The sequence below is a fragment of the Streptomyces luteolifulvus genome (assembly GCF_008806595.1).
Taxonomy (GTDB): Bacteria; Actinomycetota; Actinomycetes; order Streptomycetales; family Streptomycetaceae; genus Streptomyces; species Streptomyces luteolifulvus.
Genome location: NZ_VZRB01000001.1, coordinates 170,473 through 227,713, shown reverse-complemented (window position 1 = coordinate 227,713; position 57,241 = coordinate 170,473). Strand labels below are relative to the sequence as shown.

Below are 57,241 nucleotides of genomic sequence, written 5' to 3'. Positions count from 1 at the left end.
GTGATGTCGGCATGCTGCTCGCCGTTCCACTTGACGAGCTTCTCCAACACCACCGAGCGCGCGGGCATGTTGATGCCGAGTGCAAGGGTCTCGGTCGCGAACACGGCCTTGACCAGTCCGCGGACGAACAGTTCCTCGACGACTTCCTTGAACGTGGGCAGCATGCCCGCGTGGTGGGCCGCGATGCCGCGCTCCAGGCCCTCCAGCCATTCGTAGTAGCCGAGGACATGGAGGTCCTCGGTGGGGATGGAGGCGGTGCGCTCCTCGACCAGGTCACGCACCTTGCCGCGCGCCTCCTCGTCGTTGAGCCTGAGTCCCGCGTACAGACACTGCTGTACGGCGGCCTCGCAGGCGGCGCGGCTGAAGATGAACGTGATGGCGGGCAGCAGGCCCTCGGCGTCGAGCCGTTCGATGACCTCGGGCCGGCTCGGCGTCCAGATGCGCGAGCGCTGTCTGCGTTCGCGTTCGCGGTCGGCCTCCCGCATGGCACGGCCGCGTCTGCGGTCCTGGTAGGAGGGGCGGCTCGCCTCCATCCGGGCCATGCGGGTGAGGTCCGGGTTGACAGCCTTCCTCTGGCCCTCGCCCTCCTCGAACAGGTCGTACATCCGCCGCCCGGCCAGTACGTGCTGGAACAGTGGCACAGGCCGGTGCTCGGAGACGATCACCTCGGTGTCGCCGCGGACGGTGTCGAGCCAGTCGCCGAACTCCTCGGCGTTCGACACGGTCGCCGAGAGGGACACCAGCGTGACCGACTCGGGCAGGTGGATGATCACTTCCTCCCATACGGCTCCGCGGAAGCGGTCGGAGAGGTAGTGCACCTCGTCCATGACCACGTGGCCGAGGCCGAGGAGGGTCCGCGAGCCGGCGTAGAGCATGTTCCGCAGCACCTCGGTGGTCATCACGACCACCGGGGCCTCGGAGTTGACGCTGTTGTCGCCGGTGAGCAGGCCGACCTTGCCGGTTCCGTAACGGCGGCACAGGTCGGCGTACTTCTGGTTCGACAGCGCCTTGATGGGTGTCGTGTAGAAGCACTTCCTGCCCTGCTGGAGGGCGAGGTGGACGGCGAACTCGCCGACGATCGTCTTGCCCGAGCCGGTGGGCGCGGCGACCAGCACGCCCTTCCCCGCTTCGAGTGCCTGGCAGGCCTCGATCTGGAAGGGGTCGAGGCCGAAGTCGTACATCTCGCGGAAGGAGGCGAGCGCGGTGGCCTGCTCGGCAGCACGCCGCCGTGCTGCCGTGTACCGCTCGGCCGGTGAGAGGTCCTCTGTCATCGTGCTTTCGAGCGTACCGGGCCCCACTGACAACAGGACGATCATTATCCGGATCAGATCCTGCTGAACCCGGGATACACGCAGCTCACAGCGCTACCGCGGCTCAAGTCCCGACGGCCGGGCAGACGCAGAAACCGGCCGCCCGCAGACGCGGAAGCGGCCGGCCGCGCCCCGTGGGCGCCCGCTGACCAGGATCGTCAGGTCACGTCGTCGTATCCGTTGACCCGGTCGGAACTCGCCTGCTCGGGCAGCGCCCGGCCGGCGGAGACGGCCTCGACCTCGCCGATGTCCTCGGGGGTGAGATCCAGGTCGGAGGCCTCGTCGTCGGCGGGGCCCGCGGCCTCCCGGACGCGCCTGCGCCGGTCGTTGAGCAGTGAGAAGGCGACCGCGCCGAAGTAGAGGACCCAGATCGGTCCGGCGAGCGCCAGCATCGTCAGCGGGTCCGTGCTCGGCGTCGCGATCGCCGCGAAGACCGTGATGCCCATGATCATGGCCCGCCACCAGCCGAGCATCCGCCTGCCGGTGATCACTCCGGTCATGTTGAGGAAGATCAGCAGCAGCGGCAGCTCGAAGGAGAGGCCGAACACGATGACCATGCGTGTGACCAGGTCGAGCAGATCGTCCAGGGGCAGCAGGTTGGAGGCGCCGGACGGTGTGAACTCGAGCAGCACCTTCGCCGTGGTGGGCAGCACCCGGTAGGCGAAGTAGGCGCCGCCGAAGAACAGCGGGACGCCCGTGCCGACAAAGGCGTAGGCGTACTTGCGCTCGTGCCGGTGCAGGCCGGGCGCGACAAAGGCCCACAGCTGGTACAGCCACACCGGCGAGGCCAGCACCACGCCGGCCATCAGCGAGACCTTCAGCGCCAGGGTGAAGGGGGTGAGCAGACCGTTGATCGTGATCTGCGCGCAGGGCTTGTCGCCCTTCGCCCTCGCCAGCTGCTCGAAGGTCTGGTCGCAGCCGACCGAGTCGAGGATCGGCCTGGTGAAGAAGTTGATGATGTCGTTGTAGAAGAAGGCGGCGACGACGGTGACGACGACGATGGCCAGCATCGCCTTCGCGAGCCGGTTGCGGAGCTCACGAAGGTGCTCCGCGAGGGGCATCCGCCCCTCGGGATCCTTCTCCTTCTTGCGGGCAGACTTCAGCAACCCACGTTCCCATCTCGTTCAGCGGGCCGGAGGTCACCGGCCCTGCGTCAGCGCTTGGTGGTGTCCGTCGGCTCGGTGACCGGGCGGGAGCTGGTCACGTCACCGGGGGCCGCCTGGATGGTGCGCGGGGCCGGGGGCTGCTGGTCGTCCTGCGGCGGGGCCGCCGGAGCGGACGCGTTGTCCTGACCCTCGGACTTCATCGCCTTCGCCTCGCTCTTGAGGATGCGAGCGGACTTGCCGAGGGAACGCGCCATGTCCGGAAGCTTCTTCGCGCCGAACAGCAGGATGATGACGACGAGGATGAGAATGATCTCGGGGGCGCCGAGCCTTCCGAACATAAGTCTTTACCTTCTCACCGAGGCGGCTGGGATGGGATGCCGTCCGACCGGTCGGACACCTGTCCGATCGATCGTCTTGTCAGCGATCGTAACGCTCAGGGGTAAACGCGTGGCAATCCCCGGGCGTACTCCCGGTCAGCGGTCCGGGCCTCGTTCTCCGGGCCGCGATCAGCAGCGTACCCGTCCGCGCTGCCGGGTTGACAGGTCGAAGTGGCCCAAAACGCACGGGCCGCGGGACTCACGTGCCGTGCACAGCGGCACTCACATCGAGTCTACGGCGCGGGCCGTGCTGACGGCCGCCCGCTCCAGGTCCTCGGCCGCCCTGCTGATGCGGCGCGCGGAGTCGGTGACCTGCCTGCCGAGGCGCTGGGCCTCCAGGAAGACCCGCACGGCGAGCACACCGAGAACGGCGAGACCCACAAAACCCACAGCTACCGCGAACATCGGCCAGAACATGACGCCGAGCCTAGACCGTCCTACAGAGTGGAGTGCAGTCGCAGGGTGCGGACCCCGCCGCCGGTCAGCAGCTCCACGATCCGCTCCCCGGCCGGCTTGCGGACGGCCGCGCCGCAGTCGGGGCAGGTGAACGAGTAGAAGGTGGTGCGGCTGGTGGCGCCGATCGCCAGGCGCAGGGCGCCGGCGGCGAGCTCGACGCTGCCCCGGCAGTCCGGGCAGCCGGCCCGGAACACCACCGGGGACACGCCCTTCATCCCGGCGAACGCGGTCGCGACCGTCATCTCACTCAAAGACCCTGCTCCCCTCGTCGTGGTCGTTCGCCTCCGGGGCGGCCGACGCCCCTCCGGCTCACTCCCGGCTGGTGTACTGCACGTCGCCCGTCGAGGGCGCCGTCGGAGCCTCGTGTGCGCCCTGTGCCTCGACACCGTCGTACGCCGCCAGCGCCATACGGGCCGCCTCGCGGGCACTGTCGGCGAGGTCGCGCGGCGAGACGATCCGGCCGTCGCGCCCGAGCCGCAGCGCCAGCCGCCGCAGCGACGTCGGATCCGGCGTCCGCAGGGAAATACGCAGCCCGCCGTCCGCAAGCTCATCCGCACTGTCGTGCGGGTAGTACTCGGCGACCCAGCGGCCGCCCGGGCCGACCTCGACGACGACCTCGGGGTCCTCGGCCGCGGGCTGCACCAGCGCCTCCGAGAGGTCGCGCAGCTCGATCTCGGGCGGCGCGGACGGCTCGTCGAGGATCCTGATCTCCGCGACCCGGTCGAGCCGGAAGGTGCGGCGCGCCTCGGAGCGCCGGCACCAGGCCTCCACATAGGTGTGGCCGACGCTGACGAGCCGGATCGGGTCGATCTCGCGTTCGGTGACCTCGTCACGGGCGGGCGAGTAGTAGCGGATCCACAGCCGGCGCCGCTCGGAGATGGCCCGGTCGACGTCCGCGAAGACTCCGCCCTCGGACTCGAAGGTCACCGACAGCCGCGAGCTGGCCCCCGCCGCCTCGCCGGCCGCGGCCTCCACCTTGGCGTTGGCGCGCAGCAGTGCCTGCCGGTCGCTCTCGCGCAGGCCGGGCAGGGTGGCCACCGCGCGGGCGGCCACGAGCAGCGCGGTCGCCTCGTCGGCGGCGAGCCGCAGGGGCTCGGCGACGTCATCGGGGTTGTGCCACCAGATGCGCTCGCCGTCGGTGTCGATGTCGAGCAGGTCGCCGCCGCGGAAGCTGGTACCGCACATGGGCAGCACATCGAGGTCGGAGACCAGTTCGTCCTCGGTGATCCCGAAGGCGCGGGCGACGTCCTCGACGCGGGCGCCCGGGCGCTCCCTCAGATACGTCACCAGGGAGAGCATCCTCCGGGTCTGGTCGATGGCGTTCGCCGGTCTGGCCGGTTTGCCCACCATGTTCTGACGTCCCCCTCAGCCCTTGGCCACGGCACGCAGCCGGTCCACCACATCGGCCCGCAGCTCGGCGGGCTCCAGGACCACCACGTCCGGCCCGAACTCCACCAGCCAGGCGTCCAGGCCGTGGCCGTACGGAATCTCCAACTCGTCCCAGCCGTCCCCGAGTTCCCGCACCGAGGTGGCCTTCGCCCGCAGCGGGTAGCCCGCGTCCGAGCGCAGCCGGATCAGCGCGGAGCGGTCGGCGGTCTCCCCCGCCCAGCTCGCGACGGTCTCGCGGACGGTGACCACGTCCGGAACGGGGGCGGTGAACCGCGCGCCGCGCGAGCGCACCTTCCCGGTGATCCGGGACAGCCTGAAGACCCGCTCGGCCCCGCGGTCGCGGTCCCAGCCGGCCAGGTACCAGTGGCCGCGCCAGCACTCCAGCGCCCAGGGCTCCACATGCCGGGGCTCGGGGCGGGCGGCGGTGGCCTTGCGGTAGTCGAAGACGACCGGTCGGCGGTCACGGCAGGCCAGCATCAGCGGCTCGAACGCGGCCTCGTGCACGGGGATGCGCGGCTCCAGGGCGCCATGGGCCTCGTACGGATCGACGTCCTCGGGCAGCCCCGCCGCACGCAGCTTCTGCAGGGCGCCGCTGGCCGCGCCCGCGAGCCGCGCCTGCTGCCACACCTTGGCGGCCAGGCCCAGCGCGGCGGCCTCCTCGGCGTCGAGGGTGATGGGCGGGAGGCGGTTGCTGTCGCGCCGGGCGAGGTAGCCGACCTCGCCGTCGAGGTTCTCGACGGTCTCGATCACCAGTCCGAGCTCGCGCAGGTCGTCCTTGTCGCGCTCGAACATCCGGTTGAAGGAATCGTCGCTGCCCGCCTCGAGGTAGGCCTCGATGGACTCACGCAGCTCGCGCTTGCTGAGCGGCCGCCGCGTCCCGAGCAGACACAGCGCCAGGTTCATCAGCCGCTCGGCCTTGGCAATGGCCATCGACGCCCTTCGCCTCCCTATGGTGCTTACGATCGACGACCGTACCGCTCCGTGGTGGCGCGGCAAAAGCCGAGGGCCCACGCCGGTACAGGCATGGGCCCCAGGTGATCGGATGCGATCGGAAATCAGACGCCGAGAAGGTCGACCACGAAGATCAGGGTCTCGCCGGGCTTGATCGCCGGGGTCGGGCTCTGGTTGCCGTAGGCGAGGTGGGCGGGGATGGTCAGCTGGCGGCGGCCGCCGACCTTCATGCCCTGGACGCCCTGGTCCCAGCCCTTGATGACGCGGCCGGCACCCAGCGGGAAGCGGAACGGCGTGCCCCGGTTCCAGCTGGCGTCGAACTCCTCGCCGGTGCTGAAGGCGACACCCACGTAGTGGACGGTGACGGTCTGGCCCGCGGCCGCCTCGGCGCCCTCACCCTCCCAGATGTCCTTGATCTCGAGGTCCGCCGGGGGCTCGCCGCCCGGGAAGTCGATCTCGGGCTTGTCGATGCTCACGTCTTTGCTCCTGCGTGTGTACGAAAGGCAACACGGACAGTCTTACATCTCCGGCACATCACATGGCGGCCAGGATGTCGACGGAGAACACCAGCGTGGAGTCCTTCGTGATGACACCGCCCGCCGGCGGATTGTCGCCGTACCCCAGCTTCGGGGGCATCACCAGCAGCACCCGGCTGCCCACCTTCTTGCCCGTCAGACCCTGCGCCAGCCCCTTGACGAGCTGCTGCATCTGGGCGAGGGAGAACGAGCTGAGCTGCTTGCGCGTGTACGTCGACTCGAACTCCTTGCCGCTGTCCCACACCAGGCCCTTGAACTGCACCAGAACCGTCTGGTCCGCCTTGACGACGGGACCGTCGCCCTCCAGGACGTACGCCGACACCAGCTTCGTCGGCGCGTCGGCGTCGGGGATGTCGATCGAGGGCGCCTTGCCGTCGGTGTTGGTGCCGACCTTGGGCAGGGCGGCGTCGCTCTGGTCGACGACCTCGCCCTTGGCCGAGCTCTTGGCGTTGAACGTGTCCTGGATGTCGATCACGAAGACGAGCGTGTCGGTGCCCTTGATGCCCGCCTGGGCGTTGCCCTCAGGGCCGTAACCCCAGGTCGGCGGGACCGCCATCACGACACGGCTGCCCACCTTCCTGCCCGCGAGGCCGTAGCGCCAGCCGTCGATGACGCTGCCCTTGGCGAGCTGGATCATCAGCGGGGTCTTGCGGTCGTAGGAGTTGTCGAAGACCTTCGCCGTGTTCCAGATCTGGCCGAGATAGTGGGCCTGCACGAAGTCGTTCTCCGCCAGCGTCTGCCCGTCGCCCGCGATCAGCGTCTTGACCGCCAGATCCTTCGACGGGTCGCCGTCGCCCTTGGCCACCGTCGGCTTCTGGCCGAACTGCGTCCCCGCGGTGACCTTCGGCAGCGGACCGTCGACGATCTTCGGCGGCGGCGGTTCGGACGGCGCGGAGGGCGAGGCACTCTCACTGGCCTTGCTCGAGTCGGACTTGTCGTCGCCGCACCCGGCGAGCGTGACCAGTCCTGCGGGCAGGGCGATGAGCAGTGAGCGTCGGCGCACGATGGAAGCCTCGTATCGGTCGATCTTGATTGATGGCGTGCGCGCAACTCTACGACGCGACGCGGGCGCCGTACGGGAAACGTACGGCGCCCGTGTTGCGTTCCCTCACATTCCGGCGATCAGTTTCTCCACCCGGTCGTCCACCGAACGGAACGGGTCCTTGCACAACACCGTGCGCTGAGCCTGGTCGTTGAGCTTGAGATGGACCCAGTCGACCGTGAAGTCCCGGCGCTGTTCCTGGGCCCGCCGGATGAAGTCGCCGCGCAGCCGGGCCCGAGTGGTCTGCGGTGGAACGGACTTGCCCTCGAAGATCTTCAAATCGTTGCAGATCCGGGTGGCTTGGCCTTTCTTCTCCAGGAGGTAGTACAGGCCACGACGACGGTGAATGTCGTGATAAGCGAGGTCTATCTGAGCGACCCTCGGGTGCGACATGGTCATGTTGTGCTTGGCCCGGTACCGCTCGATGAGCTTGTACTTCATCACCCAGTCGATCTCGGTGCCGATACGGTCGAGATCCTCGGCCTCGATCGCGTCCAGCGTGCGGCCCCACAGCTCCAGGACCTGTTCGACCGTGCCCGTGCGGATGCCCCGGCGCTCACAGAAGTCCACGGCCTTCTCGAAGTACTCGCGCTGCACCTCCAGCGCGGACGCCTCCCGGCCGCTGGCCAGACGCACCTTGCGCCGGCCCGTGATGTCATGGCTGACCTCGCGGATCGCCCGGATCGGGTTCTCCAGGGTGAGGTCCCGCATCACCGTGCCCGCCTCGATCATGCGCAGCACCAGGTCGGTGGCGCCGACCTTGAGCAGCATGGTCGTCTCGGACATGTTCGAGTCGCCCACGATCACATGCAGCCGGCGATAGCGCTCGGCGTCCGCGTGCGGCTCGTCCCGCGTGTTGATGATCGGCCGGGAACGGGTCGTCGCCGAGGAGACGCCCTCCCAGATGTGCTCGGCCCGCTGACTGACGCAGTACACTGCACCGCGCGGCGTCTGCAGCACCTTGCCCGCACCGCACAGCAACTGCCTCGTGACGAGGAACGGAATGAGGATGTCCGCAAGCCGGGAGAACTCGCCGTGCCGGGCCACGAGATAGTTCTCGTGACAGCCGTAGGAGTTTCCCGCCGAGTCGGTGTTGTTCTTGAAGAGGTAGACGTCGCCCGCGATTCCCTCCTCGTGCAGGCGTCGTTCGGCGTCCACCAGGAGTCCTTCCAGAATGCGTTCGCCGGCCTTGTCGTGGGTGACCAGTTCGATCACGTTGTCACATTCCGGTGTCGCGTATTCCGGATGTGAGCCCACGTCGAGATAGAGCCGGGCCCCGTTGCGCAGAAAGACATTGCTGCTGCGGCCCCATGACACGACACGGCGGAAGAGGTACCGCGCCACCTCGTCAGGCGACAGGCGGCGCTGTCCCCTGAACGTGCACGTGACGCCGTACTCGTTCTCCAGCCCGAAAATGCGGCGGTCCATGACTGAACATTACGCCCGATCCCCTGAGCTGAAACGGGGTTCGGCGGCACGGTTTGGATCATTTTCCGATGAAGCCGCAACCACCGCCCGCCCGGCGGGAGCTGCGAGGACCCGTCCCGTGGCCACCAGAACCAGCAGCGACACACCCCCCGCGGCACCCGGCAGGGCGAAGCCCCACAAGGCCCCGCCCGCCTCTACGACCGGCCCCGCCAGGCCCGTTCCCACCGACGCACCCACGGTGAACGTCGTCACAAGCCAGGAGAACGCCTCGGTGACCGTCCCGGTCGGCGCGTACCGGTCGACCAGGACGAAGGCACACGCGATGGCGGGCGCCAGGAACACCCCCGAAAGGACCGACAGCAGCGTCATCGCCACCGCTGACGGCATCAGCATCAGCGGCAGGTAACACACCGCCAGAAGCGCCACCAGGACCCGCAGTCGCCGCGCCGGTTCACCCGACCAGCGCCGCGCCCCATAACACACACCGCCGATGAGCGCACCCAGACCCAGGCCCGCCATCAGCCAGCCGTACACCGCGTCACCGCCGTGGTCGTCCGCGTACGAGACCGAGGCGACCGTGATGGAACCCAGCGCGAGACCCACGAAGAAGAACGCACCCAACAGGGCCACGAGTCCCGTCGAGCGCAACGCACCCAGCCAGTGCGCCTCCCGCGGCGCCGAACGCCACGCGCGCGAAGGCGGCGACACCACCACCGAAAGGGCACCCAGAACCCCGACGACGTTCAGCAAGAGCAGCGCGGCCTGCGCCGACCACAGCGACATGCACAGCGTCACCAGCAACGGCCCGACCGTGAACATGACTTCCTGCGCCACCGCATCCATGGCGTACGCCGTGTGCACCTGGTCCTCCGCACGGAGCACAGCGGGCCACAGCGCACGCAGACCGCCCTCCAGCGGCGGAGTGAACAGCCCGGCGGCCCCCACGGCGGCGTACGCCAGGGGCAGCGGACCGGTGCCGGTGAACGCGAAGGCCGTCATGGCGAGGGCCGACAGAGCCGCGGCGGGCAACTGGACCCGCGGCTGGCCGTGCAGGTCCACCAGTCGTCCCAGCACCGGCTGCCCGACGGCGTTGGCGACCCCGTAGGCCGCCGCCAGAGCGCCGGCCAGGCTGTAGCTGCCGCCCTCGGCACGGACGAACAGCACGATCGCGATCGCGGAAGTGGCGTTCGGCAGCCGGCCCACCAGCGTGCCCACGAGCAGCCGGGAGGCATGCCTCGCCCTGAGGATCTCCAGGTATCCCGTGGCCATCTCCGCCCTTCCGAACCATGACGCCGGCTGCGACGTCTGCAGTGACGCATGTAGTTTTACGTATAACGGCCTCCTCCATACGTACCATGTGCGCTGTTCACCAGTCCAGACGAAAGAGCAGGCCCACGGTGGCACGAGGCAGCACCCGCCCCACGAGCCGCGACGTCGCCGAAGCCGCCGGCGTCTCCCAGGCCGCCGTCTCCCTGGTCCTCGGCGACAAATGGCGCGGACGCGTCTCCCAACCCACCGCCGACCGCGTCCGCGAAGCCGCACGACAACTCGGCTACCGGCCCAACCTCGCCGCCCGCAACCTCCGCCTCGGCCGCACCCGCACCGTCCTCCTCGTCGTCCCCGTACTCACCACCGAATTCTTCGCCGGCGTCTACACCGGCGCCGCCAGAATCGCCGCCGAACACGGCTTCGGAGTCGTCCTCTACCCCTCCCCCGAAGGCATCGGACCGGCCAGAGACCCCTTCGCCTCCGCCCAGGCCGCCCTCGACGGCGTCATCGCCTCCTCCATGGCCGCCGACGCCCTCACCGCCATCCGCGGCGACCAACTCCCCCTCGTCATGCTCGACAGCGACCCCGAAGGCAGCCTCGGCGCCGCCACCGTCAACCTCGACATCACCGACGGCATCCGCCAGGTCACCGAACACCTGCTCGCCCTCGGCCACCGCCACTTCCTCCACCTCGCAGCCGACGTACCCTCCTGGACCTTCGACATCCGCGCCCGCGAACTCGCCACCCGCACCGCCACCGTCCCCGGCACCACCGTCCGCACCGCCCGCGCACCCATCACCATCGAAGACGCCCGCACCGCCACCGAAACCGCCCTCGGCGCACCCGGCCCCCGCCCCACCGCCCTCGTCTGCGACGACGACAAACTCGCAGCCGGCGCCTACAAAGCCATCCGCCGCCTCGGCCTGCGCATCCCCGACGACATCTCCGTCACCGGCCTCGACGACCTCGCCCTCGCCACCGCCATCGACCCCGAACTCACCACCGTCAAACTCGACGCCGAACTCTTCGGCGAACGCGGCATGCAAGCCCTCCTCGCCGTCCTGGACGGCCGAACACCGCAAGAGGGAGACATCCCCGTCCAGCTCGTCGTACGCGGCTCCACAGCCCCGCCCAGCGCCTCCTGAAACGCCCTGCGCCCCGACCGGGAAACCGGCCGGGGCGCACCCAGAGTGAGGGCGGGCTCGTCTACTCCTCCTCGTCGGAGCCCTCGTCGGAGCTCTCCGCCTCCGTGGCCGCCCCATCGCTCTCCAGCAGCCGGGCGAGCTGACGACCGACAATCCGCTTGAACTTGCGCGACTGCGGACGCGTACGGTCCAGGACCGCCACCTCCAGACGCTCCGCCGGGATCTCCCGCTCCGAACCGTTCGTGTCACGCGACAACGCCTGCACAGCCAGCTTCAGCGCCTCGGCCAGACTCATGCCGTCCTGATGCCGCTGATCCAGATAGCTGCTGATCTGCTCCGCATTACCACCCACCGCGACCGAACCGTGCTCGTCCACGATCGACCCGTCATGCGGCAACCGATAGATCTGATCGCCCTCCGGCGTCTCCCCCACCTCCGCCACGACCAGCTCCACCTCGTACGGCTTCTCGGCCGCACTGGAGAAGATCGTGCCCAGCGTCTGGGCATAGACGTTCGCGAGACCGCGGGCCGTCACATCGTCCCGGTCATAGGTGTAACCACGCAGATCGGCATAGCGGACGCCACCGATGCGCAGATTCTCGTACTCGTTGTACTTACCGGCCGCCGCGAAACCGATCCGGTCATAGATCTCACTGAACTTGTGCAGCGCACGGGACGGGTTCTCACCGACGAACACGATGCCGTCGGCATACTGCAGCACAACCAGGCTGCGGCCACGGGCGATGCCCTTACGGGCGTACTCCGCCCGGTCGGCCATCGCCTGCTGGGGGGAGACATAGAACGGCGTCGACACCGGTTATCCGTCCCTTTCTGTCGAAGTCACTGGATCACCCTGAACAACAACCGACCACCGGCTACAGCAGCGCGGCCCGAGGGCCGTCGGGCTGCTCCAGACGCCGCTCCAGAATCGAGCGGGCGATCTCGGAGGACTCGTCGTCGGTCAGCTTGCGGAAACCGTCCTCGGTGATCACGGTGACGATCGGGTAGATCCGGCGGGCGACATCGGGACCACCGGTCGCCGAGTCGTCGTCAGCCGCGTCGTACAGGGCCTGCACCACCAACGTCGTGGCCTGGTCCTCGGTCAGGTCGTTACGGAAAAGCTTCTTCATGGCACCGCGCGCGAACATCGAGCCGGAACCGGTCGCAGCGAAGTTGTGCTCCTCGGAGCGGCCGCCGGTGACGTCGTAGGAGAAGATGCGACCCCTCTCCCGGTCCACGTCATACCCCGCGAACAGCGGGACCACCGCCAGACCCTGCATGGCCATGCCCAGGTTGGAACGGATCATGGTCGACAGACGGTTCGCCTTGCCCTCCAGCGAGAGCTGCGCCCCCTCGACCTTCTCGAAGTGCTCCAGCTCCAACTGGAACAGCTTCACCATCTCGACGGCCAGACCGGCCGTGCCGGCGATACCCACCGCCGAGTACTCGTCCGCCGGGAACACCTTCTCGATGTCCCGCTGCGCGATCACATTGCCCATGGTGGCCCGACGGTCACCGGCCAGCACCACACCGCCCGGGAAGGTGACGGCCACGATCGTGGTGCCGTGCGGCGCCTCGATCACACCCTGGGTGGGCGGCAGCTGCCGGTTGCCGGGCAGCATCTCCGGCTGGTGCTCGGACAAAAAGTCCATGAAGGACGACGACCCAGGCGTCAGGAAGGCAGCTGGTAGACGCCCGGTGCTACGAGTGTTGGCTTCCACGAGGATCCTTCCAAGTAGGCGGCAGCCCGACGAACAGTGTCGGGATCATCTCCCAACTTGCCGATGGCCGAATTGCAGTTGAAGCACAGTACGCCACGGACCCTACCCGTCTCGTGACAGTGATCCACATGTACAGCCGGAGCGTTCAGGCAGATCACACAAAGGCCCACCTGAGAGGCGATCATCTCGTCACGCTCGGCTTCGGTCATGCCGTAGTGGCGCTTCAAGTGGCCCGCACGCCCCTCAATGGCCCGGCACGCCTTGCAACGCGTCGACAGGCCATCAGAGGCTGTTCTGTTGCGGTCCCACTCGGAGTGCGGCTTGATCTTCTCGCATCGCTGGCAATACTTGTGGCCCTCCGGGGCCACCACCCTCGGGCGCGGCTTTCTGCCACGGGCATCCTGACGCTGCCGGTAGTACGCCGCCGAACATTCTCTGCAATACGCCTGCAGCCCATCGCGCATGGCTTTGTTGCTTGCGAAGGCTGCCCGCGGCTTGTCCTGCTTGCACCGCGAGCAGCGTTTCACACTCTCACTGTCGAACAACCCCAACTCCCCCGCCGCCACCTTCGATTCGAAGGAGAAATCACTCTCCACCCTTCTGAACGAAGGAGCGCACGAAGTCCTCGGCGTTTTCTTCGAGCACATCATCGATTTCGTCGAGGACGGAGTCCACGTCGTCGCTCAGCTTCTCCTGGCGTTCCTTGAGGTCTTCCGATACCTGCGCCTCGGGCGCTTCCTCGACCTCCTCCGTGGAGCGCGTCGCCTTCTGCTGGCCGCCGCCGGTGTCCTTGGTCGCCATAACCCTCACCCCGCTCGGTTCGACGTTCTTGATCAGACCCTACAAGCAGGGTCCGACATCGGCCCCGCAGTTCCCTCAACGTCCGGGAACCACCTCGATGATTCCCGGACGGGGACTTTTCCACCCTGTCGGGCGGAGTCGGTGACACATACCCGCTCAGCCGCCCGACAGCACTCTGACCAGGTCTTCCGCGGTGCGGCAGCGGTCCAGGAGTTCCTTGACGTGATTTCGCGTTCCGCGAAGCGGTTCGAGGGTTGGGACGCGCTGGAGCGAGTCCCGGCCCGGGAGGTCGAAGATGACCGAGTCCCAGGAGGCCGCGGCGACGTCGTCGGCGTACTGCTCGAGACAGCGTCCGCGGAAGTAGGCCCGGGTGTCCTCTGGCGGCTTCGTACGGGCCCGCTCGACGTCGTTCTCGTCCAGGAGGCGCTTGATGCGTCCGCGGGCCACCAGGCGGTTGTAGAGGCCTTTCTCGGCGCGTACGTCGGCGTACTGGAGGTCGACGAGGTGGAGTCGGGCGGCGTCCCAGTCGAGGTTGTCGCGGCGCCGGTAGCCCTCCATGAGTTCCCGTTTGGCGACCCAGTCGAGTTCGCCGGCGAGGCTCATGGGGTCGTGTTCGAGGCGGTTGAGGGTGTCTTCCCAGCGGGCGAGGACGTCTTTGGTCTGGTCGTCGGCGTCGGAGCCGAAGCGCTCTTCCACGTATTTGCGCGACAGCTCGTAGTACTCCATCTGGAGCTGGACGGCGGTGAGTGTCCGGCCGCTGCGGAGGGTGACGAGGCGCTTGAGGGTGGGGTCGTGGGAGACCTGGTGGAGGGTGCGGACGGGCTGGTCGACGGCGAGGTCGACGGCGATGAAGCCGTCTTCGATCATGGACAGGACCAGGGCGGTCGTGCCCAGCTTGAGGTAGGTCGAGATCTCCGACAGGTTGGCGTCGCCGATGATCACGTGGAGGCGCCGGTATTTCTCGGCGTCGGCGTGGGGTTCGTCCCGGGTGTTGATGATGGGGCGTTTGAGTGTGGTTTCGAGGCCGACTTCGACTTCGAAGTAGTCGGCGCGCTGGCTGAGCTGGAAGCCGTGTTCGTGGCCGTCCTGGCCGATGCCGACGCGGCCGGCGCCGGTGACGACCTGGCGGGAGACGAAGAAGGGCGTGAGGTGGCGCACGATGTCCGAGAAGGGGGTTTCCCGCTTCATCAGGTAGTTCTCGTGGGTGCCGTAGGAGGCGCCTTTGTTGTCGGTGTTGTTTTTGTAGAGGTGGATGGGCTGGGCGCCGGGGAGCTGGGCGGCGCGTTCGGCGGCTTCGGCCATGATGCGTTCGCCGGCTTTGTCCCAGAGGACGGCGTCGCGGGGGTTGGTGACCTCGGGGGCGCTGTATTCGGGGTGTGCGTGGTCGACGTAGAGGCGTGCGCCGTTGGTGAGGATGACGTTGGCCAGGCCGATGTCCTCGTCGGTGAGCTGGCTGGCGTCGGCGGCTTCGCGGGCGAGGTCGAAGCCTCGCGCGTCGCGCAGCGGGTTCTCCTCCTCGAAGTCCCAGCGGGCCCGGCGGGCCCGGTGCATCGCCGCCGCGTAGGCGTTGACGATCTGGGACGAGGTGAGCATGGCATTGGCGTTGGGGTGACCGGGGACGGAGATCCCGTACTCCGTCTCGATGCCCATTACTCGCCGTACGGTCATGCGGCCCTCCTTGCCCGGCGGTGTCCTCGGTCGGGGACGCCGCTCAAGTACCGCTGGCGCTCCGGTGCGTGTGCGGTGCCCGTCCCCGCACTGCGCGACTCGGCGGTACGGAAGAGCCTAGAACGCCTTTGTGCTGGTGGGGAGATCATTTGCGTCATTGCCTCGCTCGAGCCGTGGCCTGAAAAACAGTCGGCTGCGGGTACCCGGTGGGGGCACCCGCAGCCGCCCTGTCTTTTACAGGTACTGCCCGGTGTTCGCCACCGTGTCGATGGAGCGTCCGGTGTCTGCGCCCTGCTTTCCTGTGATCAGGGTACGGATGTAGACGATCCGTTCGCCCTTCTTTCCGGAGATTCGGGCCCAGTCGTCCGGGTTGGTGGTGTTGGGGAGGTCCTCGTTCTCCTTGAACTCGTCCACGCAGGCTTGGAGGAGGTGGGAGACGCGGAGGCCTTTCTGGTTGTGTTCGAGGAAGTCCTTGATCGCCATTTTTTTGGCGCGTCCGACGATGTTTTCGATCATTGCGCCGGAGTTGAAGTCCTTGAAGTAGAGGACTTCCTTGTCGCCGTTGGCGTAGGTGACTTCCAGGAAGCGGTTTTCCTCGGATTCTGCGTACATGTGTTCTACTGCGGTCTGGATCATGCTCTGGACCGTGGTGGCCTTGCTGCCGCTGTGCTCGCCGAGGTCGTCGGAGTGCAGCGGGAGGCGTTCTGTGAGGTACTTGCCGAAGATGTCCTTGGCGGCTTCGGCGTCGGGACGCTCGATCTTGATCTTCACGTCGAGGCGGCCGGGGCGCAGGATGGCGGGGTCGATCATGTCCTCGCGGTTGGAGGCGCCGATCACGACCACGTTCTGCAGGCCTTCCACGCCGTCGATCTCGGCGAGCAGCTGGGGGACGATGGTGTTCTCCACGTCCGAGCTGACGCCGGAGCCGCGGGTGCGGAAGAGGGATTCCATCTCGTCGAAGAAGACGATGACGGGTGTGCCCTCGCTGGCCTTCTCGCGGGCTCGCTGGAAGACGAGGCGGATCTGTCGTTCGGTCTCGCCGACGTACTTGTTGAGGAGCTCGGGGCCCTTGATGTTGAGGAAGAAGCTCTTGCCGGCGGCCTGGCCGGTGACTTCGGCGACCTTTTTGGCCAGTGAGTTGGCGACGGCCTTGGCGATGAGTGTTTTGCCGCATCCGGGGGGCCCGTACAGCAGGACGCCCTTGGGCGGCCGCAGTTCGTGCTCCTTGAACAGGTCGGGGTAGAGGTAGGGCAGCTCGACCGCGTCGCGGATGGCCTCGATCTGGTTGCCGAGGCCGCCGATCTGGTCGTATCCGATGTCGGGTACTTCTTCGAGGACGAGTTCCTCGACCTCGCTCTTCGGAACGACTTCGTAGACGTAGCCGGAGCGGGGTTCGAGCAGGAGGGCGTCGCCGGGGCGGATGGTGACGTCCAGCAGCGGCTCGGCGAGCCGTACCACCCGTTCCTCGTCGGTGTGCCCGAGCACGAGGGCGCGCTCGCCGTCCTCGAGGATTTCCTTGAGGGTGACGATGTCCCCGACGCGCTCGTACTTCATGGCCTCGACCACGTTGAGCGCTTCGTTGAGCATGACTTCCTGGCCGCGCCGGAGCTCGTCGAGCTCGACGCTGGGGCTCACGTTCACGCGGAGTTTGCGGCCGCCGGTGAAGATGTCGGCGGTGCCGTCTTCGTTGGCCTGCAGGAAGACTCCGAAGCCGGCCGGTGGCTGGGCGAGCCGGTCGACTTCTTCCTTGAGGGCCACGATCTGGTCGCGGGCCTCACGGAGCGTGTTGGCGAGTCGCTCGTTTTGGGCGGACACGCCGGCCAGGTTGGTCTGCAGCTCGACGATCCGCTCCTCGAGAATCCTCGTGTGTCGCGGAGAGTCGGCGAGCTTGCGGCGCAGGACGGCGATCTCCTGCTCAAGGTAGGCAATCTGCCCGGCCGGGTCGTCGGACCCTCGTCCCGGGCGGATGCCGCGGTTCATGTCGTCGTCGTGGGCTGCCACGGTCCTCACCTCCTCCAAGGGGAGCTGGACGTTTCCAGACCCTACCTGGGTGGGTGTCGATTGAAACCCCTAGATCACAAAGACTGTCAAGGTGTGTCGTCGGCCACACCCTGTGCCCTTCCTCACGCCGTGTGGATACCCACTCAACGCGATTCAGAAGCGGGCTGTTCCAGGCCGGAGTGGTCAAACCCCTTCACGACTGGGCGGAGTTGCGGTGGTGAAGGGCCTGACCATCGGGGTGGTGGTGGCTGCGGGCCGTGCGGCTGCGGCGGTGCCGGTGGTGGGTTCGGGGGCCGGCGGGCACTGGGGACGGGGCGGGCCGGGAAGCCCGGATCGGTGACGGACGGTGTCCGGGCGGGCGGGGGGCGTGATCGTTCGCGGCCGGAGGTAGGGTCGAAGTGTTCAACACCCGTCAGGGCAGGGCGGACTTGCGTCCGGGGGCCCGGCGCAGGGAAACGGCAGGAGAGATGAGCGTGCAGCAGGAGGCCGGGGCCGCCGGTGAGGCGTTGGAGGTCTGGATCGATCAGGATCTCTGTACCGGCGACGGCATCTGTGCCCAGTACGCGCCGGAGGTGTTCGAGCTGGACATCGACGGTCTGGCCTATGTGAAGGGCGCGGACGACGTCTTGCTGCAGGACAGGGGTGCGACGGCGCCGGTGCCGCTGCCGCTGGTCATGGAGGTGGCCGACTCCGCGAAGGAGTGTCCGGGCGACTGCATCCATGTCCGCCGGGTCGGGGACAAGGTGGAGATCTACGGACCTGACGCGGAGTGACCGTTCGGGCACACTTCGTTACCGATACTGTCTGATTTTTCATGGCACGTCGCCCGGGTCGGACGGTTCAGGCTTGGCCGGTTCAGACGCTGTGGGCTCCGGCCGGGGTCGAGCGGAGGAACGCGCCGTTCTTCCACTGCCATGTCGCGCGGTCGGTCACGTCGGGGCAGCAACTGGGCACATCGGCCGTCGAGTAGCCGAGCAGGGTGGCGAGAACGGCTCCGTCGCGTACGGCGAACTCGCTGACGGTGAGGCGGTCCTTCGGGTCGACCAGGGTGGCGACCACACGGGGCTCGGCGGAGCCGGCGGCGCGGGTGAGGACGTAGACGCCGTCGGGCGGGGTGCCCATCGGGGCGTCGCAGTGCACCACTACGGCCGTTTCCGGTCTGCCGTCGCCGTCGAGGTCTCCGGTGGCTTTCTTCTGTACGACGGTCTTCACCGGTCCGCAGTCGAGCGGGAAGGCGACGCCCGTGGGGTCGGGCGGTGCGACCGCGGCGGGGCCGGGCTTGGTCTCACTGCCGGTCGCCTGGGCCGCCGTCGCCTGATGGGGCTGCAGGAGCGGGGACAGGGCCACCACGCCGGCGACGGCTGTCGCGGTGGCGACCCAGTGGATGGGGCGGGTCTGTGTGTGTGCCAGTTCCGGGACGGCGGGTTGCTGCACTAGAGCAGTGTCTCCTGTGAGAGCTGTGCCGGTGGGGGTGGCCAGCATGGTGCCACACGTCACAGGACGAGGGAACGGCGGGGGCGCTACTTGTGGTGGGGGCACGGGTCGGTGGTGCCGCGACGGTGGCCGGATCGTGGCGTCGTGTCGCGTCGCGTCATCTCGAGTCGCGTCGCCTCGCGTCGGGAAACCGGATCGTGGCGCCGCGTCAAGAGAAAGACGCTGTGGCCGAGTTCCCCGGCGCGTTGGGGAACTCGGCCACAGCGCCTGTACGTTCACTGCGGGACGGGGCCGTCTCGGCGGCCGGTGCCTCCGTCGGCGTTGGGGCCGGCGTAGTCCTCGCCGTAGGCGCCCTTGGCGGGGCGGCGGCGGCGCATGGGCGGCTCGACCCCGTCGGCGAGGCGGCGGGCGGTGAGCAGGAAGCCGGTGTGGCCGATCATGCGGTGGTCGGGGCGGACGGCCAGGCCCTCGATGTGCCAGTTGCGGATCATCGTCTCCCAGGCGGTCGGCTCGTTGAAGCAGCCGATCTCGCGGATGGACTCCACGGTCCGGGCGAGCTGGGTGGTGGTGGCGACGTAGCAGCAGAGGATGCCGCCGGGGACGAGTGCCTTGGAGACGGCTTCCAGGCATTCCCAGGGGGCGAGCATGTCGAGGATGACGCGGTCGACGTCGGTGTCGGACAGGTTGTCCTGGAGGTCGCCGACGGTGAGCTGCCAGGCGGGGTGGGGGCCGCCGAAGTAGCGCTCCACGTTCTGCTGGGCGATCTCGGCGAAGTCCTCGCGGCGCTCGTAGCTGTGCAGCATGCCCTGGTCGCCGATGGCGCGCAGCAGGAAGCTGCTGAGCGAGCCGGAGCCGACGCCTGCCTCCACGACGCGTGCGCCGGGGAAGATGTCGGCGAAGGCGAGGATCTGCCCCGCGTCCTTCGGGTAGACGACGGCTGCCCCGCGGGGCATGGACAGGACGTAGTCGGGGAGCAGGGGGCGCAGCGCGAGGTAGGCGACGTTTCCGGTGGTGCGGACGACGCTGCCCTCGGGTGCGCCGATCAGCTCGTCGTGGGGGAAGGAACCCTTGTGGGTGTGGAAGTTCTTCCCGGCTTCGAGCGTGAACGTGTAGTGGCGGCCCTTGGGGTCGGTCAGCTGTACCTGGTCCCCGACCTTGAAGGGCCCGCGACGGCGGGCGGCACCGGTCGGTTCGGACATGTGAACAGCCTACCGGTCCCTGCGGGGGGCTCCGACCACTGAAGGGTGCGTTCAGCTGGGCCTTGCCATCGCCTTCACGAAGGCGCGTTCCACGTCGGCCGCGGACAGGACGCCGTAGATCTCGCCGCTCTCCTCGACCACCAGGTACTCGGTGGCGGGGGTGGCGCGCAGGGCGTCCAGGAGGTCCTCGCCGGCGAGTTCCGCCGAGACGCGCATGCCGTCGGTGAGTTCATGGGCGAGGCCGCTGACGGCGACCCAGGGGCGGCGGTGCTCGGGTACGCCGGCGATGGCCGCCTCGCGGACGAGCGAGTGGGGGTGGCCTTCGGCGTCGACGACGACCAGGGCGCGGGCGCCGGCGGCGTTGGCGCGGCGCAGCGCCTCGGAGAGCGGGGTGTCGGTCTCGACCGGGACGGCACGGCGGGTGAGGTTGCGGGCGCGCAGTTCGGGGAGGTGTTCGCGCAGGCGGGCCATGCGCAGGCTGTTGCCGGCGCCGGTCCAGATGATCGCGGCGAGGATCGCGGCCAGCAGGGCGTCCATGACGGTGTCCATGCCGACGTTGTCCACCGCGTCGGAGCCGAGCGCGCCGGACTGGGTGAGCAGCGGCAGGCCGATCAGTACGGCGACGGCGAGGGCGCGGCCGACCCAGGCGGCGGCGATGGTGCCGCTCATCGGCTTGCCGGTGATCTTCCAGACGACCGCGCGGAGCATACGGCCGCCGTCGAGGGGCAGGCCGGGCAGGAGGTTGAACGCGGCGACGATGAGGTTGGAGATCATCAGGCCGGCCAGCAGGACGCCGGGGACGGTGCCGGGCTCCACGCCCTGGACGGCGAGGAAGAACACGGCGGCCAGGATCAGGGAGAGCAGCGGGCCGACGAAGGCGAGCACGAACTCGCGACCGGGTGTCTCGGCCTCCTTCTCGATCTCGGAGACGCCGCCGAAGAACTGGAGCTGGATGCGGCGGACGGGGAGTTTGAACCGGAGGGCGGCGACCGTGTGGGCGAGTTCGTGGACCAGGACGGAGGCGTAGAAGGCGACCGCGAAGAAGAGGGAGACGAGATAGCGGGCTGCGCCGAGTTCGGGCAGCACGCGGTCGAGCTGACCGCCGAACACCCAGGTGATCAGGGCGGCGACGAGGAACCAGCTGGGGGCGACGTACACGGGCACCCCGAACGGGCGGCCCATGAGCAGCCCGCCGCGGGGGTCCTTGGCGGGCCGCGCGGGCGCGGTGCCCTTGGCCGCTCCGGAGTGGGCGAGGGAGCGGTCGGGGGTGTGGTCGGGAGTGTGGGCGTGCGGGGTTCGTCGGGTGTCGGCGGGGCCCGGCTCGGTGGCCCTGTGGTGCCGGGCTCCGTCGTCTGCCGCGGGACCCGGCTCGGTGGCCCCGTGGTTCCCGGCGCCCTCATCTGCCGCGCGGTGCTCCGCGGCTCGGCCGTCCGCAGCCGCGTGGCCCCTCGTGCCGGGCTGCGCGGCTCTGTCTTCCGTTGCCCCGCGGCCCGGGGCACCGTCTTCCGCCGGAAGGCCGGTCGTTCCGGGCTCCGTGGCCCTGCTCCCAGCAACGCCGCGGCTCGTGGCGTCCTGCTCCGGGGCTCTGTCGTCCGCAGACCGGTGCCCCGCTGCGTCATTGTCCGCAGGCCGGTGCCCCGCCGCGTCGTTGTCCGCCGGCGTGCGGCCGTTGCCGTCGTCCGCCGACATGTTGCCGTCGCCCGCCGTGGTGTTGCCGTCGCCCTCGTCCGCCGACGTGCTGCCGTTCCCGTCGTCCGCAGGCCTGCTGCCGTTGCCATTGCCGTTGTCAGCCGTGCCGTTGGCCGCCTCGTTGTTGTCCGCGGCGCTGTCCTCGGGGGCTGCGTCCTCGGGGGCGCCGTCCTCGGGGGCGGCGGCGTGGCGCGCGGTGTCCTCGTGCGGAGTCGGGTCGGGGCGTGTGGGGCCCTGGGCCGGGGTCGCAGACCCTGCGTGGCGCTCGGCCGACTCGTCGGTGCCGGACCGCGGCTGCCCGCTCCCGCCGATCTCGTCCACGGTGTCCCCTCGTTCGAAGCGTCTCCCGCGTCTGCCCGGCGGGAGGGTCTCCGGTCGATGGTATGCGGCCGTCGCCGTGCGTTCCGCCTCGGCACCCCCCGTGTTCGCCCGCTGTCGCACCGGTCTCCCCCGTGACGGGGTCACTGTCAGTGGCGGGCCGTATGGTCTGTGGTCATGGAGATGAGCGCGGAGGGCTTCGCGGAGGCCCACAGCAGCGGTATCACACCGGCGGCGGAGCCGGCACCGGCAGCGGAGGCGGCCGGTGCGGCGACGGCCGCCGAGCCCGTGGCCGTCGTGATACCGCCGGCCTCGCTGTCGCCCTCGCGTGCCAGTGACTTCATGCAGTGTCCGCTGCTGTACCGGTTCCGGGTGATCGACCGGCTGCCGGAGAAGCCGAGCGAGGCGGCGACCCGCGGCACCCTGGTCCATGCGGTTCTGGAGCGTCTTTTCGACGCCCCGGCCGTCGAGCGGACCGCGCCCCGCGCCAAGTCGCTGGTCCCGGGCCAGTGGGACCGGCTGCGGGAGACGCGTCCGGAGGTCGTGGAGCTATTCGCCGACGATCCGGAGGGCGAGCGGCTGGCGCGCTGGCTCAGTGAGGCGGAGCGGCTGGTCGAGCGCTGGTTCGCGCTGGAGGATCCGACCCGGCTGGAGCCCGCGGAGCGGGAGCTGTTCGTGGAGGCCGAGCTGGATTCGGGGCTGCGGCTGCGCGGGATCATCGACCGGGTGGACGTGGCGCCGACGGGTGAGGTGCGGATCGTCGACTACAAGACCGGCAAGGCGCCGCGCCCGGAGTATGCCGAGGGTGCGTTGTTCCAGATGAAGTTCTATGCGCTGGTCGTCTGGCGGCTGAAGAACGTCGTGCCGCGGCGGCTGCAGCTCGTCTATCTCGGCAGCGGTGACGTTCTGACGTACGACCCCGTTCTCGGCGATCTGGAGCGGGTGGAGCGCAAGCTGCTCGCGCTGTGGGAGGCGATCGGGCTGGCGACGCGGACGGGTGACTGGCGGCCCCGGCCCAGCAAGCTGTGCGGCTGGTGCGACCACCAGGCGCACTGCCCGGAGTTCGGCGGCACTCCCCCGCCGTATCCGCTGCCGGTCGGGGCGGCCGAGCCGGGGAGCGCGTGAGCCGCGCCCCGGCGGCGGGCCGATGAACGTGCGCAGGGCAGAATGGGGCCGGACTAGCGAAGGAGACTTACGTGGCCATCCGCGTCCTACTGGTCGACGACCAGCCGCTGCTGCGTACCGGCTTCCGGATGATCCTGGAGGCGGAGCAGGACATCGCGGTCGTGGGCGAGGCCGGAGACGGCCTTCAGGCTCTCGACCAGGTGCGGGCCCTGCAGCCCGACGTGGTTCTGATGGACATCCGTATGCCGCGGATGGACGGTGTGGAGGCGACCCGGCAGATCACCGGTCCCGGGCGGGACGGTCCGGCGAAGGTGCTGGTGCTGACCACGTTCGACCTCGACGAGTACGTGGTGGAGGCGTTGCGGGCGGGCGCGAGCGGGTTCCTGCTGAAGGACGCGCCGGCCAATGAGCTGGTCCAGGCGATCCGGGTGGTGGCGGCGGGCGAGGCCATGCTCGCGCCGAGCATCACGCGCCGGCTGCTGGACAAGTACGCCACACATCTGCCGTCGGGCGACGAGCCGGTGCCGGACACCCTGCACACGCTCACCGAGCGTGAGGTGGAGGTGCTGAAGCTGGTGGCGCGGGGCCTGTCGAACGCGGAGATCGCCGCCGATCTGTTCGTCAGCGAGACCACGGTGAAGACGCATGTGGGTCACGTCCTGACCAAGCTGGGGCTGCGCGACCGGGTGCAGGCCGCGGTGTACGCGTACGAGAGCGGTCTGGTGCGTCCGGGCGCGCAGTAGGACGTGGTACGGCAGTGAGGGCGCCCCTTCGCGGAGAAGGGGCGCCCTCGGCGTTCGTACGGCCGCTGCTCAGTCCTTGCTGAGTTCCCAGAACCGGAAGACGGTCGAGGCGTCGAGGCAGTACTGCAGGCCGTAGACGCCGTCGCGGGCGACGGCGTACTGCTTGGCCTGCCAGACCGGGAGGACGGGGAGTTCGTCGGCGACGACGTCCTGGAGCCGGCCGTAGTCGTCGTCGGTGGCGGAGCGGTCGCTCTGGGCGGCGGTGCGCGGGATGAGCGTGCCGGTGATGGTGTCGTTGGCGTAGTTGTTGCTCAGCACGTTGCCCTTGCCGAAGAAGGGGGCGGTGAAGTTGTCGGCGTCGGGGTAGTCGGGCACCCAGCCCTTGACGTAGACGCCGTACTTGCCGTCCGCGATGTCCTTCTCGTACTGCTCGAAGTCGACGGACTGCACCTCGGCGTCGAACAGGCCGCTGTCGTTGAGCTGGTCGGCGATCGCCTTCAGCTCGTCGTCGGTGGCGGGGCCGTAGCGGGAGGGGGTGGACCAGAGGGTCAGCTTGACCTTGCCGGTGATGCCGTCTTCCTGGAGTGCGGCGGCGGCCTTGTCCTTGGAGGGGCGGGCGCCGTAGGTGTCGAAGAAGGCGGTGTTGTGGCCGGAGATGCCGGCCGGGATGATCGAGTACAGCGGGGTGGCGGTGCCTTCGTAGACGTTCTTGATGAGGGCGTCGCGGTCGATGAGGTGGGCGATGGCCTTGCGGACGCCGAGCTTTCCGGCCACCGGGTCGTCCATGTTGAAGACGAGGTGCTGGACCTCGGCGCTGGTGCCCTCGACGACGCCGGTGCTCGTGGCGGAGCCGGTGTCGGCGTTCTCGATGTCGGCGATGGCGCCGGCGGACAGGCCGCGGTAGGCGATGTCGATCTCGTCGTTCTGGAGGGCCTTCTTCAGGGCGTCCTGGTCGCCGTGGAACAGCTTGAGCGTCACGCCGGAGTTCTGCACCTCGGCGGTGCCCTCGTAGTTCTCGTTGACCGAGAAGACGGCCTCGTCCGCGCCGAACGAGTCCAGCTTGTAGGGGCCGGAGCCGACGGCCTCGCCGTCCTCGCGCAGCCCGTCGGCGTCGTACTGCCGGTGGTCGACGATGGAGCCCGCGCCGGAGGCGATCTTGCTGGGGAAGGTGGCGTCGGGGGTGTTCAGCTGGAAGACGACCGTCTTCTCGTCCGGCGCCTGGACCTTGTCGAGCATGGGGAACATGATCGCGGGGCCGGCGGCGTCGTTGATCTTCAGCATGCGGTCGAAGGAGAACTTGACGTCCTCGGAGGTGAGGTCGTCACCGTTGCTGAACTTGAGGCCGTCCTTCAGGGTGCACTTGTAGACCTTGGTCTCCGTGTCCGTGAAGGAGCACTCCTCTGCGACCTCCGGCTGCGGCTCGGTGCCTCCGTTGGGGAAGCTGAGCAGCGACTGGAAGACGTTGTTGAACAACAGCCAGGAGCCGGGGTCGTAGCCGGACGCGGGGTCGGTTGCCAGGACGTCGTCCGACATCCCCATGACCACGGAGGAGCCGCCGCTCCCCGAGTCCCCGTTCCCCGTTCCGCAGCCGGTCAACAGGCCGGAGGCCAGCCCTGCCACGATGGGCAGGACCGGCCACTGGTTGCGCATGTTCACGTGCGGGTGCCTTGTCGTCATTGTTCCAGATCCCGGGGCCCGTGTACCGGGCCCCGGATTACGGCGGATGGTCAGTCGCCCACGCCGCGGCTGAGCTCCCACAGCTGAAGCGTGGAAGACGAGTTGAGAGCGTACGCGGTGCCGGTGACGGTGTCGCGGGCGGCCAGGTACTGCTTGCCCTGCCAGAGCGGGAGGATGGGCACGTCGTCGGCGACGATGTCCTGGATGTCCGTCAGGCTGCCGGAGGCGGACAGCCGGTCGGCCTCGCGGCGGGACTGCGGGATCAGCGTGTTGCGGATCTCGCTGTTCGCGTACGGCAGTTTGAGGAAGTTGTCCTTGTCGAGGAACGGCGCGACGTAGTTGTCGGCGTCGGGGAAGTCCGGGAACCAGCCCATGCCCCAGACCTCGTAGTCGCCGTTGCGTTCGGCCGGGACGAACGAGTCCCAGGCGGCGCCCTGGATAGTCACGTCGAACAGACCGCCGGCGTTGAGCTGCTTCTGCAGCAGCTCGAACTCCTGCTTGGTGGCGGGGCCGTAGTGGTCGGTCGTGTAGTTCAGCGTCAGCTTCACCGGGGTGGTGATGTTGGCCTTGGTCAGCAGGGACTTGGCCTTGTCGACGCTGGGGTCGCCGTACTTGTTGAAGAACGAGTTGGAGTGGCCGGTGATGGAGGCGGGGACCAGCGAGTACAGCGGCTCGGCCGAGGAGCCGTAGACCTTGGAGACGAGTTCGCTGCGGTTGATGATCTGGGCCATCGCCTGGCGGACCGCCTTGGCCTTCACGCCCGGATCGTCGGTGTTGAAGGCCAGGTAGCGGATTTCCAGGCCCGGCAGCTCGACGAGCTCGATATTGCCGCCCGAGGCCTCGGAGAGCTCCTTGATCTGCTCCGGTGACATCGTGCGGGTCATCACCTCGATGTCGCCCTTTTCGAGGGCGTTGCCCATGGCGTCGGCGCTCTCGAAGGAGCGCATCTCGACGTCTTCGTTGTTCACCGTGAGGGCGCCCTTGTAGTGGGGGTTCTTGGTGAACACGGCCTTGGTCATCTCGTCGCCGCTGACCTCGGCCTTCAGGGTGTACGGGCCGGAGCCGTCCACGTCGAAGCCGTCGCGCAGCTTGTCCTTCGCGTAGTCGTCGGGGTTGACGATGCCCGCGACGGGGGTCGAGAGCTTGTACGGGAAGGTGGCGTCGGCGGTCTTGAGGTGGAAGATGACTTCGTTGTCACCCTTGGTTTCCACGGTGTCGATGGTGGACAGCAGGGCGAAGACGCCACTGTCGGCCTTGATCGCCATAGCACGGTCGATGGAGAACTTGACGTCCCCGGCGGTGATGGGGTCTCCGTCGGCGAATGTCAGGCCGTCGCGCAGCCTGCAGGCGTAGCGCTCGTTGCCGGTGTCGGTGAATCCGCAGCTCTGGGCGGCTTCGGGGACGGGGTCACCCTCGCCCTTGGGCTGGATCATCAGGGTCTGCACGGTCTGGCGCAGGATGTTCCAGGTGCCGACGTCGTAGGCGTAGGCCGGGTCCAGGGGCGCCGGGGCGTCCTTCGAGACGGTGAACCGGTCCGTGGTGCCGACGACGATCGCGTCCCCGCCGCCGCTTGCGCTGCCGGTTCCGCCACAGGCGGTGAGCACCGGCGCGAGCAGGCCGGCCACGGCCGGCAGCACCAAAGTGTTGCGGTTCATGCTCGAGTTTCTCCAGAGCTGTTCTAGTCCGTGTATCCGGCATGCAGGGGTGTCGCAGCCGATCACACGGGTAGGGGTGATCTTCTCGTCGACGAGATTAGTGCGCGCCGGCACGAGGGTTGACGGCCACCGGAGTTGGGACCTCATCACGCTGCGAAACCGGGTGTGGACACACCGAAAACCCGACAGCGGAAGGATTAGTGCAGCGTTCCATCAATCGGGACACAAGGGCGCGCCCGTGCCGCCCGAAACGGGGTGAACAGCACGCCCTGCTCCCCCTGTCGACCCTCCTTCGAGTGGGGAACGTCACACAGTGTCAGGGGCCGGAATGGAACGGAATTCGGCCATCCGCCTCGGTTCGAATTCCTTCGATCGCACGGCTCGGGAATTACTCCCTATCGCCGGCACGCTGGGTGAACGCCCTAGCGCATTCCCGTCATCAGTCCGCGCAGAAATGCCAGGTCGACCTCTTCGAGCGAGCCGACGACGGTGCGCCGTGCGGACGGGCCGATGGGCGCGACGGAGGGCACCGCCACCACATGGCAGCCCGCGGCCTCCGCCGAGGCGACCCCGGTGGCGGTGTCCTCGACGACCGCGCATCTGGCCGGATCCGCTCCGAGGCCGACGGCGGCCAACAGGTACGGGTCGGGGTGCGGCTTGGTGCGCGGGACCTCGTCGCCGGCCACCGTCAGGGAGAAGTACTGGGGGCCGAGGGAGGCGAGCACCCGGTCGATGATGCGCCGGTGCGAGGCGGAGACCAGGGCCGTGGGGATCTCGTGGGCGGCGAGCTCGGCCAGCAGCCGGGCCGCCCCGGGCATCAGGGGCAGGAAGCGTCCGATACGGTCCTCGAATCCGTCGTTGAGCAGCACCGTGAGCTCGGCGAGGGGGATGTCGGCGCCGGTGGCCTCGATCAGGAACCCCGCGCTGCGGCTCATGGGGCCGCCGACCACGACATGGCGCCAGGACGGGTCGAGGGTGTGGCCGAGCCGGGCGAAGACGTCGACCTCGACGTCCCACCAGAAGCCCTCGGTGTCCACCAGGGTTCCGTCCATGTCGAGGAGCACGGCCTGCAGGGCTGAGCCTTCGGCCGTACGGGTTCCGAGCGCGGGGACCGTGCTGGTCATCCGGGCGCACCTCCTTGAGGGACGATCAGGCCGGTTCCCACGAGGGAACCGGCCTGCAGTGGACCGACCAGTGTACGTCGCCCGCCACCGAAGTGCCTGGTTTGGCCTGTGTGCCCCGGGGCACACGGGTCACATCGCCGGGGGTTGCGTCGACGTGTGTCAGCGTGCGTTGAAGTACTTGGCCTCCGGGTGGTGGATGACGATCGCGTCCGTGGACTGCTCGGGGTGGAGCTGGAACTCCTCCGAGAGGTGGACACCGATGCGCTCGGGCCGCAGCAGCTCGGCGATCTTGGCCCGGTCCTCCAGGTCGGGGCAGGCGCCGTAGCCGAGGGAGAAGCGCGCACCGCGGTACTTCAGGGCGAACATGTCCTCGATGTCGCCGGGGTCCTCGCCGGCGAAGCCCAGCTCGGAACGGACGCGCGCGTGCCAGTACTCGGCGAGTGCCTCGGCCAACTGCACGGACAGGCCGTGCAGTTCGAGGTAGTCGCGGTAGGAGTCCGCCGCGAACAGCTTCGCCGTCTCCTCGCCGATCCGCGAGCCGACGGTGACCACCTGAAGGCCCACGACATCCGTCTCCCCGGACTCCTCCGGCCGGAAGAAGTCCGCGAGGCACAGCCGGCGGCCGCGGCGCTGGCGCGGGAAGGTGAACCGGGTGCGTTCGTTGCCCTGTTCGTCGAGAATGATCAGGTCGTCGTCCTTGGACACGCACGGGAAGTAGCCGTAGACGACCGCCGCTTCCAGCAGGTTGTCCGTCTGGAGCCGGTCGAGCAGGCCGCGCAGCCGGGGCCGGCCCTCGGTCTCGACGAGTTCCTCGTAGGTGGGGCCGTCGCCGGTGCGGGACTGCTTCAGCCCCCACTGGCCCTTGAACAGGGCGCCCTCGTCGAGCCAGCCGGCGTACTCCTTTAGCTGGATCCCCTTGATGACGCGGGTGTCCCAGAACGGCGGGGCGGGGACGGGGTTGTCGGTGGCCACGTCGGAGCGGACGTGCCCCTCCTCCGGGCGCTCCTCCACCTCGACGGCGGCCGCGCTGCGGACGCGGCGCTGCTTGAGCTCGGGCAGCGCGGCGCCGGGCACGCCCCGCTTGACGCCGATCAGCGCGTCCATCAGCCGCAGACCCTCGAACGCGTCGCGGGCGTAACGGACTTCGCCCTCGTAGATCTCGTGGAGGTCCTGTTCGACATAGGCGCGGGTGAGGGCGGCGCCGCCCAGGATGACCGGGTAAGTGGCCGACAGACCGCGCTGGTTGAGCTCCTCCAGGTTCTCCTTCATGATCACCGTGGACTTCACCAGCAGCCCGGACATGCCGATGACGTCGGCGCGGTGCTCCTGCGCCGCGTCCAGGATCGCCGCCACCGGCTGCTTGATGCCGAGGTTGACGACGTTGTAGCCGTTGTTGGACAGGATGATGTCGACGAGGTTCTTGCCGATGTCGTGCACGTCGCCGCGCACCGTGGCGAGGACGATGGTGCCCTTGCCTTCGGCGTCGGACTTCTCCATGTGCGGTTCGAGGTAGGCGACGGACGTCTTCATGACCTCGGCGGACTGGAGGACGAACGGCAGCTGCATCTGGCCGGAGCCGAAGAGCTCGCCCACGACCTTCATGCCGTCCAGGAGGGTCTCGTTGACGATGTCGAGGGCGGGGCGGGTCGTCAGGGCCTCGTCCAGGTCCCGCTCCAGGCCGTTGCGTTCGCCGTCGATGATGCGGCGCTTGAGGCGCTCCTCCAGCGGGAGGGCGGCCAGTTCCTCGGCCTTGCCCGCCTTGAGCGACTTGGCGGTGGCGCCCTCGAAGAGCTCCATGAGCTTTTGGAGGGGGTCGTAGCCCTCGCGGCGGCGGTCGTGGATCAGGTCCAGTGCGGTGGTGACCTCTTCCTCGTCGAACCGGGCGATCGGCAGGATCTTCGAGGCATGCACAATCGCCGAGTCCAGGCCCGCCTTGACGCATTCGTCGAGGAAGACGGAGTTGAGCAGGATGCGGGCGGCCGGGTTCAGACCGAAGGAGATGTTCGACAGGCCGAGGGTGGTCTGTACGTCGGGGTGGCGGCGCTTGAGTTCGCGGATCGCCTCGATGGTGGCGATGCCGTCCTTGCGGGACTCCTCCTGGCCGGTACAGATCGTGAAGGTGAGGGTGTCGATGAGGATGTCCGACTCGTGGATGCCCCAGTTGGTCGACAGATCCTCGATCAGCCGTTCGGCGATCTCGACCTTCTTCTCCGGGGTGCGGGCCTGGCCCTCCTCGTCGATGGTCAGCGCGATCAGCGCCGCGCCGTGCTCCTGGGCGAGCCGGGTGACCTTCGCGAAGCGGGACTCGGGGCCGTCGCCGTCCTCGTAGTTGACGGAGTTGATCACCGCGCGGCCGCCGAGCTTCTCCAGGCCGGCCTGGATGACGTCGACCTCGGTGGAGTCCAGCACGATCGGCAGGGTGGAGGCGGTCGCGAAGCGGCCGGCCAGTTCCTGCATGTCCGCCACGCCGTCGCGGCCCACGTAGTCCACGCACAGGTCGAGCATGTGGGCGCCCTCGCGGATCTGGTCGCGGGCCATCTCCACACAGTCGTCCCAGCGGGCCTCCAGCATGGCCTCGCGGAACTTCTTCGAGCCGTTGGCGTTGGTGCGCTCACCGATGGCCAGGTAGGAGGTGTCCTGACGGAAGGAGACCGTCTGGTAGAGGGAGGCGGCGCCGGGCTCGGGCTGCGGGGTGCGCTCGACGGGCGTCGTCTCGCGCACCCGCTCCACGAGCTGCCGCAGATGCTCGGGCGTGGTGCCGCAGCAGCCGCCGACCAGGTTCAGCCCGTAGTCGCGGACGAAGGTCTCCTGGGCGTCCGCGAGGCCCTCGGGGCCGAGCGGGAAGTGGGCGCCGTCCTTGGTCAGGATCGGCAGGCCCGCGTTCGGCATGCACAGCAGCGGGGTGCGGGAGTGCCGGGCCAGATAGCGCAGATGCTCGCTCATCTCGGCGGGGCCGGTCGAGCAGTTCAGGCCGATCATGTCGATGCCGAGGGGCTCCAGCGCGGTCAGTGCGGCGCCGATCTCCGAGCCGAGCAGCATGGTGCCGGTCGTCTCGAACGCCATCGAGACCAGCAGCGGCACGTCGACGCCGGTCGCCTCCATCGCCCGCCGGGCGCCCAGGATCGAGGACTTCGTCTGGAGGAGGTCCTGTGTGGTCTCGACGATCAGGGCGTCGGCGCCGCCGGCGAGCAGGCCCTCGGCGTTGGCCTGGAAGCCGTCGCGCAGGGTGCCGTAGCCGATGTGGCCGAGGGTCGGCAGCTTGGTGCCGGGGCCGATGGAACCGAGGACCCAGCGCTGGCGGCCGTCGCGTGCGCCGAAGTCGTCGGCCGTCTCGCGGGCGATCCGGGCGCCCGCCTCGGACAGCTCGTACACGCGCTCGGAGATGTCGTACTCGGCCATCGCCGAGTGGTTGGCTCCGAAGGTGTTGGTCTCGACGCAGTCCACGCCCGAGTCGAAGTACGCCTCATGGACGGAGCGGACGATGTCGGGGCGGGTCAGGTTCAGGATCTCGTTGCAGCCCTCTAGGTGCTGGAAGTCCTCCAGCGTGGGCTCCTGGGCCTGAAGCATGGTGCCCATCGCTCCGTCGGCGACCACCACTCGGGTGGCGAGCGCCTCTCGGAGCGCGGACACACGGGTCCGGCTGTCGGCGGAAGGGGTCAGCGGCGACGAGGCCATGAAGGGGCTCCCTGGAGTGCGACGGCTGTCGGCTTTGCGGCTTCCCCCCGAACGTCTCACAGAACGTCGCGGCGAAGGCGCACGCCGCCAGGGTAGCCGGGACCGGCCGCGGATGGTCGCAGCGTCCACGGGGCGGACGGAGAATGGCAGCCTCGTGGCCCAGGGGACACGTGACGCAGCACACGGATACGTGTGACGCAACCGATGCTGACCGAGTATTAGCGGAAGGTCGACATCGACCGGTAGTGTTCGACATTGCCGAACAGCGGCACCGACGTCGCTTACGTCGACGGTCGAAGGGGACGGAGGCAGTACGGCGATGGCACGGAACATCCAGTCGCTCGAGAGGGCGGCCGCGATGATGCGACTGCTCGCGGGCGGCGAGCGGCGGCTCGGCCTGTCGGACATCGCCTCGTCACTGGGCCTCGCCAAGGGCACCGCCCACGGCATACTGCGCACCCTCCAGCAGGAGGGCTTCGTCGAACAGGACGACGCCTCCGGGCGGTACCAGCTGGGCGCGGAGCTGCTGCGCCTGGGCACCACGTATCTGGATGTGCACGAACTGCGGGCGCGCGCCCTGGTGTGGACGGACGACCTGGCCCGCTCCAGCGGCGAGAGCGTCTATCTGGGTGTGCTGCACCAGCAGGGCGTGCTGATCGTGCACCATGTCTTCCGGCCTGACGACAGCCGGCAGGTCCTGGAGATCGGGGCCATGCAGCCGCTGCACTCCACGGCTCTGGGCAAGGTGCTGTCCGCCTGCGATCCGGTCGCCCACAGCGAGGCCGTCGAGGCCGACCGCAAGGCGTTCACGGACCGGACCGTGTGCGAGCTGGACGCGTTCGAGCACATCCTCGACATCACGCGTGCGCGTGGCTATGCGGCGGACGTCGAGGAGACCTGGGAGGGCGTCGCGTCCATCTCCGCGCCCATCCATGACCGCAGGCGCATGCCGGTGGGCGCGGTGGCCATCACCGGCGCCGTGGAGCGGGTGGTCCGGGACGGGGAACTGCGTCCCGAGCTGATCGCGGCGGTGCGGGACTGTGCCCGCGCGGTGTCGCGGGACCTGGGTGCCGGGCGCTTCTGAAACTGCGAGCCGTCGGAGCCGGACGTCGTGCGACGTTCCGGCTCTTCGTCGTGCCCTGACATAGCGGCGTAAAGACGGATGTTCCGCACGCACGGTGCCCGCTCGGGAGCCATGCGTGTCGAGCCGAAGATCGATAGTCGGCATCGATCAATAACGATCGGGTTTTCGATATCCGGGCTCTTGACGCACAGGTGACGCCGGGCAAGACTCCCGTCCATCGGTCGGCATTGTCGAACACCTAACGGCAATACACGCTAGAGTGTGGCAACGCCAAGGACCGGGATCGCTCTCACCCCCGAGGGCGCCTGAACCCCCGGCGGGACCCGGGGTTCGGTTCCCTGGACGAAGGACAAAGGAGTCGCGGGTGTCCAGCTCCGACATCTTCATCGGCGAGACCATCGGTACCGCCATACTCATCCTGCTCGGCGGTGGCGTCTGCGCCGCCGTCACGCTGAAGGCCTCCAAGGCCCGTAACGCCGGCTGGCTCGCCATCACCTTCGGGTGGGGTTTCGCCGTTCTGACGGCTGTGTACGCCTCGGCGCCGCTCTCCGGCGCCCACCTCAACCCGGCCGTCACGGTCGCACTCGCCATCAAGGACGGCGAGTGGAGCAACGTTCCGACCTACATCGGCGGACAGTTCCTCGGTGCCGCGATCGGCGCCTTCCTGGTCTGGGTCGCCTACTACGGCCAGTTCCACGCGCACCTCACCGACAAGGAGATCGTCGGCGGTCCGGGCGCGCAGGCGACGGACGTCAAGGCCGTCGAGGCCCAGGAGACGGGCGCGGGCCCGGTCCTCGGTGTCTTCTCCACCGGTCCGGAGATCCGCAACGTGGTGCAGAACCTGCTCACGGAGATCATCGGCACCGTCGTGCTGGTCCTCGCCATCCTCACGCAGGGCCTGAACGACAACGGCAACGGACTGGGCACCCTGGGCGCCCTGGTCGTCGCCCTGGTGGTCGTCTCGATCGGTCTGTCGCTCGGCGGTCCGACCGGCTACGCGATCAACCCGGCCCGTGACCTCGGACCGCGTATCGTGCACGCCCTCCTGCCCCTGCCCAACAAGGGCGGCTCCGACTGGGGCTACGCCTGGATCCCGGTGGTCGGCCCGCTCGTCGGCGCCGCGATCGCCGCAGGCATCTACAACGTCGCCTTTGCTTAAGAGCACCGAGCTTCACCGCACTTAACCAGCACCGCGCCGTACGTAAAGCCCCCATCCACGGAACTCCCAGGAGTACACAGTGACCGACGCCCACACCGCCGGCCCGTTCATCGCCGCCATCGACCAAGGCACGACCTCCAGCCGCTGCATCGTCTTCGACCGGGACGGCCGTATCGTCTCCGTCGACCAGAAGGAGCACGAGCAGATCTTCCCGAAGCCGGGCTGGGTCGAGCACGACGCCACCGAGATCTGGACCAACGTCCAGGAGGTCGTCGCCGGAGCGGTCGAGAAGGCCGGCATCACCCGCGACGACATCAAGGCCATCGGTATCACCAACCAGCGCGAGACCACCGTGCTGTGGGACAAGAACACCGGTGAGCCCGTCCACAATGCCATCGTCTGGCAGGACACCCGCACCGACGCCCTGTGCAAGGACCTCGGCCGCAACGTCGGCCAGGACCGCTTCCGCCGCGAGACGGGTCTCCCCCTCGCCTCGTACTTCGCCGGCCCCAAGGCCCGCTGGCTGCTCGACAACGTCGAGGGTCTGCGTGAGCGCGCCGAGGCCGGGGACATCCTCTTCGGCACCATGGACACCTGGGTCATCTGGAACCTGACCGGCGGTGTCGACGGTGGCAAGCACTACACCGACGTCACCAACGCCTCCCGCACCATGCTGATGAACCTGCACACGCTGGAGTGGGACGAGAAGATCGCCGAGTCCATCGGCGTCCCGCTGGCGATGCTGCCGGAGATCCGCTCGTCCGCCGAGGTGTACGGCGAGATCACCGGCGGCAAGCTCGGTGAGCTGCTCGGCGGCATCCCGGTCGCCTCCGCGCTCGGCGACCAGCAGGCGGCCCTGTTCGGCCAGACCTGCTTCGCGGAGGGCGAGGCCAAGTCGACGTACGGCACCGGCACGTTCATGCTGCTGAACACCGGCGAGAAGATCATCAACTCGTACTCGGGCCTGCTGACCACCGTCGGCTACCGCATCGGGGACGAGAAGCCGGTCTACGCCCTCGAAGGCTCGATCGCCGTCACCGGCTCGCTGGTGCAGTGGATGCGCGATCAGATGGGCCTGATCTCCACGGCCGCCGAGATCGAGACGCTCGCGCTCTCGGTCGAGGACAACGGCGGCGCGTACTTCGTACCGGCCTTCTCCGGCCTGTTCGCCCCGTACTGGCGCTCCGACGCCCGCGGTGTGATCGCCGGCCTGACCCGGTACGTCACCAAGGCGCACCTCGCGCGCGCCGTCCTGGAGGCCACCGCCTGGCAGACCCGTGAGATCACGGACGCCATGACCAAGGACTCGGGCGTCGAGCTCGCGGCCCTCAAGGTCGACGGCGGCATGACCTCCAACAACCTGCTGATGCAGACGCTCTCGGACTTCCTGGACGCCCCGGTGGTGCGTCCGATGGTCGCCGAGACGACCTGCCTCGGCGCCGCATATGCCGCCGGTCTCGCCGTCGGCTTCTGGACCAGCACCGACGACCTGCGCGCCAACTGGCGCCGGGCCGCCGAATGGACCCCCCGCATGGACGCGGACACCCGCGACCGTGAGTACAAGAGCTGGCTCAAGGCCGTCGAGCGGACCATGGGCTGGCTCGAGGACGAGGAGTAAGAAACCGCATGACCAGTCAGTCCACCCTGCAGTCCGTGCCTGCCCTGGGAACGCACCCGGCCTCCGGCTCCAACCCGAGCCGCGCCGAGACCCGGGAGCAGCTCGCCAAGGCGTCGTACGACCTTCTCGTGATCGGCGGCGGCATCCTGGGCATCTCCACCGCCTGGCACGCCGCGCAGTCCGGCCTCAGGGTGGCGCTGGTCGACGCCGGCGACTTCGCCGGCGCCACCTCCTCCGCCTCCTCCAAGCTGCTCCACGGCGGTCTGCGCTACCTGCAGACCGGCGCGGTGAAGCTGGTGGCGGAGAACCACTTCGAGCGCCGTGCGGTCTCCCGCCAGGTGGCCCCCCACCTGGCGAACCCGCTCACGTTCTACCTCCCCGTGTACAAGGGCGGGCCGCACGGCGCTGCGAAGCTCGGGGCGGGCGTCTTCGCCTACTCCGCGCTCTCCGCGTTCGGTGACGGAGTGGGTCACCTGCTCAGCCCGGCGAAGGCCGTACAGGACGTGCCGGAGCTGCGCACCGAGAACCTCAAGGCCGTGGCCGTGTACGGCGACGACCAGATGAACGACTCGCGCATGGCGCTGATGACGGTCCGCGCGGCCGTCGAGGCGGGCGCGGTCGTCCTCAACCACGCGGAGGTCAGCGGCCTCCGCTTCACCAAGGGCCGTGTGACGGGCGCCGAGCTGCGCGACCGTCTCTCCGGTGACGAGTTCGGCGTCAACGCCCGGCTCGTGCTCAACGCGACCGGCCCGTGGGTCGATCACCTGCGCCGGATGGAGGACCCGGATGCCGCGCCGTCGATCCGTCTGTCGAAGGGCGCGCATCTGGTCCTGAAGCGGACCTCGCCCTGGAAGGCGGCGCTCGCGACCCCGATCGACAAGTACCGCATCACCTTCGCCCTCCCCTGGGAGGACATGCTGCTGCTCGGCACGACCGACGAGGTGTACGAGGGCGACCCGGCGGACGTCGCGGTCAACGACAAGGACATATCCCAGATCCTCGACGAGGCCGCGTTCTCCGTCCGCGACCAGCAGCTCGACCGGAGCCTCATCACCTACGCCTTCGCGGGTCTGCGGGTGCTGCCGGGCGGTCCCGGCGACACGGCGAAGGCCAAGCGGGAGACGGTGGTCACCGAGGGCAAGGGCGGCATGCTGTCCGTCGCGGGCGGCAAGTGGACGACGTTCCGCCACATCGGCCGTACGGTCATGGAGAAGCTGGAGTCGCTGCCCGGCCACCCGCTGGGCGAGGACTTCGAGCCGATCTCCTCGCTGCCGAAGAAGCTGCCGCTGCCGGGCATCTCCAACCCGCGCGCCGTCGCCCACCGTCTGCTGACGGACCGCCCGGCGCCCGGCCCGCGCATGGCGCCCGACACGGCCAGTCACCTGGCCACGCACTACGGCTCGCTGTCCTTCGACATCGCCCGTCTGGCCAACGACAACCCGGAGCTGGCCGAGCGCGTGCACCCGGACGCCCCGGAGATCTGGGCGCAGGTCGTCTACGCCCGGGACAACGAGTGGGCCGAGACGGCGGACGACGTGCTGCGCCGCCGTACGACGCTCACGATCCGCGGCCTCGCCACGGACGAGGTCCGCACCAAGGTCCAGGATCTGCTGGACAAAAAGTAGACCCTCCGCCGGCCTCACACTCCCCTGACCGAAGGCCGGCACCCCGAGGGACGGCCCTTTCCGCACCGGGGCCGGATCCACGGAAGGGGCGGCTCCACGCCGATGGAGCCGCCCCTTTCGCGTGGGCGCGCGGGCCACCCCCGGCGTGTGGCGCCCCTCGACGGGCGGGCCGTGAACGCCGATCCGGCGGCGCGGGCCAGGCCCCATAATGTGCTGAGACATCCGATGTCTGGGCGACAGGGAGGCCGTTCATGGCAGTCACGGACGAGGCGATCGACAAGATCAAGGCAATGATCGTCTCCGGTGTGCTGCGCCCCGGCGACCGGCTGCCGAAGGAGAGCGAGCTCGCCTGCGAGCTGGGTCTGTCCCGCAACTCCCTGCGGGAGGCGGTGCGCGCCCTGTCGCTGATCCGGATCCTGGATGTGCGGCAGGGCGACGGCACCTATGTGACCAGCCTGGATCCGCAGCTTCTGCTGGAGGCCCTGAGCTTCGTCGTCGACTTCCACCGCGACGACACCGTCCTGGAGTTCCTCGCCGTGCGCCGCATCCTGGAGCCGGCCGCCACGGCGATGGCGGCCGCGCACATCGGCGAGCAGCAACTGGACGCGCTCGGTGCCCAGTTGGACAGGCTCGGCGAGGCTCCTTCGGTGGAGGAGCTCGTCGCCTGCGACCTGGACTTCCACCGGGGCATCGTGCGCAGCTGCGGCAACTCGGTGCTGTGCTCCCTCCTTGACGGCCTGTCGGGCCCCACCACGCGGGCCCGGATCTGGCGCGGCCTGACCCACCAGGACGCGGTCGGCCGCACTCTGCGTGAGCACCGGGCGATCCTGGCCGCGCTGCGGGAGCGGGACGCGGAGGCGGCGCGTTCGTGGGCGACGGTCCACATCGCGAGCGTGGAGCAGTGGCTGCGGTCGACGCTCTGAACTGGGACGGGGGGGTGTTCGGAGGCGGCTGACGGGGCAGTGATCCGTTCACTCCCCCGTGCAAGGGGGCTGCGGGCGCCCCCGCCGCACGCCGTAAGGTTGGGACGTACGCGAGGGCACGTCGGAAGGAGGCACTGGGTGATCGAGCTCGAGGGGGTTCCCGAGCTGATCGACCCGGTCATGGTGGCCGCGTTCGAGGGCTGGAACGATGCCGGCGACGCCGCCTCCACCGCGGTCGGGCATCTGGACAGGGAGTGGAAGGGCGAGGTGTTCGCGGCGCTGGACGCCGAGGACTACTACGACTTCCAGGTGAACCGCCCCACAGTGTGGCTGGACGGCGGCGTCCGCAAGATCACATGGCCCACGACCCGTCTTTCGGTGGTCCGGGTGGGCGGCGAGAAGCCGCGCGACCTGGTCCTCGTCCGCGGGATCGAGCCGTCGATGCGGTGGCGTTCGTTCTGCAACGAGCTGCTCGGATTCGCCCATGAGCTGGGCGTCGAGCTGGTGGTGATCCTGGGCGCTCTGCTCGGTGACACCCCGCACACACGTCCGGTTCCGGTCAGCGGGGTCACCTCCGACGCGGACCTGGCCCGCCGTATGGACCTGGAGGAGACGAAGTACGAGGGTCCCACCGGCATCGTCGGCATCCTTCAGGAGGCGTGCACGCACGCGGGCGTACCGGCCGTGTCACTGTGGGCGGCGGTGCCGCACTATGTGTCGCAGCCGCCGAACCCGAAGGCGACGCTGGCTCTGCTCAACCGCCTGGAGGACCTCATCGACGTGCGCATTCCGCTGGGCGAGCTGCCCGAGGACGCGCGCGCCTGGCAGGTGGGCGTGGACCAGCTCGCCGCCGAGGACAGCGAGGTCGCCGAGTACGTCCAGACGCTCGAGGAGGCCCGCGACACCGCGGAGCTGCCGGAGGCGTCGGGCGAGGCGATCGCCCGGGAGTTCGAACGGTATCTGCGACGCCGGGACGGGGCGGGCCCGTCGGGCTCCGGCGGACACGCCACCGCGGACGGCGGCGACGGCCCGTCGTCGACCTCGTATCTGCGGGACAACCCCAGCGGTCGTACCAAGCCGCCGAAGCCGCCGAAGCCGGGTACGGACGACGACGAGTCGTCGGAGGACTGAGCGCGCGGGCCGGCGCAGGGCCGGTTACACCCGGTCCACCGCCACCGCGTCGTACTCGGTGTCGGGCGCCGGCTCGACGTCGAAGCGCGCGTTGGGCAGGTACAGGCGCCGGCCCCAGGCCGCGACCGTGGTCGGGATGCGGAAGCGCGGGTCGGTGATCCGGGCGATCGCCGTGCCCCTGGTACCGGCCGCGTTCAGCCGGAACACATCGATCGCGTTCTGCTGCTGCTGAACGGCGTACAGGATCCTGCCGAGCAGCAACAGGCCGTCCCCGTTGGGCAGTTTCGCGTCGTGGAGATCGACGGCGCGGGCCACGCCGGTTGCCGGGTCGACCCGCATCAGGCCGCCGCCGTTCGCCACGGCGTTGACCACGAGCAGGGCGCTGCCGTCGGGTGTGCGCTCGATCCCGTTGGCGGTGAAGTCGTCGCCCTGCTCCCAGTCGCCGGTCAGCGGCACGGTCTCCACGGTCAGCGGCGCGCCGTGCCGGTCGAGGAGCAGCTTGTGGAGCACGGCCCGGAAGGAGTCGGTGAACCAGGCGGCGCCCGGGGTGAGGATCACGTCGTTCACGAACCTGCCGTCGGTGGCGTACACCTTCTCGATCTCGCCGGTGCGGCTGTTCACGGTGCGCAGCTCTCCGCTGACGCCGCCGGCGAGGAAGAGTCTGCCGTGGCGGTCGGTCTTCAGGCCCACGGTGGGGTGTGAGGCGCCGAGGCCCTTGCTGATGACGGAGCCCCGGCCGGTGGCGAGGCTCGCCCGGTAGATGTCGCCGTTCGCGAGCGAGCCGAAGTACGCGAACGGGGCCGAGCCGATGGTGATGCCTTCCGGCTGGAAGCCGTTCGGCAGAGGGAACTCGGCGGGCCACGCGCTCTGCTGTGTTCCGGTCGCGTGGGCGGTGCCGCCGAGCAGTGCCGCGCCCGTCAGGGCGGCGGCGCCGGTGAGGAATCCACGACGTGCGAAGGAGCGGTCGGTGGGTGGCACGGTGCGTCCTTCCGCAGGGGGCCGGCGTGGCCGGCCGAACGGGTCAACAGACACTCTCACCCCATCACATGACCGTGGCCCCCGCAGCCTTTGGCCGGTTTGCTGCGTGACATCTGTTTCAGGACGGATTGCACACGTTACCCAATTCGACTTGTATCAAACCGAGTTGCCGAAACCGCTCTGGACGGACCGCCGTGTGCGTGCTTGGTTGGGCCCCGAAGGCGCACCCGCACGGACCGAAGGGAGCGGTACCCGATGACCGAGCAGGTACAGCCGGCGCAGGGCCCGGGAGCTTCCGGGCCGGGGCCCGACGGAGCGGGATTCACCTATCGAGGAGCCGAGCAGGAACTGATCGTCGTCGCCCGCCCCGAGGCCCGGCTGCGCGCCCGCGCCGAGGGCGTACGGTCGGCGGCGGGCGCCGATGTGTCCGCCCTCAACATGTTCCTCAGCGACGAACAGCTCACCCTGGAGCCGCTGTTCGGCAGCGAGGAACGCGTCCGGCAGCCGGCGGCCGCGGGCGCCGGCGACGAGCCCGATCTCGCGCAGTTCTACCGCGTACGCGGCGGCGGCAGCCGGGCCCAGGAGCTGCGCTCGCGGATCGCCGCGCTGCCGGGCATCGACACCGCGTATGTGAAGCCGGGCGCCGTGCCCGCCTCCCTGGGCGCGACGGGGCAGGTCGCGGGCGGCACCGACGACGGCCGCAGGCTGAAGGAGGGCTCGCCCGTCACGCCCGACTTCAGCAGCCGCCAGGGCTATCTGCGGCCCGCGCCGGCGGGGATCGACGCCCACTGGGCCTGGCTGCGGCCGGGCGGGTCGGGTCAGGGTGTGACGGTCATCGACGTGGAGGGCGCCTGGCAGCTGGGGCACGAGGACCTCGCCGCCAAGCTCGCCGGAGTCGTGGTGGGCACACCACTGACCGACCTGGCGTGGCGCAACCACGGCACCGCCGTCATCGGGGTGATCGGCGGCGACCGCACCGAGTACGGCATCACCGGCATCGTGCCCGAGGCGGTGACCGCGGCCGCCTCCTTCCAGGACGTCGGCACCGCCGCGGCCATCCACGCGGCGGCCGACCGGCTCGCCCCCGGCGACATCGTGCTCGTCGAACTCCACCGCCCCGGACCGCGGTTCGACTTCGAGGAGCGCGACGACCAGCGCGGCTACATCGCGCTGGAATGGTGGCCGGACGACTACGCGGCCGTCCGGTACGCGACCGCCAAGGGCGTGCTGGTGGTGGCGGCCGCGGGCAACGGCGCCGAGTCGCTCGACGACGCGGTGTACGAGCGGCGCCCCGACGGGTTCCCGCAGTGGTGGCGCAACCCGTTCAACCCGTCCAACCGGTCCTCGGGTTCCGTCCTGGCCGGCGCGGGCGCCCCGCCGCCCGGCACCCACGGCCGCGACCACGGCCCGGACCGCTCGCGCCTCGCGTTCTCCAACTACGGGGCGCGGCTGGACGCGCAGGGCTGGGGCCGCGAGGTCACGACGACCGGCGGCTCCTGGGACCGGCCCGGCGACCTGCAGGGCGGGCCCGAGGAGATCGCCTGGTACACGGACACGTTCTCCGGGACCTCCTCCGCCTCCCCGGTGGTGGTCGGTGCGCTGGCCGCACTGCAGGGCATGCTCAAGGCGGCCGGCCAGGCACCGATGTCCCCCGCGCGGGCTCGCGCCGTGCTGCGTGCGACGGGCTCGCCGCAGCAGGACGCGCCGGGCCGGCCCGCCTCCCAGCGGATCGGCAGCAGGCCCGACATCAAGGCGGCGGTCGCCCATCTGCTGCCGGAGGCGGTCGGCTCGGGCCGGGCCGAACGGTACTGGGACGAGCTGCTGCCGTATCCGCGTGAACTGCCGCCCAGGCTCCGGCTGTTCGTGGCCGGCTCCTGGCGCAGCCTCAACCATCCCTCTCCCGAGATCCGCCAGGCGGTGCAGGCCGCCTTCGCGACGGGGCGGCCGGACGTCCGTGTGTGGTTCACGGACGACGAGATCGTCGGCCTGGTGGTCACGGGCTGAAGCGAGGCCGGCCGAGAGGAGGCCGGCCCGAGGAAGCCGACCGAAGTGAACCCAACCATCGCTCAACACATGACGGAAGGTGGCACCCGCATGAGCACCACCCCGCAGATGAGCCAACTGGGACAGCAGCAGGGACAGATGTTCCCGAGCACGTCGCCGTACGGGCAGCAGCAGTTCGGGCCGCAGCAGGGCTACGGCACCCAGCAGGGCTACGGCCAGCAGCCCCTCGCGATGAGCGGCTCGCTGGAGCAGCTCCACCAGCTCGGGCAGCAGCAGCCGTACCAGCAGCTGCTCCAGCAGCTCGGGCAGCAGGGCTACGGTCAGCAGCAGCACCAGCAGATGGAGCAGCAGGTGCAGCAGCAGCTCCAGCAGGTCACGCAGGCCGCGATCCAGCAGGTCTCGGCCCAGGTCCTGCAGGCCGGCATCGCCAACGGCTACATCGACATCGTGCAGCCGCTGCCGGGCCAGCCGCAGCAGATCTTCCTGCGCTTCCAGGACGGGCTCCGGGTGCTCAACAACCCGACGCCGCAGGCGCACCACGAGATCCAGGAGGCGTTCGCCTTCGGGCACCAGGTGGTCGGCATCTGGGACAGCGCGTCACCGGCGATCCTGCGCAGTGTCCGGATCCAGAAGCTGTGACGGGCGAGCCGTGACGAGCAGCAGTGACAGGCCGTCGCTGATCGGCTGATCCGCGCCTGACATCGAAGGGCGCTGCCTCCCCGTGGGGAAGGCAGCGCCCTTCTCGTGCCCGAGGTGGCTACAGGGCCACGCCCAGCAGCGCGTCCACGGCCCGGGACACCACGCCGGGTGCGCCCTCGTCGGTGCCGCCGCGCTCGCCTTGGAGCGCCACCCAGCGGTCCACGGCGGCCAGCGCGGCCGGGGCGTCCAGGTCGGCGGCGAGGGCCTCGCGGATCTCCTCGACGAGCGCCTCGGCGGGCGGGCCGTCGGGCCGTGACACGGCGGCGCGCCAGCGGCCGAGCCTGGCGACGGCGTCCTGGAGGACCTGGTCGGTCCACTCCCAGTCGGCCCGGTAGTGGTGGGAGAGCAGCGCGAGGCGGATGGCGGCGGGGTCGACGCCGTCCCGGCGCAGCTTCGAGACGAAGACGAGATTGCCCTTGGACTTGGACATCTTCTCGCCGTCGAGGGCGACCATGCCGGCGTGCACATAGGCCTTGGCCATGGGGAACTCGCCGGTGAGCACCTGGGCGTGGGAGGCGCCCATCTCGTGGTGCGGGAAGGCGAGGTCGGAGCCGCCGCCCTGGACGTCGAAGCCCATGCCGAGGTGGTCGAGGGCGATGGCGACGCACTCGATGTGCCAGCCGGGGCGTCCGCGGCCGAGCGAGCCGCCGTCCCAGCTGGGTTCGCCCTCACGGGCGGCCATCCACAGCATCGGGTCGAGCGGGTTCTTCTTGCCGGGGCGGTCCGGGTCGCCGCCGCGCTCGGCGGACAGCAGACGCATCGCGGCGGCGTCCAGGTTGGACACCTTGCCGAAGTCGGGGTCGGACTCGACGGAGAAGTAGATGTCCCCTTCGAGCTCGTAGGCGGCGCCCGCCTCGCGCAGCCGCTGCACGAGCGGCACGATGCCGGGTATCGCCTCGACGGCTCCGATGTAGTGCTGCGGGGGCAGCATCCTGAGGGCGGTCATGTCCTCACGGAAGAGGGCGGTCTCCTTCTCGGCGAGGGCCACCCAGTCGACACCGTCGCGCACGGCCCGCTCCAGCAGCGGGTCGTCGACGTCGGTGACGTTCTGGACGTAGTGAACCTGCCGCTTGGTGTCGAGCCACACGCGCTGCACGAGGTCGAACGCGTTGTAGGTCGCCGCGTGACCCAGGTGGGTCGCGTCGTACGGGGTGATGCCGCAGACGTAGATACGGGCGACGGGACCGGGGTCGAGGGTGACGAGTCCACCGGTCGCGGTGTCGTGGATCCTCAGGTCGCGGCCCTGACCGGGCAGGGCGGGGACCTCAGAAGCGGGCCAGGCATGCATGTCATGAGCCTAACCGGACGGATGTTCCGTATACGAACCGGACCGAGCCGGATGACTGGTTGGGCGTTCTTGCGCGATGGCGGCGACTGTGCTTCCGGGAGCCACGCCTGCGCCTATACGGGCGGCCAGGGAATGGCCGGCCACTCGCCGCTCGGCTCAGGGTGCTTCCCGCTGTCCAGCAGCGCAGCCACCCGCGCGCGTGTGGCGTCGAGCTCGGCACCGGTGATCAGTCCGGCCAGCCGCCTGGCGAGCGCCCCAGCCGGGTGGAGGGCTTCGGCGAGGCCCTCCAGCACCTCGACCGCTTCGCCCGTCAGGGGTTCGCCCGCCCAGCCCCACAGCAGGGTGCGCAGCTTGTCCTCGGCGTTGAAGGTGACCCCGTGGTCGATGCCGTACAGACGGCCTCCGGCGGCCGGCAGCAGATGGCCGCCCTTGCGGTCCGCGTTGTTGATCACGGCGTCGAGCACGGCGAGCCGGCGCAGCCGCACGTCGTCGGCGTGCACCAGGAGCGCCGGCCTGCCGTCACCGACCTCGGCGAAGCCGATCGCCTTCCAGCCCGGTCCGGGCTCCTCGCCGTCCACCAGCGCGAGCAGCTCGTCCGCGGGCGTCACCTCGATCCACAGCTGGCACATCCCCTCGCCGTACGGCCCCTCCCGCAGCACCGTGGGCGGGACGAGCCCCCAGCCGGTCGCCTCGGAGACCTCGTACGCGGCGACCTCGCGCTGGGCGAGCGTCCCGTCGGGGAAGTCCCACAGGGGCCGCTCCCCGGCGACCGGCTTGTAGATGCAGGCGGCCTCGTGTCCGTCGTGGCTCACCGTGCAGTACAGCGCCGCGTTGGACGCCTCACGGATGCGCCCGCGCACGGTCAGCTCGCCCTCGGCGAGCAGTGCGGCGGGCGGCAGCGCAGCGGACCTCACGCTCCGCGGCGGTATCCGTTCTGGCGCGGACATACGTGTCCTTCCGGATCGAGCGGGAGGCTGCACAGCGGACACGGCGGCCGCCCGGCGTTGACGACGTCGAGGGCGCGTTTGGCGAAGGCCCTGGCCTGCGCGCCGGTGAGCCTGACCCGCAGCATCGGAGGGCCGTTCTCCTCGTCCTGCAGGAGCCGCTCCTCCGCCTCGGCGAGATCCTCCTCGGAGTCGGCGTCGAGTTCCACGAGGGCCTGCGCCTCGACGATCATGCGCTGTTCCTCGCCGTCCCAGGCGAGGGCCATGGTGCCGACCCGGAACTCCTCCTCGACGGGTGTCTCCAGGGGAGCCGTGTCGGAGATCTCGTTGGGCGCCATGGCGGGGACAGCGGCGTTGCCGCCGCTGCGGCGCACGACCTCGTCGAGGAGTTCGTCCATGCGCTCGGCGAGGGCGGCGACCTGGGTCTTCTCCAGGGCCACGCTGGTCGACCGGGAGCCGGCGGTGGCCTGGAGGAAGAACGAACGGCGTCCGGGCAGTCCGACCGTACCGGCCACGAAACGGTCCGGTGGGTCGTAGAGGAACACCTGACGGGACACGTCCTGTCTCCATTGGAATCGTGGATCGGCATGGGACCGGCGGACCGCACCCGCTGCGTCGGTGCAGGCAAGTGCGGCGCTACTGCGACCGCTTCACCCTACTGCGCCCGACGATCACGGTGCTCCCGCACCGCCCCCCACCGGGGCGTCGTCGGCCGGAGGCTCCTCGCGCGGCACCAGGGACGCGAAGTCGCCCGTGTCGCCGAGCCGGATGAGAAACGGCCTCAGGCGTGTGTAACGGATGGCGGTGATGGAACACGGTTCAACGGAAATCCGCTGGAAGAGGTCGAGATGAAGTCCGAGTGCGTCGGCGACGAGCGACTTGATGATGTCGCCGTGCGAACACATGAGGTAGACGGCGTCGGATCCGTGATCGCGCTCCACGCGCGCGTTCCAGTCTCGCACCGCTTCGGCCGCCCGTGCCTGCATCGACCGCATCGATTCGCCGCCCGGGAACTCGGCCGCCGACGGGTGCGCCTGCACGACCTCCATCAGCGGCTCGCCGCTGAGCTCGGACAGCTTGCGGCCGGACCAGTCGCCGTAGTGGCACTCGCCGATCCGCTCGTCGGCCTGGGCGCTCAGGCCTGGCCGGGCCTCAAGGAGCGGGCGGATCGTCTCCTGGCAGCGTTGCAGGGGGCTGGTGACGATCTCGGAGACCGGCAGCCCGGCGAGCCGGCCGGGCAGCGCGGCGGCCTGGGCCCGGCCGCGCTCGTCGAGGGCGACCCCGGGCGTCCACCCGGCGAGCACTCCCTCGGTGTTGGCGGTGGATCGTCCGTGCCGGACGAGGATCAGCGTGGGCATGCGGCCCAGGGTAGGCCTTCGCCCGCCACCGACCGGAGCGAGGCCGAAAATGGATCAGGGTGCGCTATGAGGCGGTTGGCGGGAGAATACGCTCCGTGATCGTCGATTGCGCCATCTACCGGGAAGGGCGCCGGACGGAGGGGCCGGAGGACCTGTCCGACGCCCTGGATCTGTGCCGTCTGGAGCACGACGCGTTCGTCTGGATCGGTCTGTACGAGCCCACGGAGAAGGAGTTCGACCGGGTCACCCGGGAGTTCGGGCTCCATCCGCTGGCCGTCGAGGACGCCCTGAAGGCGCATCAGCGCCCCAAGCTGGAGGTGTACGACGACTCGATGTTCATGGTCCTCAAGCCGGTGGGGTACGAGCCGAAGAGCGACATCGTCTCCTCCGGCGAGGTCATGGTCTTCATCGGCGACTCGTTCGTGGTGACCGTCCGGCACGGCGAGGAGGCGCCCCTCGGGGCCGTGCGACGCCGTCTGGAACACGAGCCGGAGATCCTCCGGCACGGCCCCACGGCGGTGCTGTACTCGATCGCCGACGCCGTGGTCGACCACTACGTGGACGTGGCCGGCGAGCTGGGCACCGACCTGGAGGAGCTGGAGGCGGAGGTGTTCTCGCCGACCGGCGGCGGCTCCCGGCACACGGCGTCCCGCATCTACGCCTTCAAGCGGCAGATCCTGGAGTTCAGGAGGGCCACGGGTCCGCTGGCTCAGCCGCTGTCCCGGCTCGCGGGCACGGGCATGTTCGGCGTGCGCGTGCCGTTCGTCCACGACAAGGCGCAGCCCTTCTTCCGGGACGTGAGCGACCACCTCACGCGCGTGAACGAGTCGGTGGAGGGACTGGACCGGCTGGTGTCCGACATCCTCTCGGCGCACCTCGCGCAGATGAGCGTCCGGCAGAACGACGACATGCGGAAGATCTCCGCTTGGGCGGCCATGGCCGCGATCCCCACGATGCTCGCGGGGATCTACGGCATGAACTTCGACCACATGCCGGAGCTGCACTGGGTGTGGTCGTATCCGGCGCTCGTCGCGCTGCTGGCGTTCCTGGAGGTCGTGCTGTACCGGACGTTCAAACACAGGGGCTGGCTGTAGGGCGCGGTTTCCGGATCTTTCCGGGGGTCGCGGGTGCCCGTCAGGCGAAGTCGGGGGCCGTCGTGGCGGGGCCGCCGAGGGCGTCGCGGCGTTCCGGCATCTTCAGGGTCACCATCCGGCGCCAGCCGACGACCCGCTCGTAGGCGTACACGGCGTGGATGCCGGCCGCGAGCGCCGCGGACTTCGCCTTCGGCCAGCCGAGGATGCGCCCCATGTGGGCCATGACGGCGAGGCTGACGTCGCGGTAGATACGGATCTCCGCCAGCGCGCTCTCGCGCAGTGTGCGCTGGATGGCGCGGCCGTGTCCGGCGTACGCGAAGCGGAGAAGTTCCTCGTGGCAGTAGGCGAGGTGGTTGTCCTCGTCGTTGGAGATCATCTTCACCGCCCGGCCGATGTCGGGGTGGTCGGCGAAGTGCTTGCGCAGCAGTTCCATCTGCTCGGAGGCGCGCTGCTCGGTGACGCGGCTGTGGGCGAGGTAGGTGACGATGTCCTGCACGCTCAGGCGCTCGTCGCTCTTGAGCTTCTCGTGGGCGAGGCCGATGCCGTGCCGCTCCAGGAGCATCGTGTAGTCGGTCTCGGGCGGGACCGGGACGGGTTCGAGGCCGCGCTTCTTCAGCAGGGCGTTGAAGATCCGTCCGTGCTTGTCCTCGTCGGCGCCGTGCCGGGTGATCTTGGGAGCGAGTGCGCGTTCGTTCTCCGGGACGAGCGCCGCGATCCGGGCGTTCTCCCAGCCGCCCTGCGACTCCCCGCTGGCGGCGATGGAGCAGAACAGCCGGAAGGACTCGTCGTGGTCGAGGATCTCCTGGAACAGACTCTTGGCCGAAAGCATCGTGGACACCTCTCCGCAGCATTCCGCAGGATTCCCGCAAAGAACGAGTCAAATGCGGCGCGAGAGGTGCTGCAACAGCTGTGTCGGACAACTCCTCCAAAAGGAGGACCCCCGGGTCACGACGGGGGCGTAACCCGGCGGGCTCCGGCGCGTTGTTCTGCGTGACGGCCGTGGCGGGGAAGACCCCCGAGCCCCCACCACGGCCGCAGAAAACTTCGCTGGTGTACGCGCGTGTGGTGACGGTGTGTCACGCGAGCCCGGCGTGCTCCATGGCCTCGACCCCGGCCCGGAGCGAGGTGAGCCGCTCGTCGAGCGTGAAGCCCGCGGGGGCGAGGGTCAGGGTGGTCACCCCGGCCTCGGCGTAGGCCTTCATCCGGTCCGCGATCCGGCCGACGGACCCGAGCAGCGCGGTCTTGTCGATCAGGTCGTGCGGTACGGCGGCCGCGGCACCCTGCTTGTCGCCGGCAAGGTACTTGTCCTGGACCTCGGCCGCCTCCTTCTCGTACCCCATGCGCTGGGCGAGCTGGTTGTAGAAGTTCTGCTTGCGGCTGCCCATGCCGCCGACGTAGAGCGCGGTGTAGGGGCGGAAGGTGTCGGCGAGCGCGGCCACGTCCTTGTCCTCGCCGACGGCCAGGGGCAGCGTCGGGCACACGTCGAAGCCGTCGAGGGTCTTGCCCGCCTTCTCGCGTCCGGCGCGCAGGTATGTGATCGCGGTGTCCTCGAGGTGGTCCGCGGAGGGGAAGATGAGCAGGGCGCCGTCCGCGATCTCGCCGGTCTGTTCGAGGTTCTTCGGCCCGATGGCGGCGATGTACAGCGGGATGTGCTCGCGCTGCGGGTGCACGGTCAGCTTGATCGGCTTGCCCGGGCCGCCGGGCAGCGGCAGCGTCCAGTGCTGCCCCTCGTACGACAGCCGCTCCCGCGTCATGGCCTTGCGGATGATCTCGACGTACTCGCGGGTGCGGGCAAGGGGCTTGTCGAACTTGACGCCGTACCAGCCCTCGGAGACCTGCGGACCGGAGACGCCGAGGCCGAGCCGGAAGCGGCCGCCGGAGAGCGAGTCGAGGGTCGCGGCGGTCATCGCGGTCATCGCGGGCTGGCGTGCCGGGATCTGGAAGATGGCCGATCCGACGTCGATGCGCTCGGTCTGGGCGGCGACCCAGGTGAGCACGGTGGCCGCGTCGGAGCCGTAGGCCTCGGCGGCCCAGCACACGGCATACCCGAGCCGGTCCGCCTCCTGCGCCACGGCGAGATTGTCCGCGTCCATTCCGGCACCCCAGTAGCCGAGGTTGATCCCGAGCTGCATGCCGATACCCCTTACCAATCAGTAACGTCGTTGTTGCGGAGACAGTAGCGCGGCGGTGGCGGCGATGGGCAGGCGCGCCCGGCACAGTGGCGGACCACACGGCGCGACGAAACCCGTATCAACGCCGGTAACAGCCGGGAAAACTGGTTATCCACAGGCCCCCACATGGCAGGTTCTGGCCAGTAATCTCGGCGTTCATGGAGCAGAGGCATCTCGGCCGCACCGGCCTGCGCGTGTCCCGGATCGGACTCGGCACCCTCACCTGGGGCCGGGACACGGACGAGCACGACGCCGCGGACCTCTTGAAGACGTTCTGGGAGGCCGGCGGCTCCCTCGTCGACACGGCTGACGTGTACGGCGACGGAGAGGCCGAGTACCTGCTGGGACGCCTGATGGAAGGCCTCGTGCCCCGCCGGGACCTGGTCGTCTCGACGAAGGCCGGCAGTGTGCCCGACCCGGACCGGCGTGTCGACGGCTCCCGCGGGCATCTGCTCTCCGCCCTGGACGCCTCGCTCACCCGGCTCGGCACGGACTACGTCGACGTCTGGCACGTCCATGCCTTCGATCCGTTCACACCGCTGGAGGAGACCCTCCAGGCGCTCGACCTGGCGGTCAGCAGCGGCCGCGCCCGCTATGCAGGCGTCTCCAACTTCTGCGGCTGGCAGCTGGCCAAGGCGGCGACCTGGCAGCTCGCGGCCCCGGGCACACGGACCCGCCTGGCGAGCACACAGCTGGAGTACTCGCTGCTCCAGCGCGGCGTCGAACGGGAGGTGCTGCCGGCCGCCCTGGACCTCGGGATCGGTCTGCTGCCCTCTTCACCGCTCGGCCGCGGCGTCCTGACGGGCAAGTACCGCAACGCGACGCCGCCCGACTCACGGGGCGGCTCGGAGCACATGGCCCCCTTCGTCGAGCCGTACCTCGACGACACGGCGAGCCGCATCGTGGACGCGGTGTCGACAGCGGCGGACGGACTCGCGGTAACGCCCCTCCAGGTGGCCCTCGCCTGGGTCCGCGACCGGCCGGGGGTGACCGCGCCGATCGTCGGCGCGCGCAACGCGCAGCAGCTCACAGCGGCGTTGTCAGTGGAGGCCCTTAGTCTTCCTGACGAGATCTGCCGGGCGCTCGACGATGTGTCGGCGCCCCTGCACCGCTATCCCGATCACGACTGGAGCACGCTGTGAGCACCGAGCCGGAGCCCACCGAGGGCGCCGAGGACGCCGAGCCGGTGACGCCGGACGCCGGGGCGGAAGGCGGCGCACCCGTACCCCCGGCTGCCGCCGGCGACCGGGCCGCGCAGGACGAGGACGCGGCGGGGGGCGAGCCGGGCGGAGCCGCGGAGAGCGGGGGCGGCGAGGCCCCGGCCGACGGAGGCGACGCCGAGACCGCGGCCTCCGCGGAAGACAGTCAGGGGCAGTTGTCCGAGGCCGAGGCCGAGTTGGCCGCCCAGCGGGTCGAGCGGGAGCGGATCGCGCGGCGGAAGGCCCAGAAGCAGAGGCCCGTGGACAGCGGGAGCAAGCTCAGCGGCCGGGCCGCCGACCTGCTCGCGGCCGTACGGGCCGTGGAGAGCGGCGAGAAACCCGTCGCCACCGCCTTCCGCGAGCCCACGCCCGCACCGCGCCGTCCCGCCCCGGAGCCCAGGCCGCAGCCCGTGTCCCCCGAGACCGCCGCACCCTCGGCTCCCGCACCGCAGACCGTGGACGCCGCGCTGCGCGTACTCGCCGCCGGGGGCGCGCCGGACACGCTCGCGCCGCAGGCCGCCGCCGCCCTGGGCGAGGCGGCGGACGAGCGGCTGCGGGCGGACCCCTGGCAGTTGCTGCGGGTCGGCGGAGTGCGGCCGGAGCAGGCCGACGGCTTCGCGCGGACACTGCTCGGCGCGGAGTGCGGCCCGGGCGACGAGCGGCGGGGCCGGGCGGTCACCGTCTGGCTCCTCGAGCAGGCGGCCCTGGCCGGGCACACCGCCCTGGAGCTACCGGCACTCGTCGCCGCACTGGGCAGACAGTCCGTGCCGGACCCGGACGCGGCCGTGCAGGACGCGATCGCGGAGGGCGAGGCCCTGGTCTTCCAGGACGCCGTGGACCAGCCCGGGGTTCCGGTCCGGGCGGAGGGCGAGCCCCAGAGGGACGACGGGGACGACAGGGACGACGCGGATGACCAGCGCCCGGTCCGCGTCCTCGTCGGACTGGAGCGGTACGCCCTCGCGGAGGAGAGCCTCGCCGACGGCCTGGCCCGGCTGATCAACTCGGTGCCCAAGGAGGACGGTTCGGCCGCGGACTGGGAGGGTGCCGCCGACTCCGCCGAAGGCGCCGCCACCGAGCTGATCCGGGCCGTCGCGGGCCATGGCCTGGTCCTGCACACCGGCGCAGACGCCTCGCTGGCCGAACCCGCGGAGCTGCTGCGCGCGGCGCATCGGCTCGGGCTGCGCGCCTGGGCGGCCGCGCACACCCCGCTGGGGCGCGCCCGGTTCGCGACACTGACGGCAGAGGGCGACGCGGGTACACCCGCCGGGTCCGGCACTCCGGAGCATGCCGCGTCGACCGGCCCCGGTGTCGCCACCGTCGCAGGGCTGCTGTCCGGCGTCGAGGGGCCGGGTCGGGACGCGGACGGCGCTCTGGACCTCGATCTGCTCGTCGTGCTCGACGCGCCCCAGCTGGACGTCGAGACGGCCGCCCTGGTCACGGAGTCGCTGCCGGACGGAGCCCGTCTGGTCCTGAGCGGGGACCCGGCGGTGCTGTGGTCGGCGGGCCCGGGCCGGGTCTTCGCGGACCTGCTGGCCGCGCGGGTCTGCCCGCAGATCGCCTCACGGCGGCCGGACCCCGGGCCGCTGGGCGAGCTGGTCTCCGGCATCGGCATCGGCGAGCTGAACCAGGTCGAGGCGCCCGGCAAGGAGATCGTGATCGTGCCGGTGCGGGACGCGGGCGAGGCCGTGCACCGGACGGTGCAGCTGGTCGCGGACTCGGTGCCGCGCGCGATCGGGGTCCCTCCCGAGGAGACCCAGGTGATCACTCCGGGGCATGGCGGCGCGGCCGGCACCCGCGCGCTGAACGCGGCGCTCAAGGAGCGGCTCAACCCCGGTCCCGGCCGGTTCGGCGGCTTCGACCCGGGCGACCGGATCGCCTACTCGCCCGCACCGGGCCGTACGCTGCCCGGCCGCGTGGTGAAGGCGGACGCCGACGGGCTGCACCTGTCGTGCGCGGGCGAGAGCGTCGTCGTAGCGAAGGAGCGGGTGGAGCAGTCCGTGCGGCATGGGTGGGCGCTGACCGCGCACCAGGCGGTGGGGTGCCGGTGGCCCGCGGCGGTCGTGGTGCTGCCCGGCGATGCCGTGCAGTCCCTCAGCCGTCCCTGGGTCTACACCGCGTTCGGGCGGGCGGGCCGCCATCTGTCCGTGGTGCACGGTGTGGAGCAGGCGCTGCCGAGGGCGGTGGCGGAGGTCCCGGCGAAGCCGCGCACGACCCGGCTGCCCGTGCTGCTCGCCCCGCAGGTTCCGGCGGGGCGAGCAGCCCCGCAGGTTCCGGCGGCGGGCTGAAACGGGCGACAGCGGCGGCCCGGGGTCGTCCCCGGGCCGCCGCCGTCGCACCGGCCGGCGTGCCGGCTCAGCGATCCGCGTCCAGCGGTTCCAGCTCGTCCTCGAACTCCTCGTCCGTGTCGTCCGCGTCCTCGCCGTCCTCCGCGTCCTCGTTCACGTCCTCTTCGAGGTCGTCGTCGAGTTCCTCGTCGAACACCGCACTGACGTCGAAGCGGCAGACCACCCGCTGCGGGTCGACCTGCTCGAACGGCGCCTCCAGCCATTCACCGGGGCCGGCCGGTTCGTCGGCGGCCGTCACCCAGAGCGTGGAGTCGCCCTCCTCCAGCCCGAACTCCTTGTGCCGGGAGGCGATCTCGTCCGGCTCGAACTCGCCGAAGAGGATGCCCAGCGCCCCGTGGACCGTGGCGGCGGCCTGCGTGCCCGTGTCCTCGTCCTCCACCGCCTCGACCCGCTCGGCCTGCGCCAGCAGCCGCTGCGGCTCCGCCACGGCGTAGTCGCGGCGGATCAGCACGCTCAGCGCGTTCGGTTCCTCGGGACCCGTGTACGGCGGCAGCGAGTCGTCCGCGCCGGGGATCTCGAAGGGCGTGACCTCGTCATAGCGGTCGTAGAGCAGCTCGTCGTAGGCCTCGGCGGCCGCGGCCAGGTCGTTGAACGCCTCGTAGACGGCCGTGTCGTCCTCCCCGGACCTGCGTTCGACCGCGGCCAGGTGGCGGTCGAGCGCGGTCTTGACCGCCTCGGCGGCGGCGCGTACCTCGGCAGCGGTGGGCTGCGCAGCATCAGACATAGTGCAGACGCTATCCGTACCGGGCCCCAGCCCGCACAATAGATGCGATGCCGGAATACGAATTTGTCGATGTGTATGTACCGCGCGGGGTCTCCCGCAAGGACGCCACACGTCTGCTGACGGACCATGCCGAGTACGGACACTGGGAGTTGGACCGCCTGAGCCTGATGCGTGACGGCAGCCGCAGGGTGCGATTGCGTCGGCGGATCATCCGCCAGGTGCGCGCCACATGGTGAGCTGAGGCGACCAGAACGGAGCGGGCCCCGCCGAGGCGGGGCCCGCTCCGTTGCGCCACCGTTCCACTACGCCGAGGCACGGGCCTTGCGGTACAGCACCGCGCCCGCCAGCAGCGCTCCCGCGCCGACCGGCAGGGCCAGACCGATCGGCAGGTCGCTTCCGGTGTGCGCGAGCTGCGCGTCCCCGGGCGGGACGACCGACCGGCCACCCGGCTGGTTGACGTTCGTGGAGCCGCCCGGCGTCTGGCCGCCCGTGGCGGGCGGGGTGCTCGGGGAGCCGGGCTGCCCGGGCTGACCCGGATTGCCAGGATTTGCCGGGTTACCTGGGTTGCCTGGAGTACCCGGGTTTCCGGGGTTACCAGGGTTTCCGGGGTTACCAGGGTTTCCGGGGTTACCAGGGTTTCCGGGGTTACCAGGGTTTCCCGGATTGCCCGGATTGCCCGGGTTCCCCGGCTGCCCAGGATTCCCCGGCTGTCCCGGCGTACCGCTCCCGGAACCGCCACCGTTCACGCAGTCGTTGCCGGCGGCGACATTGCCGACCCCGATGACGTTCACGCTGTTGCCGCACACATTCACCGGTACGTCGACCGGCACCTGGACCTGATTGCCCGAGCCGACACCGGGCGAGTCGGTGGTGCGCCCGCCCGCGTGCGCGCCCCCGTTTCCGCCGGAGCCGCCCTTGTTGGCGCACTTGTTGCCCACCGCCGGGTTCAGAACCCCGACGACATTGACGGTGTTGCCGCAGACGTTCACCGGCACATGCACCGGCACCTGCACGGTGTTGCCGGACAGCACGCCGGGCGAGTTCGAACTGGAGCCGCTCGCGCCCGAGTCGGCGTGGGCGGCACCGCCCGCGGCGGCGATCACACCGGTCGCGGCCGCCACGGTCATCAGGCCCTTGCGGGTGACCTGTCGCATTGCTGAATCCCTGCCTTCGACTTGTCCCGAAATCCCGAAGTCCCGAAGTCCGAAGTCTCGAAATCATGGAACCGGAATTCTGGAACCGAAATCCCGAACGAAAGGCCGGTCGGCCCCGGAGCGAATGGCATGCGCTCCGGGGCCGACGGGCTCAGAGCCTCATGGGGCGAGGCACAACGTCACTGATTGACGCAGGTGTTGCCGAAAGTGGGGTTCAGCAGCCCGATCACGGAGACCGTGTTGCCGCAGACGTTCACCGGGACGTGCACGGGCACCTGGACGAGATTGCCGGACAGGACGCCCGGGGAGTGCACGGCGGCACCCTGGGCACCCGAGTCGGCGACGGCCAGGCCCGCGCCCGCGAGAATCAGCCCACCAGTGGCAACCGCAGCAGCGACGACCTTCTTGATCATTATTCCTCCTTGTAGGCAATGCGATCCCAAGTTCAGCGGATCACAACACCAGTAACGAGGATGGAGTATTGGAGCTACGAGCGTATGGTCGGCTTCACTCTTCTCAGTCAACTCCGTACACGCAGCCGAATACTTGCATCAGGACGCGTCAATGAACCGGTCGAGCACCCGCACGCCGAACTGGAGGGCATCCACCGGCACCCGCTCGTCGACCCCGTGGAACATGCCCGCGAAGTCCAGCTCCGGCGGCAGCTTCAGCGGCGCGAACCCGAAGCCCCGGATGCCCAGGTCGTCGAAGGACTTGGCGTCCGTGCCGCCGGAGAGCATGTACGGGATCGCCTTCGCGGCCGGGTCCTCGGCGAGCAGTGCGGACTGCATGGCCGCCACGAGCGTCCCGTCGAAGCTCGTTTCGAGGGCCTTGTCGGCGTGCACGTCCTCGCGCCGCACGTCCGGTCCGAGAATGCGGTCGATGTCGGCGAGGAACTCCTCCTCGAACCCGGGCAGGAAGCGCCCGTCGACGTGTGCGGTGGCCTCGCCCGGGATGACGTTCACCTTGTAACCGGCGTTCAGCTGCGTGGGGTTGGCGGTGTTGCTCAGGGTCGCGCCGATGAGCTTGGCGATGCCGCCGAGCTTGGCGAGCGTTCCCTCCATGTTCTCCGGATCGAGCTCGGTGCCGAGCGCGTCCCCGAGTTCGTCGAGGAAGGCGCGGGTCGTCCTGGTGACCCGTACGGGGAACGTGTGCCGCCCCAGCCGGGCGACGGCCTCCGACAGCTCGGTGATCGCGTTGTCCCGGTGGATCATCGACCCGTGCCCGGCCGTGCCCGCCACGGTGAGCTTCATCCAGTGCATGCCCTTCTCGGCGGTCTGGATGAGATAGAGCCGCCGCTGCTCGTTCACGGTGAACGAGAATCCGCCGACCTCGCTGATCGCCTCGGTGACCCCGTCGAAGAGGCCGGGGTGCTTGTCGACGAGGAACCGCGCCCCGTACGTACCGCCCGCCTCCTCGTCCGCCAGGAAGGCGAGGACGATGTCGCGCGGCGGCCTGCGCCCGCTGCGCAGCCGGTCCCGGACGACCGCGAGGGTCATCGCGTCCATGTCCTTCATGTCGACGGCGCCGCGCCCCCACACGCACCCGTCCGCGATCTCGCCGGAGAAGGGGTCGTGGGTCCAGTCGGCGGCGTTGGCCGGTACGACGTCGGTGTGGCCGTGGATGAGCAGCGCGGGCCGGGACGGGTCCTCGCCCTCGATACGGGCAACGGTGGACGCCCGCCCCCTGTGCGACTCGAAGATCTGGGGTTCGAGACCCACCTCGGCGAGCTTCTCGGCGACGTACTCGGCCGCCTGACGCTCGCCGGGACCCGAGTGGTCGCCGTAGTTGCTGGTGTCGATCCGGATCAGCTCGCGGCAGAGGTCCACGACCTCGTCCTGACCGGTGACGCCCTGGGCCGTGTCCGTGTCGCTCACGCTGCTTCCTCCCGCTGTCACTGCTGG

51 protein-coding genes (1 of these 51 cut by a window edge) are annotated in these 57,241 nt (G+C 69.8%); 16 read left to right on the top strand and 35 right to left on the bottom strand.

Translation table 11 applies throughout. The features are described 5' to 3' along the window. The 11 genes from F7R91_RS01040 to F7R91_RS00990 all read right to left on the bottom strand — a co-directional run. Positions 1–1,316: the beginning of a DEAD/DEAH box helicase gene (locus F7R91_RS01040; RefSeq protein ID WP_150943430.1), read on the bottom strand. 1,540 nt of this gene lie to the left of the window's left edge; only the first 1,316 of its 2,856 coding nucleotides appear in the window; its start codon is at positions 1,314–1,316; the stop codon falls past the left edge of the window. A 152-nt stretch (positions 1,317–1,468) separates the two neighbouring features. Continuing rightward, positions 1,469–2,416: a twin-arginine translocase subunit TatC gene (gene tatC, locus F7R91_RS01035; protein WP_150943428.1), complete on the bottom strand. Its 948-nt coding sequence runs from the start codon at positions 2,414–2,416 to the stop codon at positions 1,469–1,471. Between the two features lie 47 nt (positions 2,417–2,463). Then, positions 2,464–2,754 (bottom strand): Sec-independent protein translocase subunit TatA, encoded by a 291-nt coding sequence (gene tatA, locus F7R91_RS01030; RefSeq protein ID WP_150943426.1) that lies wholly within the window; start codon positions 2,752–2,754, stop codon positions 2,464–2,466. A 261-nt stretch (positions 2,755–3,015) separates the two neighbouring features. Continuing rightward, the gene (locus F7R91_RS01025) at positions 3,016–3,210 is read right to left on the bottom strand and encodes a hypothetical protein (RefSeq protein WP_150943424.1); all 195 of its coding nucleotides are present in this window, start codon (positions 3,208–3,210) and stop codon (positions 3,016–3,018) included. Between the two features lie 20 nt (positions 3,211–3,230). Continuing rightward, complete coding sequence (locus tag F7R91_RS01020) at positions 3,231–3,491, bottom strand: hypothetical protein (protein ID WP_150943925.1); 261 nt, start codon at positions 3,489–3,491, stop codon at positions 3,231–3,233. A 67-nt stretch (positions 3,492–3,558) separates the two neighbouring features. Next, entirely contained in the window at positions 3,559–4,599 is a 1,041-nt protein-coding gene (locus F7R91_RS01015) for a helix-turn-helix transcriptional regulator (protein WP_150943423.1), read from the bottom strand. 15 nt (positions 4,600–4,614) lie between these two features. Next, positions 4,615–5,568, bottom strand: a complete 954-nt coding sequence (locus F7R91_RS01010) for a helix-turn-helix transcriptional regulator (RefSeq protein ID WP_150943421.1) — start codon at positions 5,566–5,568, stop codon at positions 4,615–4,617. Between the two features lie 125 nt (positions 5,569–5,693). Beyond that, positions 5,694–6,065, bottom strand: a complete 372-nt coding sequence (locus F7R91_RS01005; RefSeq protein WP_150943419.1) for an FKBP-type peptidyl-prolyl cis-trans isomerase — start codon at positions 6,063–6,065, stop codon at positions 5,694–5,696. A 58-nt stretch (positions 6,066–6,123) separates the two neighbouring features. Continuing rightward, positions 6,124–7,128, bottom strand: coding sequence for an FKBP-type peptidyl-prolyl cis-trans isomerase (locus F7R91_RS01000; RefSeq protein ID WP_150943416.1), 1,005 nt, complete (start codon positions 7,126–7,128; stop codon positions 6,124–6,126). A 105-nt stretch (positions 7,129–7,233) separates the two neighbouring features. Beyond that, positions 7,234–8,595, bottom strand: a complete 1,362-nt coding sequence (gene pafA, locus F7R91_RS00995; protein WP_150943415.1) for a Pup--protein ligase — start codon at positions 8,593–8,595, stop codon at positions 7,234–7,236. A gap of 9 nt (positions 8,596–8,604) precedes the next feature. Further along, positions 8,605–9,864: an MFS transporter gene (locus F7R91_RS00990; RefSeq protein WP_150943413.1), complete on the bottom strand. Its 1,260-nt coding sequence runs from the start codon at positions 9,862–9,864 to the stop codon at positions 8,605–8,607. A gap of 128 nt (positions 9,865–9,992) precedes the next feature. Between F7R91_RS00990 and F7R91_RS00985 the strand changes: the two genes are divergently transcribed. Continuing rightward, positions 9,993–11,009 carry a LacI family DNA-binding transcriptional regulator gene (locus F7R91_RS00985; protein ID WP_191971296.1) on the top strand — a complete coding sequence of 339 codons (1,017 nt, stop codon included), beginning with the start codon at positions 9,993–9,995 and terminating at the stop codon, positions 11,007–11,009. Positions 11,010–11,070: 61 nt separating this feature from the next. On the opposite strand, the gene prcA is transcribed toward F7R91_RS00985, so the two are convergent. The 6 genes from prcA to arc all read right to left on the bottom strand — a co-directional run bounded on the left by prcA (position 11,071) and on the right by arc (position 17,200). Continuing rightward, positions 11,071–11,823 carry a proteasome subunit alpha gene (gene prcA, locus F7R91_RS00980; protein ID WP_150943408.1) on the bottom strand — a complete coding sequence of 251 codons (753 nt, stop codon included), beginning with the start codon at positions 11,821–11,823 and terminating at the stop codon, positions 11,071–11,073. A gap of 61 nt (positions 11,824–11,884) precedes the next feature. Next, positions 11,885–12,730 carry a proteasome subunit beta gene (gene prcB, locus F7R91_RS00975; RefSeq protein ID WP_150943406.1) on the bottom strand — a complete coding sequence of 282 codons (846 nt, stop codon included), beginning with the start codon at positions 12,728–12,730 and terminating at the stop codon, positions 11,885–11,887. Next, entirely contained in the window at positions 12,682–13,275 is a 594-nt protein-coding gene (locus tag F7R91_RS00970; RefSeq protein WP_408056000.1) for an endonuclease VII domain-containing protein, read from the bottom strand. The genes prcB and F7R91_RS00970 overlap by 49 nt, the downstream gene beginning before the upstream one ends. 40 nt (positions 13,276–13,315) lie before the next feature. Continuing rightward, positions 13,316–13,531 (bottom strand): ubiquitin-like protein Pup, encoded by a 216-nt coding sequence (locus tag F7R91_RS00965; RefSeq protein ID WP_006379817.1) that lies wholly within the window; start codon positions 13,529–13,531, stop codon positions 13,316–13,318. A 156-nt stretch (positions 13,532–13,687) separates the two neighbouring features. After that, positions 13,688–15,199 carry a depupylase/deamidase Dop gene (gene dop / locus F7R91_RS00960; RefSeq protein WP_408055998.1) on the bottom strand — a complete coding sequence of 504 codons (1,512 nt, stop codon included), beginning with the start codon at positions 15,197–15,199 and terminating at the stop codon, positions 13,688–13,690. Between the two features lie 234 nt (positions 15,200–15,433). After that, positions 15,434–17,200: a proteasome ATPase gene (arc, locus tag F7R91_RS00955; protein ID WP_150943401.1), complete on the bottom strand. Its 1,767-nt coding sequence runs from the start codon at positions 17,198–17,200 to the stop codon at positions 15,434–15,436. A 467-nt stretch (positions 17,201–17,667) separates the two neighbouring features. Here arc and F7R91_RS00945 point away from each other — a divergent pair, with 467 nt between their 5' ends. Beyond that, positions 17,668–17,973, top strand: coding sequence for a ferredoxin (locus F7R91_RS00945; RefSeq protein WP_150943399.1), 306 nt, complete (start codon positions 17,668–17,670; stop codon positions 17,971–17,973). An 82-nt stretch (positions 17,974–18,055) separates the two neighbouring features. Here the strand turns inward: F7R91_RS00945 and F7R91_RS00940 are convergent, their stop codons facing one another. The 3 genes from F7R91_RS00940 to F7R91_RS00930 all read right to left on the bottom strand — a co-directional run bounded on the left by F7R91_RS00940 (position 18,056) and on the right by F7R91_RS00930 (position 21,522). Continuing rightward, the gene (locus tag F7R91_RS00940) at positions 18,056–18,634 is read right to left on the bottom strand and encodes a hypothetical protein (protein ID WP_150943397.1); all 579 of its coding nucleotides are present in this window, start codon (positions 18,632–18,634) and stop codon (positions 18,056–18,058) included. A gap of 275 nt (positions 18,635–18,909) precedes the next feature. Next, positions 18,910–19,833, bottom strand: coding sequence for a tRNA (adenine-N1)-methyltransferase (locus tag F7R91_RS00935; protein WP_150943395.1), 924 nt, complete (start codon positions 19,831–19,833; stop codon positions 18,910–18,912). 51 nt (positions 19,834–19,884) lie between these two features. Next, positions 19,885–21,522 (bottom strand): site-2 protease family protein, encoded by a 1,638-nt coding sequence (locus tag F7R91_RS00930; RefSeq protein ID WP_408055999.1) that lies wholly within the window; start codon positions 21,520–21,522, stop codon positions 19,885–19,887. Positions 21,523–22,017: 495 nt separating this feature from the next. Here F7R91_RS00930 and F7R91_RS00925 point away from each other — a divergent pair, with 495 nt between their 5' ends. Beyond that, the gene (locus tag F7R91_RS00925; protein ID WP_150943392.1) at positions 22,018–22,965 is read left to right on the top strand and encodes a RecB family exonuclease; all 948 of its coding nucleotides are present in this window, start codon (positions 22,018–22,020) and stop codon (positions 22,963–22,965) included. 71 nt (positions 22,966–23,036) lie between these two features. Beyond that, positions 23,037–23,708, top strand: a complete 672-nt coding sequence (locus F7R91_RS00920) for a response regulator (RefSeq protein ID WP_030179609.1) — start codon at positions 23,037–23,039, stop codon at positions 23,706–23,708. Positions 23,709–23,777: 69 nt separating this feature from the next. On the opposite strand, the gene F7R91_RS00915 is transcribed toward F7R91_RS00920, so the two are convergent. The 4 genes from F7R91_RS00915 to metH all read right to left on the bottom strand — a co-directional run bounded on the left by F7R91_RS00915 (position 23,778) and on the right by metH (position 31,839). Further along, a complete protein-coding gene (locus F7R91_RS00915) occupies positions 23,778–25,364 on the bottom strand; it encodes an ABC transporter substrate-binding protein (RefSeq protein ID WP_150943390.1) in 1,587 nt (528 codons plus the stop codon). 71 nt (positions 25,365–25,435) lie between these two features. Then, positions 25,436–27,040 carry an ABC transporter substrate-binding protein gene (locus tag F7R91_RS00910; RefSeq protein ID WP_150943388.1) on the bottom strand — a complete coding sequence of 535 codons (1,605 nt, stop codon included), beginning with the start codon at positions 27,038–27,040 and terminating at the stop codon, positions 25,436–25,438. 422 nt (positions 27,041–27,462) lie between these two features. Continuing rightward, complete coding sequence (locus F7R91_RS00905; protein WP_150943386.1) at positions 27,463–28,164, bottom strand: HAD family hydrolase; 702 nt, start codon at positions 28,162–28,164, stop codon at positions 27,463–27,465. A 159-nt stretch (positions 28,165–28,323) separates the two neighbouring features. Beyond that, a complete protein-coding gene (metH, locus tag F7R91_RS00900; protein WP_150943384.1) occupies positions 28,324–31,839 on the bottom strand; it encodes a methionine synthase in 3,516 nt (1,171 codons plus the stop codon). Between the two features lie 319 nt (positions 31,840–32,158). Here metH and F7R91_RS00895 point away from each other — a divergent pair, with 319 nt between their 5' ends. From F7R91_RS00895 to F7R91_RS00870, 6 genes are all read left to right on the top strand, one after another. Then, entirely contained in the window at positions 32,159–32,923 is a 765-nt protein-coding gene (locus F7R91_RS00895; RefSeq protein ID WP_150943381.1) for an IclR family transcriptional regulator, read from the top strand. Positions 32,924–33,287: 364 nt separating this feature from the next. Then, positions 33,288–34,082, top strand: a complete 795-nt coding sequence (locus F7R91_RS00890; protein WP_150943379.1) for an MIP/aquaporin family protein — start codon at positions 33,288–33,290, stop codon at positions 34,080–34,082. 79 nt (positions 34,083–34,161) lie between these two features. Continuing rightward, positions 34,162–35,700 (top strand): glycerol kinase GlpK, encoded by a 1,539-nt coding sequence (glpK, locus tag F7R91_RS00885; RefSeq protein ID WP_150943377.1) that lies wholly within the window; start codon positions 34,162–34,164, stop codon positions 35,698–35,700. An 8-nt stretch (positions 35,701–35,708) separates the two neighbouring features. After that, complete coding sequence (locus tag F7R91_RS00880; RefSeq protein WP_150943375.1) at positions 35,709–37,325, top strand: glycerol-3-phosphate dehydrogenase/oxidase; 1,617 nt, start codon at positions 35,709–35,711, stop codon at positions 37,323–37,325. Positions 37,326–37,576: 251 nt separating this feature from the next. Next, positions 37,577–38,248 carry a FadR/GntR family transcriptional regulator gene (locus F7R91_RS00875; protein ID WP_150943373.1) on the top strand — a complete coding sequence of 224 codons (672 nt, stop codon included), beginning with the start codon at positions 37,577–37,579 and terminating at the stop codon, positions 38,246–38,248. Positions 38,249–38,386: 138 nt separating this feature from the next. After that, positions 38,387–39,379, top strand: a complete 993-nt coding sequence (locus tag F7R91_RS00870; RefSeq protein ID WP_150943371.1) for a PAC2 family protein — start codon at positions 38,387–38,389, stop codon at positions 39,377–39,379. A gap of 24 nt (positions 39,380–39,403) precedes the next feature. On the opposite strand, the gene F7R91_RS00865 is transcribed toward F7R91_RS00870, so the two are convergent. Beyond that, positions 39,404–40,357, bottom strand: a complete 954-nt coding sequence (locus F7R91_RS00865; RefSeq protein ID WP_150943369.1) for an SMP-30/gluconolactonase/LRE family protein — start codon at positions 40,355–40,357, stop codon at positions 39,404–39,406. A gap of 255 nt (positions 40,358–40,612) precedes the next feature. On the opposite strand from F7R91_RS00865, the gene F7R91_RS00860 reads away from it, so the two are divergent. Next, complete coding sequence (locus F7R91_RS00860) at positions 40,613–42,361, top strand: S8 family peptidase (protein WP_150943367.1); 1,749 nt, start codon at positions 40,613–40,615, stop codon at positions 42,359–42,361. A gap of 90 nt (positions 42,362–42,451) precedes the next feature. Then, positions 42,452–43,000 (top strand): hypothetical protein, encoded by a 549-nt coding sequence (locus F7R91_RS00855; protein WP_150943365.1) that lies wholly within the window; start codon positions 42,452–42,454, stop codon positions 42,998–43,000. Between the two features lie 118 nt (positions 43,001–43,118). Here F7R91_RS00855 and mshC read toward each other — a convergent pair whose 3' ends face one another. From mshC to F7R91_RS00835, 4 genes are all read right to left on the bottom strand, one after another. Then, positions 43,119–44,348 (bottom strand): cysteine--1-D-myo-inosityl 2-amino-2-deoxy-alpha-D-glucopyranoside ligase, encoded by a 1,230-nt coding sequence (mshC, locus tag F7R91_RS00850; protein WP_150943363.1) that lies wholly within the window; start codon positions 44,346–44,348, stop codon positions 43,119–43,121. Positions 44,349–44,461: 113 nt separating this feature from the next. Further along, positions 44,462–45,295 carry an SCO1664 family protein gene (locus tag F7R91_RS00845; protein WP_191971295.1) on the bottom strand — a complete coding sequence of 278 codons (834 nt, stop codon included), beginning with the start codon at positions 45,293–45,295 and terminating at the stop codon, positions 44,462–44,464. After that, positions 45,259–45,849, bottom strand: a complete 591-nt coding sequence (locus F7R91_RS00840) for a DUF3090 domain-containing protein (protein WP_150943361.1) — start codon at positions 45,847–45,849, stop codon at positions 45,259–45,261. Before F7R91_RS00840 ends, F7R91_RS00845 begins: the two co-directional genes overlap by 37 nt. Before the next feature lie 114 nt (positions 45,850–45,963). After that, the gene (locus F7R91_RS00835; RefSeq protein ID WP_150943359.1) at positions 45,964–46,650 is read right to left on the bottom strand and encodes a histidine phosphatase family protein; all 687 of its coding nucleotides are present in this window, start codon (positions 46,648–46,650) and stop codon (positions 45,964–45,966) included. 95 nt (positions 46,651–46,745) lie between these two features. Here F7R91_RS00835 and F7R91_RS00830 point away from each other — a divergent pair, with 95 nt between their 5' ends. Then, a complete protein-coding gene (locus F7R91_RS00830; RefSeq protein WP_161064760.1) occupies positions 46,746–47,744 on the top strand; it encodes a magnesium and cobalt transport protein CorA in 999 nt (332 codons plus the stop codon). 40 nt (positions 47,745–47,784) lie between these two features. On the opposite strand, the gene F7R91_RS00825 is transcribed toward F7R91_RS00830, so the two are convergent. Together F7R91_RS00825 and F7R91_RS00820 are read right to left on the bottom strand one after the other, a co-directional pair. Next, positions 47,785–48,573: a ferritin-like domain-containing protein gene (locus tag F7R91_RS00825; RefSeq protein ID WP_150943357.1), complete on the bottom strand. Its 789-nt coding sequence runs from the start codon at positions 48,571–48,573 to the stop codon at positions 47,785–47,787. Positions 48,574–48,820: 247 nt separating this feature from the next. Then, the gene (locus F7R91_RS00820) at positions 48,821–49,876 is read right to left on the bottom strand and encodes an LLM class F420-dependent oxidoreductase (protein WP_150943355.1); all 1,056 of its coding nucleotides are present in this window, start codon (positions 49,874–49,876) and stop codon (positions 48,821–48,823) included. 197 nt (positions 49,877–50,073) lie between these two features. Between F7R91_RS00820 and F7R91_RS00815 the strand changes: the two genes are divergently transcribed. Both F7R91_RS00815 and F7R91_RS00810 read left to right on the top strand, forming a co-directional pair. Further along, positions 50,074–51,057: an aldo/keto reductase gene (locus F7R91_RS00815; protein ID WP_150943353.1), complete on the top strand. Its 984-nt coding sequence runs from the start codon at positions 50,074–50,076 to the stop codon at positions 51,055–51,057. Next, entirely contained in the window at positions 51,054–53,399 is a 2,346-nt protein-coding gene (locus tag F7R91_RS00810) for a helix-hairpin-helix domain-containing protein (RefSeq protein WP_150943351.1), read from the top strand. The genes F7R91_RS00815 and F7R91_RS00810 overlap by 4 nt, the downstream gene beginning before the upstream one ends. Before the next feature lie 67 nt (positions 53,400–53,466). On the opposite strand, the gene F7R91_RS00805 is transcribed toward F7R91_RS00810, so the two are convergent. Then, positions 53,467–54,183 carry a hypothetical protein gene (locus F7R91_RS00805; RefSeq protein WP_150943349.1) on the bottom strand — a complete coding sequence of 239 codons (717 nt, stop codon included), beginning with the start codon at positions 54,181–54,183 and terminating at the stop codon, positions 53,467–53,469. Between the two features lie 47 nt (positions 54,184–54,230). Between F7R91_RS00805 and F7R91_RS00800 the strand changes: the two genes are divergently transcribed. Next, a complete protein-coding gene (locus tag F7R91_RS00800) occupies positions 54,231–54,419 on the top strand; it encodes a DUF5703 family protein (RefSeq protein ID WP_007380901.1) in 189 nt (62 codons plus the stop codon). Positions 54,420–54,485: 66 nt separating this feature from the next. On the opposite strand, the gene F7R91_RS00795 is transcribed toward F7R91_RS00800, so the two are convergent. The 3 genes from F7R91_RS00795 to F7R91_RS00785 form a co-directional block, all read right to left on the bottom strand. Further along, a complete protein-coding gene (locus F7R91_RS00795) occupies positions 54,486–55,337 on the bottom strand; it encodes a chaplin (RefSeq protein ID WP_150943347.1) in 852 nt (283 codons plus the stop codon). Positions 55,338–55,516: 179 nt separating this feature from the next. Continuing rightward, the gene (gene chpH, locus F7R91_RS00790; protein WP_150943345.1) at positions 55,517–55,750 is read right to left on the bottom strand and encodes a chaplin ChpH; all 234 of its coding nucleotides are present in this window, start codon (positions 55,748–55,750) and stop codon (positions 55,517–55,519) included. 138 nt (positions 55,751–55,888) lie between these two features. Continuing rightward, positions 55,889–57,214: a M20/M25/M40 family metallo-hydrolase gene (locus F7R91_RS00785; RefSeq protein ID WP_150943342.1), complete on the bottom strand. Its 1,326-nt coding sequence runs from the start codon at positions 57,212–57,214 to the stop codon at positions 55,889–55,891. Positions 57,215–57,241 lie beyond the last annotated feature (27 nt).

What these genes read in the sequence shown, in the direction of transcription:
- tatA (WP_150943426.1), bottom strand. Translation starts at nt 2,754, where the DNA reads ATGTTCGGAAGGCTCGGCGCCCCCGAGATCATTCTCATCCTCGTCGTC.
- F7R91_RS01025 (WP_150943424.1), bottom strand. Translation starts at nt 3,210, where the DNA reads ATGTTCTGGCCGATGTTCGCGGTAGCTGTGGGTTTTGTGGGTCTCGCC.
- F7R91_RS01020 (WP_150943925.1), bottom strand. Translation starts at nt 3,491, where the DNA reads ATGACGGTCGCGACCGCGTTCGCCGGGATGAAGGGCGTGTCCCCGGTG.
- F7R91_RS01015 (WP_150943423.1), bottom strand. Translation starts at nt 4,599, where the DNA reads ATGGTGGGCAAACCGGCCAGACCGGCGAACGCCATCGACCAGACCCGG.
- F7R91_RS01010 (WP_150943421.1), bottom strand. Translation starts at nt 5,568, where the DNA reads ATGGCCATTGCCAAGGCCGAGCGGCTGATGAACCTGGCGCTGTGTCTG.
- pafA (WP_150943415.1), bottom strand. Translation starts at nt 8,595, where the DNA reads ATGGACCGCCGCATTTTCGGGCTGGAGAACGAGTACGGCGTCACGTGC.
- F7R91_RS00990 (WP_150943413.1), bottom strand. Translation starts at nt 9,864, where the DNA reads ATGGCCACGGGATACCTGGAGATCCTCAGGGCGAGGCATGCCTCCCGG.
- F7R91_RS00965 (WP_006379817.1), bottom strand. Translation starts at nt 13,531, where the DNA reads ATGGCGACCAAGGACACCGGCGGCGGCCAGCAGAAGGCGACGCGCTCC.
- dop (WP_408055998.1), bottom strand. Translation starts at nt 15,199, where the DNA reads ATGACCGTACGGCGAGTAATGGGCATCGAGACGGAGTACGGGATCTCC.
- F7R91_RS00945 (WP_150943399.1), top strand. Translation starts at nt 17,668, where the DNA reads ATGAGCGTGCAGCAGGAGGCCGGGGCCGCCGGTGAGGCGTTGGAGGTC.
- F7R91_RS00935 (WP_150943395.1), bottom strand. Translation starts at nt 19,833, where the DNA reads ATGTCCGAACCGACCGGTGCCGCCCGCCGTCGCGGGCCCTTCAAGGTC.
- F7R91_RS00930 (WP_408055999.1), bottom strand. Translation starts at nt 21,522, where the DNA reads ATGTCGGCGGACGACGGCAACGGCCGCACGCCGGCGGACAACGACGCG.
- F7R91_RS00925 (WP_150943392.1), top strand. Translation starts at nt 22,018, where the DNA reads ATGGAGATGAGCGCGGAGGGCTTCGCGGAGGCCCACAGCAGCGGTATC.
- F7R91_RS00910 (WP_150943388.1), bottom strand. Translation starts at nt 27,040, where the DNA reads ATGAACCGCAACACTTTGGTGCTGCCGGCCGTGGCCGGCCTGCTCGCG.
- F7R91_RS00905 (WP_150943386.1), bottom strand. Translation starts at nt 28,164, where the DNA reads ATGACCAGCACGGTCCCCGCGCTCGGAACCCGTACGGCCGAAGGCTCA.
- metH (WP_150943384.1), bottom strand. Translation starts at nt 31,839, where the DNA reads ATGGCCTCGTCGCCGCTGACCCCTTCCGCCGACAGCCGGACCCGTGTG.
- F7R91_RS00895 (WP_150943381.1), top strand. Translation starts at nt 32,159, where the DNA reads ATGGCACGGAACATCCAGTCGCTCGAGAGGGCGGCCGCGATGATGCGA.
- F7R91_RS00880 (WP_150943375.1), top strand. Translation starts at nt 35,709, where the DNA reads ATGACCAGTCAGTCCACCCTGCAGTCCGTGCCTGCCCTGGGAACGCAC.
- F7R91_RS00875 (WP_150943373.1), top strand. Translation starts at nt 37,577, where the DNA reads ATGGCAGTCACGGACGAGGCGATCGACAAGATCAAGGCAATGATCGTC.
- F7R91_RS00860 (WP_150943367.1), top strand. Translation starts at nt 40,613, where the DNA reads ATGACCGAGCAGGTACAGCCGGCGCAGGGCCCGGGAGCTTCCGGGCCG.
- F7R91_RS00855 (WP_150943365.1), top strand. Translation starts at nt 42,452, where the DNA reads ATGAGCACCACCCCGCAGATGAGCCAACTGGGACAGCAGCAGGGACAG.
- mshC (WP_150943363.1), bottom strand. Translation starts at nt 44,348, where the DNA reads ATGCATGCCTGGCCCGCTTCTGAGGTCCCCGCCCTGCCCGGTCAGGGC.
- F7R91_RS00845 (WP_191971295.1), bottom strand. Translation starts at nt 45,295, where the DNA reads ATGTCCGCGCCAGAACGGATACCGCCGCGGAGCGTGAGGTCCGCTGCG.
- F7R91_RS00835 (WP_150943359.1), bottom strand. Translation starts at nt 46,650, where the DNA reads ATGCCCACGCTGATCCTCGTCCGGCACGGACGATCCACCGCCAACACC.
- F7R91_RS00825 (WP_150943357.1), bottom strand. Translation starts at nt 48,573, where the DNA reads ATGCTTTCGGCCAAGAGTCTGTTCCAGGAGATCCTCGACCACGACGAG.
- F7R91_RS00820 (WP_150943355.1), bottom strand. Translation starts at nt 49,876, where the DNA reads ATGCAGCTCGGGATCAACCTCGGCTACTGGGGTGCCGGAATGGACGCG.
- F7R91_RS00815 (WP_150943353.1), top strand. Translation starts at nt 50,074, where the DNA reads ATGGAGCAGAGGCATCTCGGCCGCACCGGCCTGCGCGTGTCCCGGATC.
- F7R91_RS00805 (WP_150943349.1), bottom strand. Translation starts at nt 54,183, where the DNA reads ATGTCTGATGCTGCGCAGCCCACCGCTGCCGAGGTACGCGCCGCCGCC.
- F7R91_RS00800 (WP_007380901.1), top strand. Translation starts at nt 54,231, where the DNA reads ATGCCGGAATACGAATTTGTCGATGTGTATGTACCGCGCGGGGTCTCC.
- F7R91_RS00795 (WP_150943347.1), bottom strand. Translation starts at nt 55,337, where the DNA reads ATGCGACAGGTCACCCGCAAGGGCCTGATGACCGTGGCGGCCGCGACC.
- chpH (WP_150943345.1), bottom strand. Translation starts at nt 55,750, where the DNA reads ATGATCAAGAAGGTCGTCGCTGCTGCGGTTGCCACTGGTGGGCTGATT.